General features: G+C 55.6%; 51 protein-coding genes (1 of these 51 running past the window's edge). 37 read left to right on the forward strand and 14 right to left on the reverse strand.

The features are described from left to right. On the forward strand, positions 1 to 147 hold a 147-nt coding region (locus H6F75_RS09790), incomplete at its 5' end, for an IS1 family transposase (RefSeq protein ID WP_242019556.1). Between the two features lie 114 nt (positions 148 to 261). Here the strand turns inward: H6F75_RS09790 and H6F75_RS09795 are convergent. Then, on the reverse strand, positions 262 to 2,298 hold the full coding sequence (locus H6F75_RS09795; protein ID WP_199303855.1) for an ATP-binding protein: 2,037 nt from the start codon (positions 2,296 to 2,298) through the stop codon (positions 262 to 264). A 125-nt stretch (positions 2,299 to 2,423) separates the two neighbouring features. Between H6F75_RS09795 and H6F75_RS09800 the strand changes: the two genes are divergently transcribed. From H6F75_RS09800 to H6F75_RS09915, 23 genes are all read left to right on the forward strand, one after another. Next, positions 2,424 to 4,502, forward strand: coding sequence for a DUF4157 domain-containing protein (locus H6F75_RS09800; protein WP_242019858.1), 2,079 nt, complete (start codon positions 2,424 to 2,426; stop codon positions 4,500 to 4,502). 1,227 nt (positions 4,503 to 5,729) lie between these two features. After that, positions 5,730 to 6,305 (forward strand): DUF4255 domain-containing protein, encoded by a 576-nt coding sequence (locus tag H6F75_RS09815; RefSeq protein ID WP_190751642.1) that lies wholly within the window; start codon positions 5,730 to 5,732, stop codon positions 6,303 to 6,305. Positions 6,306 to 6,346: 41 nt separating this feature from the next. Then, positions 6,347 to 6,985: a carboxypeptidase regulatory-like domain-containing protein gene (locus tag H6F75_RS09820; protein ID WP_190751644.1), complete on the forward strand. Its 639-nt coding sequence runs from the start codon at positions 6,347 to 6,349 to the stop codon at positions 6,983 to 6,985. A gap of 100 nt (positions 6,986 to 7,085) precedes the next feature. After that, the gene (locus H6F75_RS09825) at positions 7,086 to 8,504 is read left to right on the forward strand and encodes a phage tail sheath subtilisin-like domain-containing protein (protein ID WP_190751646.1); all 1,419 of its coding nucleotides are present in this window, start codon (positions 7,086 to 7,088) and stop codon (positions 8,502 to 8,504) included. Beyond that, a complete protein-coding gene (locus H6F75_RS09830; RefSeq protein ID WP_199303856.1) occupies positions 8,505 to 9,665 on the forward strand; it encodes a phage tail sheath subtilisin-like domain-containing protein in 1,161 nt (386 codons plus the stop codon). Between the two features lie 40 nt (positions 9,666 to 9,705). Continuing rightward, the gene (locus tag H6F75_RS09835) at positions 9,706 to 10,155 is read left to right on the forward strand and encodes a phage tail protein (RefSeq protein WP_190751648.1); all 450 of its coding nucleotides are present in this window, start codon (positions 9,706 to 9,708) and stop codon (positions 10,153 to 10,155) included. A 36-nt stretch (positions 10,156 to 10,191) separates the two neighbouring features. Further along, entirely contained in the window at positions 10,192 to 10,569 is a 378-nt protein-coding gene (locus H6F75_RS09840) for a phage tail assembly protein (protein ID WP_190751650.1), read from the forward strand. Positions 10,570 to 10,574: 5 nt separating this feature from the next. Then, positions 10,575 to 10,721, forward strand: coding sequence for a DUF6760 family protein (locus H6F75_RS28995; RefSeq protein WP_347710634.1), 147 nt, complete (start codon positions 10,575 to 10,577; stop codon positions 10,719 to 10,721). 46 nt (positions 10,722 to 10,767) lie between these two features. Continuing rightward, positions 10,768 to 11,325 carry a phage tail protein gene (locus H6F75_RS09845; protein WP_190751652.1) on the forward strand — a complete coding sequence of 186 codons (558 nt, stop codon included), beginning with the start codon at positions 10,768 to 10,770 and terminating at the stop codon, positions 11,323 to 11,325. 11 nt (positions 11,326 to 11,336) lie between these two features. Then, positions 11,337 to 12,629 carry a hypothetical protein gene (locus H6F75_RS09850; RefSeq protein ID WP_190751653.1) on the forward strand — a complete coding sequence of 431 codons (1,293 nt, stop codon included), beginning with the start codon at positions 11,337 to 11,339 and terminating at the stop codon, positions 12,627 to 12,629. Then, positions 12,626 to 13,351, forward strand: a complete 726-nt coding sequence (locus tag H6F75_RS09855) for a LysM peptidoglycan-binding domain-containing protein (RefSeq protein ID WP_190751655.1) — start codon at positions 12,626 to 12,628, stop codon at positions 13,349 to 13,351. The genes H6F75_RS09850 and H6F75_RS09855 overlap by 4 nt, the downstream gene beginning before the upstream one ends. 5 nt (positions 13,352 to 13,356) lie before the next feature. Next, complete coding sequence (locus H6F75_RS09860) at positions 13,357 to 14,445, forward strand: contractile injection system protein, VgrG/Pvc8 family (RefSeq protein WP_190751657.1); 1,089 nt, start codon at positions 13,357 to 13,359, stop codon at positions 14,443 to 14,445. Then, a complete protein-coding gene (locus tag H6F75_RS09865) occupies positions 14,442 to 15,104 on the forward strand; it encodes a phage baseplate assembly protein V (protein ID WP_190751659.1) in 663 nt (220 codons plus the stop codon). The genes H6F75_RS09860 and H6F75_RS09865 overlap by 4 nt, the downstream gene beginning before the upstream one ends. 15 nt (positions 15,105 to 15,119) lie before the next feature. Beyond that, a complete protein-coding gene (locus H6F75_RS09870) occupies positions 15,120 to 15,548 on the forward strand; it encodes a PAAR domain-containing protein (RefSeq protein WP_190751661.1) in 429 nt (142 codons plus the stop codon). A gap of 2 nt (positions 15,549 to 15,550) precedes the next feature. Next, complete coding sequence (locus tag H6F75_RS09875; protein WP_190751663.1) at positions 15,551 to 15,934, forward strand: GPW/gp25 family protein; 384 nt, start codon at positions 15,551 to 15,553, stop codon at positions 15,932 to 15,934. A gap of 5 nt (positions 15,935 to 15,939) precedes the next feature. Next, positions 15,940 to 19,887, forward strand: a complete 3,948-nt coding sequence (locus H6F75_RS09880; protein ID WP_190751666.1) for a putative baseplate assembly protein — start codon at positions 15,940 to 15,942, stop codon at positions 19,885 to 19,887. Continuing rightward, a complete protein-coding gene (locus tag H6F75_RS09885; protein ID WP_190751668.1) occupies positions 19,884 to 20,828 on the forward strand; it encodes a baseplate protein J in 945 nt (314 codons plus the stop codon). The genes H6F75_RS09880 and H6F75_RS09885 overlap by 4 nt, the downstream gene beginning before the upstream one ends. After that, entirely contained in the window at positions 20,809 to 21,531 is a 723-nt protein-coding gene (locus H6F75_RS09890; protein ID WP_190751670.1) for a phage tail protein I, read from the forward strand. Before H6F75_RS09885 ends, H6F75_RS09890 begins: the two co-directional genes overlap by 20 nt. Positions 21,532 to 21,533: 2 nt before the next feature. Then, the gene (locus H6F75_RS09895; protein WP_190751672.1) at positions 21,534 to 23,528 is read left to right on the forward strand and encodes a hypothetical protein; all 1,995 of its coding nucleotides are present in this window, start codon (positions 21,534 to 21,536) and stop codon (positions 23,526 to 23,528) included. Between the two features lie 78 nt (positions 23,529 to 23,606). Next, positions 23,607 to 23,852 (forward strand): hypothetical protein, encoded by a 246-nt coding sequence (locus tag H6F75_RS09900; protein ID WP_190751674.1) that lies wholly within the window; start codon positions 23,607 to 23,609, stop codon positions 23,850 to 23,852. Between the two features lie 752 nt (positions 23,853 to 24,604). Next, positions 24,605 to 24,859, forward strand: a complete 255-nt coding sequence (locus H6F75_RS09905) for an FAD-dependent monooxygenase (protein WP_190751676.1) — start codon at positions 24,605 to 24,607, stop codon at positions 24,857 to 24,859. Between the two features lie 3 nt (positions 24,860 to 24,862). After that, positions 24,863 to 25,126 (forward strand): hypothetical protein, encoded by a 264-nt coding sequence (locus H6F75_RS09910; protein ID WP_190751678.1) that lies wholly within the window; start codon positions 24,863 to 24,865, stop codon positions 25,124 to 25,126. Between the two features lie 47 nt (positions 25,127 to 25,173). After that, a complete protein-coding gene (locus tag H6F75_RS09915) occupies positions 25,174 to 25,839 on the forward strand; it encodes a GIY-YIG nuclease family protein (RefSeq protein ID WP_242019859.1) in 666 nt (221 codons plus the stop codon). 145 nt (positions 25,840 to 25,984) lie between these two features. Here the strand turns inward: H6F75_RS09915 and H6F75_RS09920 are convergent, their stop codons facing one another. The 5 genes from H6F75_RS09920 to H6F75_RS09940 all read right to left on the reverse strand — a co-directional run bounded on the left by H6F75_RS09920 (position 25,985) and on the right by H6F75_RS09940 (position 32,524). Beyond that, complete coding sequence (locus H6F75_RS09920) at positions 25,985 to 26,890, reverse strand: glycine zipper domain-containing protein (protein ID WP_199303857.1); 906 nt, start codon at positions 26,888 to 26,890, stop codon at positions 25,985 to 25,987. Positions 26,891 to 27,401: 511 nt separating this feature from the next. Continuing rightward, complete coding sequence (locus H6F75_RS09925) at positions 27,402 to 29,987, reverse strand: polynucleotide kinase-phosphatase (protein ID WP_190751680.1); 2,586 nt, start codon at positions 29,985 to 29,987, stop codon at positions 27,402 to 27,404. Further along, positions 29,984 to 31,366 (reverse strand): 3' terminal RNA ribose 2'-O-methyltransferase Hen1, encoded by a 1,383-nt coding sequence (locus H6F75_RS09930; RefSeq protein WP_190751682.1) that lies wholly within the window; start codon positions 31,364 to 31,366, stop codon positions 29,984 to 29,986. Before H6F75_RS09930 ends, H6F75_RS09925 begins: the two co-directional genes overlap by 4 nt. Before the next feature lie 243 nt (positions 31,367 to 31,609). Beyond that, positions 31,610 to 31,897, reverse strand: coding sequence for a hypothetical protein (locus tag H6F75_RS09935; protein WP_190751769.1), 288 nt, complete (start codon positions 31,895 to 31,897; stop codon positions 31,610 to 31,612). A gap of 270 nt (positions 31,898 to 32,167) precedes the next feature. Next, the gene (locus H6F75_RS09940; RefSeq protein ID WP_190751684.1) at positions 32,168 to 32,524 is read right to left on the reverse strand and encodes a hypothetical protein; all 357 of its coding nucleotides are present in this window, start codon (positions 32,522 to 32,524) and stop codon (positions 32,168 to 32,170) included. Between the two features lie 525 nt (positions 32,525 to 33,049). On the opposite strand from H6F75_RS09940, the gene H6F75_RS09945 reads away from it, so the two are divergent. The 3 genes from H6F75_RS09945 (at position 33,050) to H6F75_RS09955 (ending at position 37,238) form a co-directional block, all read left to right on the forward strand. Beyond that, complete coding sequence (locus H6F75_RS09945) at positions 33,050 to 35,254, forward strand: NACHT domain-containing protein (protein WP_190751686.1); 2,205 nt, start codon at positions 33,050 to 33,052, stop codon at positions 35,252 to 35,254. 242 nt (positions 35,255 to 35,496) lie between these two features. Then, on the forward strand, positions 35,497 to 36,396 hold the full coding sequence (locus H6F75_RS09950) for an AraC family transcriptional regulator (RefSeq protein ID WP_242019861.1): 900 nt from the start codon (positions 35,497 to 35,499) through the stop codon (positions 36,394 to 36,396). A 92-nt stretch (positions 36,397 to 36,488) separates the two neighbouring features. Then, positions 36,489 to 37,238, forward strand: a complete 750-nt coding sequence (locus H6F75_RS09955) for a dienelactone hydrolase family protein (protein WP_190751691.1) — start codon at positions 36,489 to 36,491, stop codon at positions 37,236 to 37,238. Here H6F75_RS09955 and H6F75_RS09960 read toward each other — a convergent pair. Further along, a complete protein-coding gene (locus H6F75_RS09960) occupies positions 37,227 to 38,558 on the reverse strand; it encodes an MFS transporter (RefSeq protein ID WP_190751693.1) in 1,332 nt (443 codons plus the stop codon). The genes H6F75_RS09955 and H6F75_RS09960 overlap by 12 nt on opposite strands. Positions 38,559 to 39,155: 597 nt before the next feature. On the opposite strand from H6F75_RS09960, the gene H6F75_RS09965 reads away from it, so the two are divergent. From H6F75_RS09965 to H6F75_RS09975, 3 genes are all read left to right on the forward strand, one after another. Further along, positions 39,156 to 42,686: a LamG-like jellyroll fold domain-containing protein gene (locus H6F75_RS09965; RefSeq protein ID WP_190751695.1), complete on the forward strand. Its 3,531-nt coding sequence runs from the start codon at positions 39,156 to 39,158 to the stop codon at positions 42,684 to 42,686. 289 nt (positions 42,687 to 42,975) lie between these two features. After that, the gene (locus H6F75_RS09970) at positions 42,976 to 43,815 is read left to right on the forward strand and encodes an AraC family transcriptional regulator (RefSeq protein ID WP_190751696.1); all 840 of its coding nucleotides are present in this window, start codon (positions 42,976 to 42,978) and stop codon (positions 43,813 to 43,815) included. Positions 43,816 to 43,958: 143 nt separating this feature from the next. After that, entirely contained in the window at positions 43,959 to 45,134 is a 1,176-nt protein-coding gene (locus H6F75_RS09975) for a benzoate/H(+) symporter BenE family transporter (protein WP_190751698.1), read from the forward strand. 61 nt (positions 45,135 to 45,195) lie between these two features. Here H6F75_RS09975 and H6F75_RS09980 read toward each other — a convergent pair whose 3' ends face one another. From H6F75_RS09980 to trmFO, 3 genes are all read right to left on the reverse strand, one after another. Beyond that, complete coding sequence (locus H6F75_RS09980; RefSeq protein ID WP_199303858.1) at positions 45,196 to 45,867, reverse strand: PD-(D/E)XK nuclease family protein; 672 nt, start codon at positions 45,865 to 45,867, stop codon at positions 45,196 to 45,198. Between the two features lie 311 nt (positions 45,868 to 46,178). Continuing rightward, positions 46,179 to 46,427: a hypothetical protein gene (locus H6F75_RS09985; protein ID WP_190624779.1), complete on the reverse strand. Its 249-nt coding sequence runs from the start codon at positions 46,425 to 46,427 to the stop codon at positions 46,179 to 46,181. Positions 46,428 to 46,558: 131 nt separating this feature from the next. Further along, complete coding sequence (gene trmFO, locus H6F75_RS09990; RefSeq protein WP_190751700.1) at positions 46,559 to 47,944, reverse strand: FADH(2)-oxidizing methylenetetrahydrofolate--tRNA-(uracil(54)-C(5))-methyltransferase TrmFO; 1,386 nt, start codon at positions 47,942 to 47,944, stop codon at positions 46,559 to 46,561. Between the two features lie 260 nt (positions 47,945 to 48,204). Here trmFO and H6F75_RS09995 point away from each other — a divergent pair, with 260 nt between their 5' ends. Further along, positions 48,205 to 48,399 (forward strand): P-loop NTPase fold protein, encoded by a 195-nt coding sequence (locus tag H6F75_RS09995; RefSeq protein ID WP_190751702.1) that lies wholly within the window; start codon positions 48,205 to 48,207, stop codon positions 48,397 to 48,399. Further along, positions 48,396 to 50,168, forward strand: a complete 1,773-nt coding sequence (locus H6F75_RS10000; protein WP_190751704.1) for a P-loop NTPase fold protein — start codon at positions 48,396 to 48,398, stop codon at positions 50,166 to 50,168. The genes H6F75_RS09995 and H6F75_RS10000 overlap by 4 nt, the downstream gene beginning before the upstream one ends. A gap of 142 nt (positions 50,169 to 50,310) precedes the next feature. On the opposite strand, the gene pyrC is transcribed toward H6F75_RS10000, so the two are convergent. Further along, positions 50,311 to 51,339: a dihydroorotase gene (gene pyrC / locus H6F75_RS10005; protein ID WP_190751706.1), complete on the reverse strand. Its 1,029-nt coding sequence runs from the start codon at positions 51,337 to 51,339 to the stop codon at positions 50,311 to 50,313. A gap of 20 nt (positions 51,340 to 51,359) precedes the next feature. Beyond that, positions 51,360 to 52,949: an Hsp70 family protein gene (locus H6F75_RS10010; protein WP_190751708.1), complete on the reverse strand. Its 1,590-nt coding sequence runs from the start codon at positions 52,947 to 52,949 to the stop codon at positions 51,360 to 51,362. A 200-nt stretch (positions 52,950 to 53,149) separates the two neighbouring features. Here H6F75_RS10010 and H6F75_RS10015 point away from each other — a divergent pair, with 200 nt between their 5' ends. The 3 genes from H6F75_RS10015 to H6F75_RS10025 all read left to right on the forward strand — a co-directional run bounded on the left by H6F75_RS10015 (position 53,150) and on the right by H6F75_RS10025 (position 54,468). Then, a complete protein-coding gene (locus H6F75_RS10015) occupies positions 53,150 to 53,758 on the forward strand; it encodes an Npun_F5749 family FMN-dependent PPOX-type flavoprotein (protein WP_190751710.1) in 609 nt (202 codons plus the stop codon). Positions 53,759 to 53,859: 101 nt separating this feature from the next. After that, entirely contained in the window at positions 53,860 to 54,111 is a 252-nt protein-coding gene (locus tag H6F75_RS10020; RefSeq protein WP_190751712.1) for an AbrB/MazE/SpoVT family DNA-binding domain-containing protein, read from the forward strand. Between the two features lie 15 nt (positions 54,112 to 54,126). Then, a complete protein-coding gene (locus tag H6F75_RS10025) occupies positions 54,127 to 54,468 on the forward strand; it encodes a type II toxin-antitoxin system PemK/MazF family toxin (protein WP_190751714.1) in 342 nt (113 codons plus the stop codon). A 68-nt stretch (positions 54,469 to 54,536) separates the two neighbouring features. On the opposite strand, the gene H6F75_RS10030 is transcribed toward H6F75_RS10025, so the two are convergent. Beyond that, positions 54,537 to 55,781, reverse strand: a complete 1,245-nt coding sequence (locus tag H6F75_RS10030; protein WP_190751773.1) for an MFS transporter — start codon at positions 55,779 to 55,781, stop codon at positions 54,537 to 54,539. After that, positions 55,781 to 55,966: a hypothetical protein gene (locus tag H6F75_RS10035; protein WP_190751717.1), complete on the reverse strand. Its 186-nt coding sequence runs from the start codon at positions 55,964 to 55,966 to the stop codon at positions 55,781 to 55,783. Before H6F75_RS10035 ends, H6F75_RS10030 begins: the two co-directional genes overlap by 1 nt. A 143-nt stretch (positions 55,967 to 56,109) precedes the next feature. On the opposite strand from H6F75_RS10035, the gene H6F75_RS10040 reads away from it, so the two are divergent. Together H6F75_RS10040 and H6F75_RS10045 are read left to right on the forward strand one after the other, a co-directional pair. After that, positions 56,110 to 56,970, forward strand: a complete 861-nt coding sequence (locus tag H6F75_RS10040) for a PfkB family carbohydrate kinase (protein WP_190751719.1) — start codon at positions 56,110 to 56,112, stop codon at positions 56,968 to 56,970. 54 nt (positions 56,971 to 57,024) lie between these two features. After that, positions 57,025 to 57,671 carry the 5' portion of a 3'(2'),5'-bisphosphate nucleotidase gene (locus H6F75_RS10045; protein WP_190751721.1) on the forward strand. Its footprint extends 313 nt past the window's final position, so only the first 647 of its 960 coding nucleotides appear in the window; its start codon is at positions 57,025 to 57,027; the stop codon falls past the right edge of the window.

The following is a 57,671-nucleotide window of genomic DNA, read 5'->3' on the forward strand; positions in this document are numbered from 1 at the left end:
AGTTACATTGAGCGATTCAACAATACTCTCAGACAGCGGGTTTCACGCTTTGTCAGACGCAGCTTAGCCTTCTCTAAAAGTCTGCGCAATCACATTGGCTTGCTGTGGAATTTTATTCACCACTACAACGCATCATTACCTCTCTAGTACTACCCCTTGTCACTCTCTATACTCGTTTTATCTAACCTATGAAATGTCGGTTATGGAGCTCATGCGATGTGTCTTTTCCTTTAGCCTAGATATGCTTTTACCTAAACTGCGCTACACCATATTCTCCATTAGCAATTTTCCCATTTTTTGAAACTCGCGTCGTACGGCCTGTTTAAGGTGACTCATGCCAATAGATTGTCCTTCTGCAGCGGCTAGAAAGGCAGCGGCTAGGGCAATATTGCGAATCTCTGCACCGGTAACTTCAAGCTTCTGAGCAAGGAGGTTAAGGTTGACATCGGCTGCGAGGGAAGTGCTATCTGGCCAGACTTGTTGCCAAATGTGGTAACGATCGCTTGCGTCAGGCAAGGGAAATTCGATAATAAACCGCAGTCGCCTAACAAAGGCAGCGTCTAGGCTGCTGCGCAGGTTGCTGGTGAGTAGGGCGATGCCTTCATACTCCTCCATTTTTTGCAGTAGGTAACCGACTTCAATGTTGGCGTAGCGATCGTGGGCGTCTTGCACCTCCGAGCGCTTGCCAAATAGAGCATCGGCCTCGTCGAACAGCAGAATGGCGTTGGAGTTAGCGGCGGCGGTAAAGATGCGATCAAGATTTTTCTCGGTTTCGCCGATGTATTTGCTGACAATTTTAGACAGGTCAATTTTGTAGAGGTCGAGCTGGAGTTCGTGGGCAATCACCTCTGCGGCCATGGTTTTGCCGGTACCCGGCGGCCCCGAAAACAAAGCATTGATGCCCTTGCCTAGGGAAAGCTTCTGATCAAACTTCCAAGCGTCGAACACCACATGCCGATACTGTGACTGACGACAGAGTTCTTGGAGCTGCAGCTGTGCGTCAGGCCGTAGGACAATATCATCCCAGTGGTATTTTGGCTCAATTTTGCGGGCTAGACCCTGCAATTCTCGCCCGGCTTGGGCGCGGGCGGCGGTAAATAGATGAGGCAGCGCGGTGGGCACCCCTTGCCACTGAGCGGTGTTGCGAGCCACCGCCACGGCCTCGGCAATTTGGGCTGCCGTGAGGCCAAAGCGATCGGCGAGGGCGTCGAGGTCGGTGGGAACAATTCCAGCCGAAATCGCTTCGTCAGCTGCCACGCCAATTTCCGTCAGATGCTTCTGCCAGCACTGCCGCCGCTGGGTAAACGCCAGCGGCAAAAACGGCACCACCACCACCACCAGAGGTGGCTCGATGGCTTCGGCGGCCCAATCGCCTGTACCCGCCAGCACCACCACCGTCTCGGTGGTAGCCACCAGTCGCAGCAGGGACTGGTATCCCAGGCGTTGCTCTGGGGTGAATGCCTCTACCCCCTCCAAGTACAGCAGAGCCCTTTGAAACTCTGCCTCTCGCCAGACCCGCCGCAGGGTCGGCTCTAGATCTACATTGACCGCCACTAGCCGGGGTAGATCAACCTGTAACAGCGGAACCTTGAGATAGTAGGCGAGGCTGAGAGCGGTGCGTCGCTGGGAAAGGCGATCGCGACCCTGAAAATATAGCCGCAGGGGCTGCTGATTTTGCCATGCTTGGGTGACCTGGTGCAGGGCTAGGTCGTTTAGGCTCTCGGGCTTACTCTCTGGAGCGGCTGTGAGCAACTGGCAAAAGGGCGACAGGCTAGCATCTAGCCCCGGCTGAGCCAGCAAAAAGCGTAGAACCTGACTATCTAGGTGCAGTTCTTGGGCGAGAAAGGTCGGTTTTGTGGTGAGTTCGCTTTGCAGGTGCAAGAGCTGATTGTGTAAGAGGGGGGCAGCAGAGGTAAAGTGCGATCGCCGCTCGAGCTTTTCAACTGCATCGGTACAGAGCAGATTGAGAGCCAGGTCAATGGTGGGGCGTTTGCAGCGCACGTCGTCTTGTAGATAAGCGTAGAGTCGTTCGTAGCGGCGATCGAGTTCGGGAGCCAGGGCGATCACCACCACATCTAAATCAAATTCGGTCAACTCAAAGTTTTGCTTCAACCACTCCAACCGAGAACCGGGTTGAGGCGCGATTGCTGGAATGGTTTCGTTGAATTTTGCACATACCTGAAAAGCAGGAACACCTGGTTCGCGATTCAAGAGGCGATTGACTTCGGATTCATCAATGTGCAGCCCGCGATAGGGATCGACCGCAGTATCAGCACCAGTGGCCTGCGCTATTCTCAAAGCCAGTTCTAATTGATGATCTAAGCGCTGTAGCCTTAACAATAGTTCTCTGAGATAAGACAAACTGGTGATAAATTCTGTCCGTTTTTTCATTCTTCTATGAGTATATTATTCTTGGAAGAACGATGCTAATTTCTGAGGGGGAAACATTCGTGCACGAAGCAAAGCAGAACCGATCAGCTCAATCTTCGATCAAACCCCAAGCCGAAGAAGCCTTCATAGGAAAGGATAGTTTCTCCTCAGAGGGAACGCAAGTTCAGCAATTTTTGAGTAGAGGACAGACCCCCAATCCCAAAATACAGGCTAAGATACTGAGTCGGATCCCGACTCAGCAAATGGCGGCTAATCCCCAATTGCTTCTGCAAATGCAACAGCAGTATGGCAATCGCTACGTCAACCAGGTAGTGCAGCAAGCGCGGGAACAGAGCAGATCCCCATCTCAGCCCTTCTTAATTCAACCGAAACTGACCATTGGAGCCGTGGACGATTGCTACGAGCAACAGGCCGACGACATTGCTGCCAGGGTCGTGGAACAAGTCAACACTCCCGTAATCGGCCCAGGAGAAGACAACAATCAGAGGGAATTTTCGGAAGCTACGCCCATTCAGCTTTTAGCCCAGAGGTTGCCCCAATCCACCGCTATAGTCGAGGGAGAAGCATCCGATGCATTGGAAGCATCTATCCAACAGGCACGCGGGAAGGGTCAGCCTTTAGATGCCAGCCTGCAACAGGCAATGGGCCAAGCGATTGGATCAGACTTTCGGAACGTACGAATTCACACAAATGCCACCTCGGATCAGTTAAATCGCTCTATTCAAGCAAAAGCGTTTACTACAGGCTCAGATGTGTTTTTTCGCCAAGGAGCTTATCAACCGAGAAGCAGGGAAGGACAAGCGCTAATCGCCCATGAGTTGACCCACGTAGCCCAACAGAGGGCGGCGAAGGCAGGGGCAGCCTCATCTATCCAGCGCACCATCTCTCATACATTTGGGGGAGAAGCCGTCCCAGTGAAGTGGACCGGAACCGCGGTGGAACTGTACCTTAAGCTAAATCAATGGCTGATAGACAATTTAGCAGACGCAGAAGTGCAAGCCCTGAAAAACAAGTGGGACAACAAGAGCAAATCGGAGATAATCGGCACCATTAAGGACATGATGACCAATCGAGGAAAAGCCTCCAACCACTTAAGAGAATTTGTGCATCTGTCTACAGCCTTGACAAGAAGAAGTCACACCTTTATAAACGAGGAGAATGCTATCAGAAAAATCTTAGCCGAGGGGTATCGGGAACAAGCCACGAAGAAAGAAGGCGACTTAGCCCAACAGGTGATAGACAGCGATATTGTGACTCGACTGAAGTCGGTTGCTACAAAAGTACAAGCATGGCCTCTTTACCAGAAGTATAAAGCGCAAGTAAAGGGAGAATATACCTACTACGCAAGAAAAGGATGGTATAAAGGCGGTATGTTAAGGCAAGTAGAAATTGACAAAGTATTAAGCAGCTCGAATGACTTTAAGAAACTGATCAGTGCTCTTCATGACGTCACAACATTCTTGTATGATTTTGAAGCTGATGCGGCCCTAATAAAAAAGTGGACAAGCATAATTGAGCAATTAAATAAGGACATTGAACAGCTAAGCGACGAGTATCGAAGTGCGCTATCTGATAACAATAGGGTACTGGCTGAGAATATACATAAGCGGTGGACAGAAAAGTACAACCTGGCAGAGTTTTATGATAAAAAAAGGCAGGCTTTAGAAAATGAAGAAAACCAAGCACATAACGCAGTCAAAGCCCCGGACGACAAAAGCGTGAGTTCTTACAGCTATACGCCAGCCCGAATAGAGGTAATTGACCAGGTAAGGCCAGAGGTTCCCATCCCTGGCACAGACAAATCCTACTCCTATATTGACGAAACCTCTGAAGTGATGAAAAAGGTGCGGCAGAGTGAGCTGTTAGTTGAGGTAGGGCCCTCCTACACGACAGCGCGGCTGATGCAGCTATGTGAAACAGTGGGATGTGACGACGACGAGAAGATCGCGGTTGCCCTGGCAATCTTCGCCTTTTGGAATAAAAACTATTGGAAGTCAGCATCAGGAATTCATCGCTTCCATTTCGTGATGGATATGTGCAAGAATTACGTTCCATCTCTTAATTATGACTTTGCGTATCCCGCGCAAATCACAGATTTACTCACTCCTTAAGTGGTCAAGAGGAAGTGGTTGCCGAGTTGGCTGTAGGATGTGCTAGGCGCAGCCATGCCATATTAATCTTCTAAATAGCATGAATTACACTATCACTAACTCATCCTACGATAGCTAAAGATCGCAGCTTAAATAACGAGACAATTGTACGGAGCGAGTTTCACAATAAATTAACTAACCGTACGAGAACACTGGTAAACCCGCTCTTATCTAAGAATGCTTCCCATGGGAATAGTCGAAGAGGATGGGTATCCCGCAGACTCTTCCGTTTGCTGTAAGACATGGGTTAATTCATGGGCAAGCAATGACTGCCCTACTCAGCTGTCTGGGTTGTATTCTCCCTGTCTCCAAAAGATGTCATGACGGTTGGTGAAGGCGTGCGATCGCAACTGCTGGTTTATCGCATCTGACGTGGCATCCGTATGCAGCCTGACCTGACTGAAATCCGCTCCGAATGTCTTTTCCATTGGTAGTCGAACTCTCTCTTCCAAAGGCTGTCCCCGTCCCTTTGTCCGTTGAATGGCAAATTCCAAGCCAGCAGACACTAATGTTTCTATCCCGTTTGTAACCGCAGCAATCGACTGTCTTTGCAGCGTTTGTTTCACACAAGACTTAGACCGGTTAGAAGATTAGGCTAAAACGGAATAATTTAATTCTTCTACTACCGTTGCTGCAACCCGATTAGCCTCCTTTTCATATTTGTCATCCAGTTGACTGATTGCCAATTTAGCCTGAATCAGACCGTTTTGAGATAATTCGCTCAGCAATTTGTAAGACAACCCTCGAAACATTGACCGATTTGAATAGATTCCAGGGTTTGCTCCAGAATATTCTCGGATGAGTTGGTTGGTTAGTTGCTTGGTTACCAATCTGCGCTTGCCGTTGCAGCACAGGATACAGTGCAGTGTTAGCAGTCTCTATGATTAAGGGTTGAGGAAAGGTAGCAGCAGACTTTGGTTCAACCAGGCAAGGAGACTTCATGAATACCTCGCGATCGCTTGAAATGAGGTTCCCATAATGTTACGAGAAGTATATCACCTGTCTGAGAAGACCTAGGCAAATTTGATCAGTAGGTAATCTCAGCCTTTGAGTATAAAATTTTTCTACTTTCCATTAAGATTTAAGGCATTAATTATTAAAATTTAATCTCGCAAGTAGAAGGAGTAGGTGTAGAGTTCTTTTGTTCCTTTGTTTTTACTTCTGAAACAGTAAAAATATTGCTCTTTCATGCTTCATGACCTAGATAGAACGCTAGAAGAATTGCTCAAAGCGGAATTGCCTCCTGCTCTAGTAGGAGATAATGCAACCACGAGGGTGTCGATCAGCTTTGCCACCCCTGATCACGAGTTCGCCAGCCAGATCTCCCAAGCCCCGGTGATCAACCTTTTCCTCTACGATGTGCGCGAAAATCTGGAGCTACGCAGCAACGAGTGGGTGCTCGATCGCCAGCCCGGCGGCACCGCCACCCGCCGTCGCCTCCCCGTGCGGGTCGATTGCTCTTACGCCATTACCATTTGGGTGGCCAGTGGCCAGCCCGACCCCCAAACCGAGCACCGGCTGCTAGGCGAGGTGATGAAAGCTTTGCTGCGGCACCCCACCATTCCAAGGGCCGTTCTGCAGGGCAGCATGGTAGACCAGGAGATTTTGCCACGCGGTTTGACTCTGCGGCCCACTCAGTTACAGAGTCTGGGGGAGTTTTGGCAGGCCATGGGTGGTAGGCCCAAGCCTGCGTTGAACTACACCGTAACGATCGCAATTCCGGTTTACGAAGAAGAAGAGGCCGTGGCGCTAGTTCTGGCCTAAGTATTAGAAGTCTGGGGTACCGCATGACAGCATGGATGACCATGACAACTAAGCGCCGACAGGTGGCGATCGCTGGACGAGTGGTCGAAGCCCTTACCCAGCGGGCGATCGCCGGGGCAGTTGTCACCATCAATCAAGCGCCGCCAGCCTTTCAGCAGAGACTAAGGCTAAAACAACTCACGGTAGGCGATCGCCCAATTGAAGGGCTTAGCCAGGTCGTTAGCGCGATCGATGGATGCTTTCACTTCCTTGATTTACCCGTCGGCACCTACACCCTGACTGCCTCACTGCCGGGTACCGGCACTTGCTACAGCACAGTTACTACCCCAGAACTAACAGTGGCCCTCAACAGTGAGGGCCAGGCCGAGCCGGCGATCGCCCCCATCACCCTACCTACCACGGCGCTGACCGGCACCATTACCCACAACAAAAAGCCTGTTTGTATGGCTCGCATTCAGGTCGAAGGGAGCAGCCCAGCGGTGTTTAGCAATGCTGAGGGCAGCTATCTGCTGACAGGTTTAGAGGTTTGGCCAGCCGGCGAGCCGGGGCAAGCACTCCGACCCAGGGTGCAGGTTTTTGCCAAGGGCTATCCCACCCTGGTGCAGGGGGTTCAGCTCAAGCAGGGTGGGGTGACCACCTTAGATTTTAAGGTGGCGGAAACCACAGCGAATTCTTCCTAAGGTAACAGGGTTCCTGAGCTATCTAGGGGCTGTCTAGAGGGCAGTAGCCCTAGCCCCTTCTCTGACTACATTCCCCATTATCTCTATCAGGAGAACTGTCATGGTAGCGCTGACAACGGTCATCACCCAATCGCCCGGAGTCTATGTTTCTGAAGAGAAATCGGCCGCGCCGATCGCTGGAGTTGGCACTAGCACCGCTGGCTTTATTGGCCTGGTTGAGCCCGTTGGTGCCACTACCCGAGCCATCGGCAGCGCTGAGGCCCCAGTTGACATTGCAGTCGCTAGTGCCAATCAAAGAAATTTTCCGTTACCCGAATCCGACATTGTCACCGAAGGCGACTTTGGCTTTTTGGTGGACGATGTTCCCAACACCGATGTAAAAATTACCAAAGACGGCAATAAATTTTCTGCTACGTTTACAACTGCACCTGGTAAAGACAAAAAAATTACCGGATACTACAAAGTTGCCGTTCAGTCCCCAGTGGCGGCGGCCCCTGAGGTCAAGGTCTGCACCAATTTCACCGAATTCAAAGACCTGTTTGGCGTGGTTGACACCACTAAAGGTGATGCCTCTAAAGAAGTCTTCATAGCGGGCCAACCAAATCTGCTGGCCCACGCGGTGCTAGGGTTCTTTCGCAACGGGGGCACGCGCTGCTATGTGGCCAGGGTAGCCAGCGACACCGAAGCCAGCGTGGGCCTAGTTCTGGATCAGTTTGAGGCGATCGATGAGATTGCGATTGTAGCGGCTCCGGGTTTACAGGAAACCCGCAAGTATATTGCGGACAACTGCGCTCTTCTGGGCGATCGCGTTGCCATTCTCGACGGCCCTCCCAGCGTTGACCTCAGCGCCACCAATGCCAAAACCCTGCTCCAGCCCTTCCCCTCCGATTACGCAGCGCTGTATTTTCCCTGGCTGCTGGTGTTTGACCCGGCAGCGGCAGACCCAAAGGTGCCGATCGCGGTGCCCCCCAGCGGCCACGTAGCCGGGATCTACGCTCGTGTCGATAGCCAGCGCGGCGTGTTCAAAGCCCCCGCCAACGAAGTAGTGGTCGGAGCCACGGCACTGGCGCAACCTATTAGCAAGCGAAATCAAGACACCCTGAACGAAAAAGGCATCAACTGCATTCGCAATTTCAACGGCGACATTCGCGTCTGGGGCGCGCGCACTCTAGGCGGCGAGGCCAACGGCGAGTTCAAATACATCAGCACGCGGCGGTTGTTTAACTACCTCAAAGAATCCATTGACGAAGGCACCCAGTGGACGGTATTTGAACCCAACTCCCCAGAGCTATGGGCCAAAATTCGCCGTAGTGTGACGGCCTTTTTGACAGTGGTATGGCGCAGCGGAGCACTATTTGGTAGCACCCCCGAGGAAGCGTTCTACGTCAAATGCGACGCCGAAAATAACCCCCCCAACCAGCGAGAGCTGGGGCTGGTGGTGACCGACATTGGCGTGGCCGTCGTCAAGCCCGCCGAATTTGTCGTCTTTCGGCTCAGCCAGCGGCAGGACGGTCAATAGATGGTGGCTCAACCGATGGCTCAAACCTACCTGACACCAGGGGTTCACTGGGAGCAGCACTTTTCGCCCCCGGCCCCCAGCTTTTTAACTGGGGTGCCTGTCTTTTTAGGCTTGGCGGAGCGGGGCGAGGTGGACAGCCCAAAGCTACTGACCCACTGGCCCCAGTATGGGGAGATGTTTGGGTTGGGAGCCAGCACCTTGCCCGATGCGGTGCAGGGCTTTTTTGGCAACGGCGGCAGGGCTTGCTACGTATTGCGCCTGCGCGATCTGGTTGACCTCGAAAAAGCATTGGCCGCTGGGCTGGAGGCGATCGCCAGTTTAGACACCATTGACCTAGTGTGCGCCCCCGACCTGGCCGACCACAGAAGCGATCGCTCACAACTGCTGACCCTGCAGCAGGCCATGCTAGATCACTGCGAGGAGATGGGCGATCGCTTTGCCATCTTAGATGCTCCTGCCCAAGCTACTCTTGCCGACGTGCAGGCCCACCAGAAGGCTCTGTCGCACCATGGTGCTAGCCGCAATGGTGCCCTGTACTATCCTTGGATCCAGGTGCAGCGCCTGAACCCAGCGGCGGCGGCGCACATGCCCCCCTGCGGTCACATCGCCGGTATTTATGCCCAAAGCGATGGCGATACAGGCGTTCATAAAGCCCCCGCCAATGTGGTTATAAATGGAGCCGTCGATGTCAGCGTGGATCTGTCCAACGTCGATCAGAGCAGGCTGAATCCGATCGCTCAGGGGGCAGGAGTTAACTGTATTCAAGTGCTGCCAGGGCGCGGTATTCGCTTGTGGGGAGCCCGAACGCTGAGTGAGGTAACTGCCTGGCGCCACGTGAATGTGCGACGGCTGTTTTTGATGGTGGGTCGCTGGGTCGATCGCAACCTGTCGGCCTTCGCCTTTGAGCCCAACGATCTCATGCTGTGGATTCGCATCGAGCGCGAGCTGACCGCCTACTTAGAGTCGCTACTGGCCCAGGGCATGCTCCAAGGCAATTCGCCCGAGGAGGCGTTTTTTATCAAGTGCGATGCCGAAATCAACACCCCTGAGGTGCTCGATCGCGGCATGGTGATTACCGAAATTGGCTTAGCCCCCACAGTACCCAGCGAATTTATTGTGGTGCGCCTCATTCAGGGCGAAACCGGCGTCACCCTGGTATAGCCGCCGCAACCTTTTTTTAACCTTTACCGGAGACCTAACCATGCCTGCTAGCAATGCCCACAACCCCGACCCCTACCAGGGCTATAACTTTTTTGTGGAGTGGAACAGCATTATTCACGCCGGGTTTCGGCAGTGCTCAGGCCTGAGCGCCTCCCAGGGCTCTGGAGAATATCGCGAGGGCACCGATCCGCCCACCATGCGTAAACTGCCGGGGCTCAACACTTACAGCAACATCACCCTGCAGCGCGGCATTACCAACAACAAAGAGCTATGGAGCTGGCGCGAGAACGTCATGAAGGGCAACCCCGATCGCCGCGACATTTCCATTGTCTTAATGGATCAAACCGGCCAGGAAAAAATTCGCTGGAATTTGACCAACTGCTGGCCAATCACCTGGACTGCCCCTGACTTTGACGCCACCACCGACGGCGCGGCGATCGAAACCTTTGAACTGGTCCACGAAGGTATCACCATCGACGACTGGAAGTAACCACCCTCACCCTCTTACTCCCCCACTCCCCCACCCATGCTCTCCACCGAATTCCCCTTCACCCTACCCCAGGGCTACCTCGACCCTGACGGCACCCTCCACCGCGAGGGCACCATGCGCCTGGCCACCGCCTACGACGAAATCGCCCCCCTGCGCGATCCACGGGTGCAGAGCAACCCGGGCTATTTAGTAATTATCTTACTGGCGCGGGTGATTACCCAGCTGGGAGAGCTGTCCTCCCTCAACCCCAAGGTGATTGAGGGTTTATTTTCGGCAGACCTGGTGTATCTACAAGACTTTTATCAGCGCATCAATCAGGTGGGGCACCCCCGGCTGCTGGTGAGCTGTCCCCACTGCCAGGGCGAGTTTGAAGTCGAGCCGGTACCTGCGGGGGAGTTACTCGCTACCCCCTAGCACAGCTGCAGGAGGAGGTAGCGTACATCGCCTATCACTTTCACTGGTCGCCAGAGCAGATTTTGCAGCTAGAACACCGCGATCGCCAGCAGTGGGTGTCTGAAATTGCCCGCATTAACCAGCAGCGCGATGGTCAAAGACCCGCCCGGTAGGGCCATCGCCCCACCATCAATCCAGTAGTTTCTGATCGAGACCTCCATGGTGCTAACGCCCCCCGCCAATACCCTATTTGCTGCCGCCCTAGAGCGATCGGGTCGCCGCCTCGACCCCTACATGGGATACAACTTTGTGGTAGAAATCGGCGGCTTGCTCACGGGCGGGTTTTCTACCGTGTCGGGGCTAGAGAGCAGTATTCAGCTGCAAGATTATCAAGAGGGCGGGGTGAACGGCTATGCTCACCAGTTTCCCAGCCAGATCACCTATCCCAACCTGGTGTTGACCCACGGCATCACCGATTTGAACGTGCTCTGGCGGTGGTTTAATGCCGCCGCCGAGGGCGTGGTACTGCGGCTCAACGGCACCGTGATCATGCTCGACAACCGCCGCCAGCCCATCACCTGGTGGAACTTCAAAGACGCCTATCCCGTGCGCTGGGTAGGGCCGCAGCTCGACGCCAGCAACGCCACCACCGTAGCGGTTGAACAGCTAGAACTCGTGCACCGGGGCGTGACCAAACCCTCCCTCGCCCTGGCGCTATCTGCCGTTCGGCTAGCGCGGGCGGGCCGAGCAACTACGTCGCTCAAACTCAATTCCTAGGGAGACGACGCATGCCGACCCCCCCGCAGCCAACCTGGCAAACCACCCTCAACCCCGGCCTAGTGCAGCGGCTGATGCGCCCTGTCACCCAGCCTGGCGTGATTGGTTCTGAGCTTACCGAGCAGATTCAGGCGCGGGCTGAGCGCTGGGCTAATCGCCTGCCGTTGTTGACTACCCTGGACCAGCGACACCTACCAGCGGCAGGTACATACCCTCAAACCCCGATCGTCTATGCCCAAGCCCTGCCGCCCGAGGACAACGCCGCTGTCCCCAAGCAAACGTCTATCTCCCCCGCCGCCAAGACTGATCACCCCATGGTCATTCAGGCCAAGTTTGCCCCTGGGGCTCCGGCTAATCGGGGCGCAAGCATGGCTCCAGCACCCCAGCCCTTACCAGACTTGCCCCAAGTTCAACCCAGGGCGGTGGCCGGGCTTAGTCGGTTAGATGCTGGGCCCGGTGCCTCTGGTGATCAATCTCCAAGGTTGAATGCTGGGTGGCCTGATCTAGCAGTGCAGTCGGTCAGGTCAGTCGGGGAGGTGCAGCCTACCCCGGTCCCATTATCTACTCCGTTCTCAGGGGCAGCGATCGGGCCGCCGCCCCTGCCATCCCCGCTGGGGCAGATGCTACCCATTGTCACCGCCAACTCCATCGTCAGGCCATCGGAGCGGGCTGATTTGCGGGTGACTTCGCCATTCCTGCTAGGGGAATCACAAGATTTGTCAATTTCCGCCGAAGGGCCACTAGCGATTTCGCCAACGCAACAGCGTTCGCATCAGGAGCGGTCCTTAACCGATCATGCCAGCGCTTTGTCCGCCCGATCGCAGGCTATCCCAACGGCTAAACTCCCTGGCCCAAAGGCTAAATCCGCTGACCCCACAGTCGAGCAGCCCCCGTCCCTACCCAGGGTGCGCAGCTTGGCTCCGAAGACGGACTGGGGGCAGCCCCCACCCCCGGTGCTGGCTCCGCTGGCGGTGGTATCGCCAATTCAGTCAATGCCTACCGGCTCTTGGGAGATAGCAAACCCTCATGGGGAAGCTCGAACGCTGCCGGGAGGTGGCCCGGTTGGGCCGACCGCAGGGCCAGAGTCGCCCTTGCCTGGGCCATCCATCGTGCGAGACATTCGTGGCGGATCGCTGGCGGCACCCGCCGCCGTGCCGCCAGTCCCAGCCGTGCTGCCAGTTCCAACGGTAGTCTCCCATGCCCCGTCCCCGCCCCTGGATGTGGAGGCCCTGGCGGATCAGGTGGAGCGCAAGCTGGCTCGCCGCCTAGCGATCGAGCGTGAGCGGCGGGGGTGGCGGTCATGAAGCTAGAGAAAATGCGGATCTGGCCCGAAACCCAGTACGGCCATTCCCGATTAGCCTCCTTTGAGGTGCTGTATAACCCCAGCCAAATTCAAATGGTGCAGGTGGGGTGGCAGCGCGGCAGCGGCAACCGTCTGGTGCCAGCCAACGTGCCCACTACCCTAAGCTTTGAGCTGTTTTTAGACACTAGCCTGCCCGACTCACTGCCCAGCTTTATGGATATGCTCAAGGCCGCGTCCTACCTCAAGGCCATGCCGGGGGCCAGACCCAAAATTAGCGTTGCTAAAGACGTGCGCCCCTACATCGAAAAAATTACTGACCTTACCAAGCCCAATGGCACCCTCAGCAAGCGCCCCCGGCCGCCAAGCTGCCATTTGCAGTGGGGCAACCTCGCCTTTTTGGGGGTGTTGATGCAGGTGACGACCAGCTACACCCGCTTTTTAGCCGATGGTACCCCCACCCGCGCTACCCTCAGCTGCGCCTTTGAGGAGTGGAAATCTGCTGAGACCCAGCAAAAGCAGAGCAAGCTGGTCGACGACCCCACTCGGATTGTCAAACGAGGCGAAACCCTCAGCAGTATTGCCGCTGAGGAATATGGTAACGGGGCGCTTTGGCGAATCATCGCGGCGGCAAACCAAATTACGGATCCGCGCCGCCTCAGGCCGGGGCAGTTGCTTACCGTACCGCCCCTGCGCCCTAACCGCCTTGGTCAACCCCCAGCATAGCCGCCATGAGTTTTACCAGCCGCGCTGAGATCCCCATTCCCACAATTAAGGTACAAGTGCAACATAGCCTGCGCCAGTTTGAGGCGATCGCTGATTTGCAAACGGTAGTGGTCACCGATGACATCGAAGCGCCCAGCATGTTTGCTCTCACCCTGGCTAGTTGGGACACCGAAGCGGGAGAGTTTACCTGGCTGGATGACGAGCTGTTTACAGTGGGGACGGCGATCGACATTCAAATGGGCTACGGCAGCGACCTGAAGCCGCTGATCTCGGGAGAAATCACCGGGTTGGAGCCCGAGTTTGCCCCCGGCAGCCCGCCTATCCTGACGGTGCGCGGCCACGACCTGCGCCATCTCCTCATGCACGAACAAAAAACGCGCTCATTCACTCAGATGAAGCTCAGCGATGTGGCTGAGAAGGTCATTCAAGAGGCCGGGCTGAGTGGTAAGGTGACCCCCACCGCCGATAAGCTGGACTATATTTTGCAGCACAACCAGACGGATATGGAGTTTTTGCAGAGTCAGGCTCGCCGCATTGGCTACGAGTTAGCGATGGTTGAGAAAACCCTGCACTTTCGCCCCCAGCAGTTTGCCCAGGACAAGGATAAGGACAAGGTGCTCACCCTCAGTCCAAAGTTCGACCACCTGGAGTTTGCCCCCCGCATGAGCGCCATGGGGCAGGTGAAGCAGGTGGAGGTACGTGGCTGGAACCCCCAGGAGACAGATCGCGATAAACAGCCGATTTTAGGCAAGGCCGTCGCCAATCGAGACGAAATCGGCAAAATGGGGGGCACCACCAGCGGCCCCATGGCAGCCTTTGCCGGCTCCAGCAACCCGATTGTGACCCAACCCGTGACCACCCAAGCCGAGGCTGATCTGTTGGCCAAGGCTCACTTCAACCAGCGATCGCTGAGCTACATCAGCGGCGACGGCTCCTGCAGTGGGCGCGCTGACCTGCGAGCAGGCAGCTTAGTCGACATTACCGATATTGGCCAGCGATTTAGCGGCCTCTACTACGTGGTCTCCGCCGTTCACACCTACGCCCCTGAGCAGAGCTACAGCACTCAGTTTTCTGTCCGGAGAAATGCCTTATGACCTCTACCCCACTGGCTCAAATTATCGGTACACCCGACCAAGGCGATCGCTTCTTTGGCGTTACTGTTGGCATTGTCACCAATAACCAAGACCCAAAAGAACTGGGCCGGGTCAAACTCAAATTTCCCTGGCTCAGCGACCTGGATGAAGGGGCCTGGGCGCGGGTGCTAACCCCCATGGCAGGCCGCAACCCCGACACCAATCAGGCCTATGGCCTCCATTTTCTGCCCGAGGTTGACACCGAGGTCTTGGTTGCCTTTGAGCAAGGCGACATTGAGTTTCCCTACATTCTGGGGGCCCTGTGGAACGGCAAAGACAAACCCATTAACCTTAACAGCGACGGCAAAAATAACCACCGCACCCTTAAATCTCGCAGTGGCCACACCATTCAGTTCGACGACACCAAGGACAATGAAAAAATTGAAATTATCGACGGCAGCGGCAAAAACAGCATTGTCATCAGCACCAAAGACAATACCGTGACGGTCACGGGCGATGCCGATATTTTGATTCAGTCGAAAAACGGCAAACTTAAGCTCAGCGGCAAGGGCATTGAGCTTAAATCCGGGGCTGAGATCAAAGTCGAGGCCCAGCAAAATCTGGAGCTGAAAGCAGGACCTCAAATGACGCTTAAAGCCAATTTAATCAATATCAATTAATCAGGAGCCTTTCCCATGGGTCAACCCGTAGCCCGTCAGGGCGATCTGGTCATCACGGCCTGTCTGCACCAGGTGCAGGGGCAACCCAACCCCCCCGGCCCCCCGGTGGTGGCCCCCGTTTCCCACCCCTTCAGCGCCACTCTCGATCAGCAGCTTAGCCAAAAGGTCAAAATTGACGGCAAGTTTGTGGTGCTCCAGGGCAGCGCCGGGCTGGCTAAGGGGCACGTGGCCTTATCACCACCAGGCACTGTCCCCCCAGCGAGCTTTGTGAAGCCGCCAAACAATCGGGCGGAGGTGATGCGGGGCAGCGGCACGGTAAAAATTGAGGGCAAGCCGGTGGCCCGCATTGGCGACCCGGTGCAGACCTGTAGCGAGCTGCCGCCGCCCCACGGAACGATCGCCCCCGGCCCCGGCACACCCACCCAGGTTTTAGTTGGAGGCTAGCCATGGACAGCGACTTTTTGGGGGTGGGATGGCAGTTCCCGTTGGCCATAGCAAACGGGCGGGTGCAGATGACCCGCTACGAGGCGGCGGTGCGCCAGTCCATTGAGATGATTTTGAGCACCGCTCCGGGAGAGCGCCTGATGCGGCCTGACTTTGGCTGCGGCATCCATGACCTGGTATTTGCCACCAACGGGGCCGAAACCATCGGCCAAATTGTCAGCGAAGTGCAGCGATCGCTGGTCGAGTGGGAAGCCCGCATCGACGTGCTGGATGTAGCCGTGCAGCCCAGCGCCGACAACCCCAGCCATCTGCTGATTCAGATCAACTACCAGGTGCGCAACACGACCAACCGCTTCAACCTGGTCTACCCGTTCTATCTTGAGTAGTCTGCATGGCAACGCCGCCCAAAATTGACCACCGCTCCTACGACGACATTGTCCGCCAGACCACGGCTTTGGTACAGAAGCATGTGCCCGGCTGGCAGCCCCAGCCGGCCGACCCGGATGCGGGCACGGCGCTGGTGCGGATCTTTGGGCGCATGGCGGCGTTGGTCAGCGATCGCCTCAACCGCGCCCCCGAAAAAAACTTTCTCGCCTTTCTCGACCTGATTGGCACCCAGCTGCGCCCGCCCCAGCCCGCCCGAGTGCCGCTCACCTTTGAGCTGGCGGTGGGCAGCCCGGTGGAGGCTTACGTGCCCGCCCAAACTCAGGTCGCCGCCCTGCTGCCCGACGGCGAGGAAGCCGTGTTTGAAACCGAACAGGAGCTAGTAGTAACCACCGCCCAGCTAGTGTCAGCCTTGGTCAGTGAGCCGGGGGGCGATCGCTACCGCGACTGCACCCCCCAGGTGACGGGATTGGACGCCAATGCCTTCCCTATGTTTGAGGGCGATCGCCCCGTTGAGCACGCCCTCTATTTTGCCTGTGACCCACTGCTGACGCTTCCCGGGCGCAAAACGGTGACAGTGCAGGTGCGATCGCCGGAGGCCGCCGATCTGTCGCACTTCCCTATCACCTGGTCGGTGTGGAACGGGGCCACCTGGCAGCCGGTGCTGGGCATTGTCGACGGGCTCAGTGTCACCCTAACCGCCGACCAAAAGACAATTCTGATTGGCAAAGGCCGCGCGATCGATACCGACGGCAAGGAGATTGTGCTGGCCAGCGATCAGGAGCTGACGGCAAGCGACACCGACAAAAACCAGATCGTCGTGCTGGCGATCTCGGCGGCGTCGGCTAAGACGACCACGCCCATTCTCAAGCGGGTGGTGCCCGCTGGCACGGCCAACACCACAGCGGCCACGACCATTCAGCTGGCTCGGCTGGCGATCGACAGCGAGGGTCGCATTCGGCCAGCCTTTCAGACCCGACCGGCCGAGGGTGAGACCTGGGAATTCACTCTCACCAAGCAGCTGCCTACCTCCGTCAAACAGACCTTACATGGCCTAGAGGCGGCCTGGCTAAGAGCCGCTCTGCACACTCCGCTACCCGCCGATCAAACCGCTCTGCCCCAGCTGCTTAGCCTCCACCTCAAGGTGGAAATGAGGCACGATAATTTGCCGCCTGCCCTGTGCAGCTTCAATACGGCCAGCCTGGATACCAGCAAAGACTTTTTCCCCTTGGGCGAACAACCTCGCTTTAACGACACGGTTTACATCGCCAGTCAGGAGGTGTTATCTAAGGCCGGGGCGCTGATCACGCTGGCGATCGAGGTCAGCACCCCGCCGCCACTACCCGTCAGCCCGTCGAGCGACCTGGAGCTGGACTGGGAAGTGTGGACGGGGCTGAGGTGGCAAACGGTCAAACTCGCCGATTTCCAAGACACCACCCAAAACTTTACCGTCCGGGGCGAACTGAGCTTTCGGCTGCCCAATACTCTGGCCCAGGTCGAGGTGGGGGGCGAAAATAACTACTGGCTGCGGGGGCGCATCGTGCGGGGTAGCTATCGCACTGAGGCCGCCACCGCCAGCACCTCGCTGCGGAGCCAGGCCGATGCCGGTCAAACCACGCTAGCGGTTCACGACGTTCGCGGTTTCTTTCTCAACGACCCAATTACCGTTTCCAATGCCGCCCAGTACGAATCCCATAAAGTTGCCGCTGTAGTTCAGGAGAAGCATGAGATCACCCTCAAAACCGCTACCGGTTTGTCGAAAGCGTATCCGGCGGGAGCCAGGGTGTTGCTGAATGGGTTTGGCGCCCCCTCCCTCAAATCGCTCACCCTGGGCTACGAATACGCGTCGGCGCTGGTGCCGGCATCGGCCTGCGTGGCGCAAAACGAGTTTACCGCTGCGGCGCTATCGGCGCTGGCGCTGGCGGACAGGGTCGATGCCGGTCAGCGGGTGCTCAAGCTCACCTCAGTAGCCTCGCTGGCGGTGCGGGATCAGCGGTTGAGCGCCTACGCCTATTCCCCCACTTGGCAACAGGTGCTGCTAAGGACTGCCACCTCGGCTGAAATCCGTGATATTTTTGCCGTTGATTTTCAAGCCCAGACCATCACCCTGGTTGAGGATCTGGCGAACAGCTACAACCCTGGCGTTACGGCAGTCATGGTCTGTGCCCAGCTCACGGCTGAGGTACAACAGGGCAGTCATGTCTTGCCAATCCGCAGCGTGGATGGAGTTTCGGTAGGAATGTCTCTCAGCCTGGTGCCGGTGCTGCCCCAACCCTCGGTAGTGGCGATCGAAGCAGAAACCGTGGCGGTTGAGGCGATCGATAGCGATCGCCAGCTGCTTATCCTCACCCAGCCGGTGCAGCGTGACTACCCTAAACTCTCAACCCTAGTTCCCACCTTTCGTCCGTTTGTGCCCAGCGGCGATCGCCACCCTACTCTCTACCTGGGCTTCGACAGACCTCTAGCTAACCGCCTCACCACCCTCTATCTTCAGGTCGAGCCGCCCGCCGTCGGCGATGACATTGACCCCCAGGCCGGAGTCGCGCCAGCCCAACTCACCACAGACTATGCCAGCCCTGTAGGCTGGACGCACCTGGGCCTTCACGATCACACTAAAGGCTTTACCGACCGAGGGCTCATTCAGTTTATGGCCCCCGCAGACCTGCAGCCCCGCACCCGGTTTGGGCAAAGCCGCTACTGGCTGCGGGTGCGCTGGCATGACGGTGTCTTTCCCCTCCGGCCCCAGCTGCGGCGAGTGCTCACCAACACCATGTGGGCCAGCCAGACCACCACCCGAGCGGGCGAAATTTTGGGGTCGAGCAGCGGTGAGCCCCACCAAACCTACGTCACGACGCAGTCGCCTGTGCTGGCCGGGCTGCGGCTGGAGATTCAAGAGGGTAGCCCCCCCGCTGCTGCCGAGCAGGCTGACCTGGAAGCGGCTCTCGGCCCAGGAGCGGTAACGATCGAGCGCAATGAAACGGGGCAGACCACGGCGGTGTGGGTACGCTGGCAACTGGTTACCGACTTTTATCGCTCTACGGCCCGCGATCGCCACTATACCCTCGACTACATCACCGGCACGATTCAGTTTGGCGACGGCCAGGCGGGCCGGGTGCCGCCCCAGGGCCGCAACAATATTCGCCTGCACTACCAAACCGGGGGCGGCAGTGGGGCGGCGTTTTTGCCTCAGACCGTCAACCAGCTCAAGACCACCATTCCCTTTGTGGCCCGCGTCACCAACCTTGAAGCAGGGGGCGGGGGCTCGGCCCAAGAATCGCTGACTGCGTTGCAGGAGCGCGGCCCCAAGCAGCTGCGCCACCGAGGCCGCGCCGTCACCTGCCAAGATTTTGAAGACCTGGCCTTTGAGGCCTCCCCCGATGTGGCGCGAGCCAAGGCGATCGCCCCCACCTTTGACCCCCTCGACGACAATCACTGGCTTGACCCCCGCAGCGTTCCGTCCAAGCAAAAGCTCGCGCCGCACCGCGCCGTGTCCCAGGTTGGCCTAGTGCAGCTCCTGATTGTGCCCTACAGCGCCGCGCGCCATCCTACTCCCAGTCTGGCCCTGCTCGATCGCGTGGCCGACTATCTACAATCGCGCTGTGGAGCGACTCTGAATTTGCAGGTGCTGCGCCCTCAGTGGCAGGAGGTGGTGGTCACCACTACCCTGGTGCCGGTCTCGCTCCAGGGGGCCGATGGGGTGCGATCGCAAGTGCTGCAGCAGCTAGAGGCGTTTTTGCATCCACTGACTGGTGGCCCCAGGGGCATAGGCTGGCCCTGGGGCCGCTTTCCGCAGGAGTCAGACCTGTACGCGGTGATTGCCGCCGTGCCAGGGGTTGATCACGTTCAGTCGCTGACCATTTTCCCTACCCGCCCTACCCTGCCTGCCGATACCCTAGTGTTCTCGGGCCTCCATAGCGTGCAGCTCGCGATGCCGACCCCCGGAGGTGAACCATGACCCTACCCCTGCCCAACCTGGACGATCGTACCTACGCCGACCTGGTGGCCGAGGCGCGATCGCACATCATCCTCGAATACCCCGACTGGACTGACCACAACCCCAGCGACCCCGGCATAGTCGTGATCGAGCTGCTGGCCTGGCTGGCGGAGCTAGCGCTTTACCGCGTCAACCAGCTGCCCGACGCCAACACCGTGGCCTACCTCAAGCTGCTCCGGGGCAAAGACATCGATGGGTCGCTACAGGACAATCCCGCCGCCCTCCAACGAGAAATTCGGCAAGCCTTGACCGACCTGCGGCAGACCTATCGCGCCGTCACCCCCGCCGATTTTGCCACCCTGATTGAGCAGTGGAACCAGACCCAGACTGACCCAGCCCTACAGGTAAAGCGGGTTCACTGCCTGCCGGGCTGCAATCTAGACCGCCCGCCTGCCAAAACGCGAGACGATTCTGCCCATATCAGCCTGGTGGTTTTACCCGACACCGCTGCTGCCCAACCCCAGCCCAGCCCTGACCTGATGGCTCAGCTGCACCAGTGGTTTGCGCCCCGGCAGCTGCTTACGGTTCATCACCACATTGTTGGCCCGCAGTATGTCCCCATTCAGCCGAGCGCCAGTCTGTACCTCGAAGCGGGCGCAGATCCGGTGCGAGTGCGCGATCAGGCCATGACAGAGGTGGAGAATTTCTTTCATCCGCTGGCTTCAAACCAGTACTGGGGTGGCGACGGCTGGCCCTTTGGGCGATCGGTCTATAGCTCTGAGCTCTACGCCCTGCTCGATCGCATTCCCGGGGTGGACTATGTGCAAGCGGTGCGGTTAGACGCAGGGGCTACCGCCATGGATGAAATTGCGATCGCCCCCCATGCCCTGGTCAGCGCCAGCCTCAGCCCCGACAGTTTTACCCTCATGGAGCCGACCGGCGATGAATGGCGAGCCATCTAACCCCAGCGACTACCTCCAATACCTGCCCGCCGCCCTGCAAACCGACCCCATTTTGGGCCAGTTTTTGCTGGCCTTTGAGCAAATTTTAACGGGGTTGCCCACCGCGTCGACAGAGACCAAAATTCTGCTGCCCGAGACCGAAAATCCACCGGGACTAGAGGCCCTGATCGGCCAGCTGCACACATACCTTGACCCGACCCAAACCCCGGCAGAATTTTTGCCCTGGCTGGCCAACTGGGTTGCCCTCAGCCTGCGAGAAGACTGGCCTGAGCAGGTCAAGCGCAGTTTCATTCGCCGTATTGTGCCGCTGTATCAAAAACGGGGCACCAAAGCAGGATTGGTTGAAATGCTTAAGCTCTACCTAGAAAACGATGAAAATGCCCAAGAAAAAATCTCTGTCTATGAATTTGACCCACCCGCCCACTACTTTCAAGTTGAGCTAGAGCTAACCAGTCAAGATCTAGAAGCCTATCGACGCAAAGAGAGAATTGCCCGCGCCATTATCGATCAGGAGAAACCGGCCCACACATTTTATGCCTTGCAGATCAAAATGCCGACCATGCGCCTGATCTCTGAGGACCTCGCGCGCCGTGAGGGCAAAAATCCCCAAAAAACAATGCTCAGAATCACTGCTGACGAAAAATATACTAACAGAACAATTTTAGGTAGCTCGACTCAACCCCCCTCAGTTGGAGACACGTAACGATGGCCGATCAAACTCAACCGCAGCTCCCCGTTGAAAAGCGCCCCAACTACTTTGATGGCCAATATCTCCAAGTCAACGATTTTCAGGAGGAACAGCAGTACCACATCGATCGCCAGCGCCGCCCCTTTCAATACCTACATGTTTCCGGTGTTCTCGACGGTTTGCAGGTCACCTCTGGTGGCAGCAATTTTGCCATCACCCTGGCCCCCGGCAGCGCCATCGATACCTATGGGCAACAGATTCTGCTGCAAAGCACAATGCTGCTTCAATTTAAGCCGCCGCTGCCGAAAAACGAGTCGCTAATCACCAAGGATCTAGCGAAGGATGACCCTGCTTTTACATTTGATTTGCAAGTCCTCAAGCCTGCCACTGGCAGCGTCAACTATTACCTCACTATTGCCTATGGCGAAGATAAAACCGATCGGCAAACAGAGTCGGGTAGCGAACAATTTCGCCGCTGGCACGAACGCCCTACCATCCAGATAGCCGATGAGCTGGCTGTGAACGATCTGCCCCTGGCGAAACTGATGATCACCCCCAACGGGGTAACGATCGATACCAGCGTTTGCCGCTATTCAGGGGTTAAATTTCCTAACCGCGACGGTAGCGAGCTAACGGTGCGATCGCAAGGTAGCCAAGTTCAACTTCAGGGCAGTCTCTACATCACAGGTAATATCGGCATCGGCACGGGTACACCCAGAAGCCAACTGTCGGTCGTCAATGGAGCTGCGATCGGCACCACCTACGCACCCACCCATGTCGCCCCTCCAAACAGCTTGATCATCGAAGGTCGCCTCGGCGTGGGGACCTCCAACCCCCAACATGCCCTGTCTATCCAGGGCGGGGCCATCTCCTTCCACGACCCTACTACTCCACAGCCCTTTGCCCCCGTTGGCATCGACTACGACAAAACGCTCGATACCCTCCGGTTTCGCGCCAATATCGATGGCACAGGCTTACACGCCGACCACCTCACCATCCAGCGCACCACCGGCAATGTCGGCATTGGCACTCCGACCCCTGCCGCCAAACTCGATATCAGCGGCACCGCCGGCATGGTGTTACGAGTTGGTCAGCCCTCGGATAATAACAACAGCACCGCTAGGGTTGACTTGCCAGGTGACATCCAGCTCAGACGGTGGGGCAGCGACGAATATGCTTACCTTCAAACCATAGATGGCAATAAAAGTAACAGCATTGGCTTAGTGATCAGAACCCAAAAGGCGGCTCCAAATGCAATTAGACCTACTGTTACAGATGCACTGACCATCAAACCAGACGGCAGCTTGGGCAACCTTTCTATATCGGGCTCTGTCAATTTTGGTGCCACTGCTCGACAGATGATTACTCTTTGGAATCCAGGCTTTGGCATTGGTATTCAGTCAGGTACCCAATACTTTCGTTCAAACAAAAACTTTGCTTGGTACAAAGGCGGCTCCCATAGTGATGTTGAGTTGGATGCGGGCAGTGGTGTAGCTCAGATGGTCATTAAAGATGGCAACGTTGGCATTGGTACGGCTAGCCCAAATGCTCGATTAGAAATTCCCGGCATAGGGTCTGGAACCCTGTTATCGGTAGGAGCAGATTTGGGTAGCACTGCGGATGTTACGCTGTGTGGCAATATCAAGCTGAGAGAACATGGCGGCACCGGAGTGGCCTATATTCAAGCGATAGACCCTGGTAGTAATCGGAGTATTGGGCTTAAGTTCATCACACAATCTGAAGGTCGATTTCAGAGTGTTGCGACTGAGGCGATGACTCTTGATCCCATAGGAAACCTTAGATTAAACAAGGGAGCAATTTACATTCAAGGAAGATCCGCTCTAGTATTTTCTGAAGGAACAAACGCCGATCTTGATCCGGGTGCTTTTACAGGAATTTTCTCCCCTAGTGGTAGGTTTCTTCTCGCGATGATGAATACTGGGGAAGCTCGCGTCTGGAGAATTCATCAAAGCGGCAATACAATTGCATGGTCTTCTGGTAGACCAGGATAAAGCGATAAAGATCTGGCAAAGCCTAATACATTAAGGCAGTTTTCTCATTTTTTTCAACTAAACCTTATTTAATTCTCGATGCTAAAACACTTGCTCGAACAACGTCTGCAAACCCTGCAAACTGACTTTCAAGCGGGTCAAACCATGCTGGCCGAATTAGAAGCCAAACAGGTCAACCTGCGGGAAACCCTGCTGAGAATGAGCGGTGCCATTCAAGTGCTGCAAGAGTGCTTGCAGGCGAATGAGGAACCTGAAACGAGTACCGAGCCAGAGCCCGTAGTAGATGTCGATGGGATGGGCGATCGAGCGGCTTTAGAAACTTAGTGCTAGTCATAGTCAAGTCGTTTTGCTCAAGACTAGGGCCTGTACCTTCTCCCCTCCACGATGCTTTGACTAACGTGCTGTCCATCGCCGTTAACCCCTTAGCATATGCGGCTAGCCTCGCTTGCCAAAATCGAGCAAAGGACCGTAACGACTTTATCCGTAGTTAGGGAGATCCCGCTTTTCCGTCACCGACGCCGCCATCAAGCCTAAGTGATCCTGCTTCTCTACCTCCAACACGCGATCCCAAGTAGCACTGTGCACATCCCTGCTACCGCGAATAGCGGTAAAGTCATTCGCGTTGGTTGCAAGATCCCATGCCCGTAGGGATTTCATTCCCCTTTGCAAGAGCTAAATTGCTCGGCACTTGAGATGACTGCTTTTCAGCTGTCTCCACACGATTGGATAAGATATCCTAGAAAATTGCACGACCAGACAAAAATTGCTAGAAACCAAGCAGAATAGAGCGTTGGGGTTCAACAGAGGATTAAGGCTTTTGGCGATCGCTTTGGACAAAATATGCTTTACTCGTCGGACAAATTATTCTCGAAGTCACAATTGGGGCGACGGCTTTGGTTGAGTTGGTAGGCGAGGTTGGCCTCCTCTAGCCGTTCTAGATAAAGCAACATAATTCCGAGCGCTTCCCACTAGACAAACGATGCTTGAGATTACATTCCCGTTTAGAAGGGAAGTCGCCGACGTATTATCGCGAGAACAACGCCTTCAAAACACTTGTTCGTTCTTAGTGAGTACGAATGGTCGACACTTCATCCCAAAACATTTTGATTGTCGGCGCGAGGCCAGCCGGGCTATTGCTGGCCCACTATCTCCTGCGGCGGGGCTGTCGTGTGCAGATCTGCGATCGCCGCCCTGAGCCGCGCCAGATTGCCCCTGACCAACAGCGGTCGTTCCCCATTTCTCTGCAATATCGGGGGCGATGTACGCATTTTTCTAGCTCCGCAGCCAGGCGGTCAAATGTGTCGCAGATGTTGCCTCAGTTCTCTCAGTAGCGGGTGGTCGAAGCCCATGCTCTACGAGATCTGTCAGACTATTCCTTTCCGCGCAGCAAAGCATTAGTGCTTGAGTTTTTTCTGCGGCTCACTGTGGGACGCAAGCTCCACCAGTGGTTTCCCCAACGGTTTTCGCCCTTTGTGTTTGACCTCGTTTTAGATACCCATTTGAATTACTCAGAGGTGCTGCACCTCAGCAAGGGGTGGATCAACAGGGTCAAGCGATCGATGGCGGCAACCGCATCAGCGCATGAGGTTACTAGTTGAGGTGATTGGGACGATAATGAAGCCTAGTTATCCACGAAGGCAAGCCTGTGACCTCCGAAAAATCAGACACGCCAGACGCGCCAAAGGCGATTGAGCATCAGAACGTCCCCGTCGAGCATCGCAGTCTCCACGACTTTTTGTATAGCGCTGCTGACGAGCATGCTGCTGAAACAGCTGCCGCCCCACCCACGGCTTCTACCGGCAATAGCCCCCTACCCGTCGCCGACTGGTGTGACCAAACCCAAGATGCCAAAGTCACCGGCGTCTATGCCGTGCTCGATCGCGAGGGTCAGACTCAGTTTATTGGCATCTCTCGCAACGTCTCTCTATCGTTGCGTAGCCATTTGCTCGAAAAAGGGGAGACGGTCTGTGCCCTGGTCACAGTTCAACCCTTTAGCTTTCCAAACCGAGAGGTGATGGCCGCCCTGCGGGATGAATGGATTGCGGCTTTGCCCAGCCCCCCACCCGGCAATGTCGACGGCACTTGGGATGGCACCGTGGGTAAAGCCGTCACCCAAGCCATGTCTGCCGCCGAGCGCGAAGCCTACGAAGCCAAAAAGCTCAAGCTCCGCCGCGCCATGGCCGACAGCTCACTGGCGAAAGAGCAAGATGCAGCCCAAGCTGCTGACCCTAAAGCAGACCTAGCTGCTGCCATGACCGACGACAATTGGAGCGCTCTAATTCGCGATCAAACCGAGCAAACTCAGTCGTAATCCTTTGGGTTCAGCGGTTGTGTAGGTTGGGTGGCGCGCTAGCAGAACCCAACAAAACTCAATCTAGCGAATGAACAAATATAAAAGATGGGGAGCACCCAAAAAGGTGCTCCCCATCTTTATAGCTTACTGAGCATCAAAGGAACTAAAGCATCCCTTGATTCTCTTGGAGTTTTTGCTCAATTAAAGGATCTTGCCAACCCTCTGGCTTCGTACTAGACGAGGGCTCCTCTAAAGACGTCTTTGCCGCTGAAGCTGCGCTACTGGCAGCGTTTTTAGCTTTTTGAGATGTTTGATCGATGGTGTTTTTGATCGCAGGTTTTAGATCATCATTAATTGCTCTTTTGGCAGAATCTGTGACCCCGCGAACGTCTGCTTCGTCAATTTTGCCTTGCACAGACTGAGTTACGCCACGCACGTCTGCTTCGTCAATTTTGCCTTGCACAGACTGGCTTACACCGCGCACATCGGCTTCGTCAATCTTGCCTTGAATAGACTGAGTTACGCCGCGGACATCCGCTTCGTCGATTTTGCCTTGCACAGACTGAGTTACGCCGCGAACGTCTGCTTCGTCAATCTTGCCTTGAATAGATTGACTAACACCGCGGACATCCGCTTCGTTGATTTTCTGCTTTGCAGACTCAGCTAGCCCTTTGACATCGGTTTCATCAATCTTTGCTTTAACGCTACCAAGGGTATCTTCAACCTGATGAGTAACGGTTTCAGCGGCATCCTTAATTGAACCCGCCATATTTTCTACTTGCTGGTCCATGCCTGTAGCGGCTTGATCACCGATAGCTGCACCTGCGATCGCGCCACCTACAGCACCAATGGCTGCGCCCACTTTACCGGCCACCATTCTGCCAACTACCGCGCCTGCAACACTACCTCCGGTTGCGCCAACGGCTTTTGCTACAGTGTGCTCACCGCTCTTATGGTTTTCGGTTTCCTCCGTCTGCTCAGATTGAGCAGCAGGGAAGTCGGAGGCCTGAATTACAATCCTTTCTTCAGGCATTCCAGATGGATGTTGATTACTGCTTGTACTGGTCATAAAGCAAATTCTCCTTAAAAGATAACTTTCACTTATTTCTATCTAGAGCGTATCAATCAAGATCAAGTGATGTATCGCCTCAAGGATGAGTCTTTCTAGAAGCTATCTCAGTCAATGGTTATAGGCTTTTCTACCAATTCAGTCTTCTAATGCTCAAGCAATCCTTCACTGACATTACCAATGGTTCCCGATGTTGATAGGGCAAGGATTCTGAAGGAATTGGGCCAGATGATCCTAAAATCTTAGTGGCTAATAAGCTTTTTTAATGAATTCGGGGTTAATTGGAGCAGAACAAATGTGGTGATGGCTATGGCAGACGATCGCATGCTTAACTCCACTGTTTACCTAGAGCCACAAGTGGGGCGAGTTGATGCCATAGCCGGTTCGAGATCGCGATTCGTGAGTGAGTCAAACGTGACACATGATTTGCCAACCAGTCTCTAAAGCCACTACCCAGTCTGGCGTTGAGTGATCCTGCGTTCTAACTAACCTGCGCTCTCCAATTGCGGCCCTAGAGTCTTGGGTCAACGGGCTCGCTCTCCAAGGCTAAAACTCCAAAAACACATTCGTGAACCTGGCGCAGTGGAGCACAAGCAACAAACCGTTCCAGAGCTTCGATGCCGAGGGCAAACTCTCGCAGCGCCAGCGCTCGCTTCTTAGACAATCCCCGCTGCCGCAGGCGCTCCAGATTTTCGGGAGTAGAGTATTCGGGCCCGTAGATGATGCGCAGGTAGTCTTGACCCCGGCATTTTACCGCTGGTTGCACTAACCCCTTGGGGGAGTGGCTGACAAACTCCATAGGCTTGACCACCATGCCCTCGCCGCCGCTAGCGGTGCGATCGCGCCACCAGTCAACGCTGTTCGACTGGCTCGCGGCATCTTGTAGATCCACCACGTGGTATGGGGTGGCGAGCAGGAGGTCGGGGTCGCTTTGGCAGACTTGGGCAATCTGCTGCATGTGCCAAGCGTGGGTTTTATCAGTGTGCACAGCTCCCTCAGTAGCCAAAATGTGAAAGGGCGCAAGTTTGAGATCGGCAATCGAGGTGACCGGCCAGCAGTAGAGGCGGTAGGCCTCAACATACTGGTGGGCGAGCTGCTGGCGCTGCTGATAGCGGGGCAGCAGCGCACTGACATCGACCCCGCGATCGCTGGCTTGCTGCAACTGAGCTACCGCCTGGGTTAGGGCTTGGCCTGCCGCTGCCCCCACCGCCGCATATTGCTGGCGCAGCAGCCCCTGAGCTTTCACTGACCAGGGCATAAGCTCGCAGTCGAGGCAGACCCAGTCGGTTTGCAACTGCTCCCAAAAGCCGCTGCTCGTCAGGGCAGCATTCATCCGGGCTAGCAGCTCGGCTTCCAGGGCAGGGTCCGTAAAGAAGCGGCGACCGGTGCGGGTATAGCAAATGCCGATGCCTTCATCTAAAACGCCAAAGCGACGGTGGGCTACGGCTTCATCGCGGCAGACGATCACCACCGTGCGTGACCCCATGTGCTTTTCTTCGCAGACGACCGACGTAATGCCCGCCTGCTGATAGTAAGCAAAAGCCTCGGTCGGGTACTCCAGGTAGCCGGGGTTTTTGGCGGTGGCTACGGGAGACATGGTCGGCGGCAGATAGATCAGCCATTTGGGGCTGACGGCAAAACGGCTCATCACCTCCAGGGCGGCGATCGCATTCTCGTCTCGAATGGTGACCTGCCGCTGGAGGCGAGTCGAAATCAGCCGTTTGCCCAGCACGTCGGCAATATCGAGAATGTCATCGTGCTGCTGTTGGGCCGTGAGCGGGGGGGCGGCGATTGCGGTTAGGGGCTTGACGGGTTCGCAGTAGACGCGCTGGGCCGGCACACTGACCAGGGCTTTTTCGGGATAGCGCAGGGCGGTCAGCTGACCGCCAAAAACGCAGCCGGTATCGATGTCGATGGTTTGATTCAGCCACTCAGCGCTGGGAACGGGGGTGTGCCCGTAGACAACTATGGCCTGTCCTCGATATTCTGCGGCCCAGTTGTAGCGGACGGGTAAGCCAAATTCATCAATTTCGCCCGTGGTTTCCCCGTAGAGGGCAAACTCTCGCACATAGCCCGAGCCGCGCCCCTGCAGCTCAGCCTTCATGCCGGCATGGGCAACCACAAGCTTGCCGTCGTCGAGCACCAAATGGCTGATCAGCGCGTCTAAAAACTGGCGCATGGCCGCGATCGCCTCATCGCGGCTGTCAGCGGGCAGGGCGTCAATCTCTGCCAGGGTTTGCTCCAGGCCGTGGTTGACGGTGACATTTTTCCCCTTCAGCTTGCGCAACAGTTTCATGTCGTGGTTGCCCGGTACGCAGAGAGCCGTGTCGGCGACGACCATATTGCGCACCAGCCGCAGGGCATCCAGGCTGCGCGGCCCGCGATCGACCAGGTCGCCCAGGAAGACGGCCTTGCGCCCCTCGGGATGGCGGTAGGTGGGAAACTGCCAGAAGGGCGAATCGGTGGTCTCAGTCTCACCCGCCTGATAACCAAGCGTGTTGAGAAGCTGCTCCAGCTCATCGCAGCAGCCGTGCACATCGCCGATGATGTCAAACGGGCCTCGCTCGGCTTTGCGGTTTGTCCAGAGGGGCTGCCGCTCGATGGCTACTGAGTCAATATCCTCTAGGGAGTTCAGCTCATAGATATGGCGAAACCCTTCTCGCTTCAGCGATCGCAGCGATCGCCGCAAATTTTGCACATGGCGCTGCACCACGTAGGCACCAAACTGCCGGTCAGGGCGCTGCTGATTGCGATCGCGGCACACCTGCTCGGGCAAATTCAACACGATGGCAACGGGAATGCAGTGATACTGCCGCGCCAGGGCAATTAAAGGCCTGCGGTCCTGGGGCTGCACATTGGTGGCATCTACTACGGTTAGACGACCGGCGGCCAGCCGTTTGGCGGCAATGTAATGCAGCACCTCAAAGGCATCGCGAGTGGCGGCCTGATTAGTTTCATCGTCTGAGACCAGCCCTCGAAACGTGTCGGAAGACAAAACTTCTGTAGCCAAAAAGTGGCGGCGGGCAAAGGTCGATTTTCCAGACCCCGATGCCCCCACCAACACTACCAGCGCCAGTTCAGGAATTGTGATTTTCATCGCTCAAAGACTCCCATCTGTGTTGGAGTGCCCACGACGGGGTCTTCTGCACCAATGCCGTGGAACTGTACTCTGTACTCAAACCGCTCGGCTACCTGGGTGGCCCAGCCCTGAAATTCTGCCCTTGTCCACTCAAAGCGGTGATCTGAGTGACGTAGAGTGCCAGCGGGCAGGCCGGCAAACCGGGAGTTGTACTCAACGTTGGGCGTCGTGATAATCACCGCCTGGGGGCGAGCAAACTCAAACAGCACCCGTTCTAACGAGGCCAGGCGATCGGGGTCGAGATGCTCAATCACCTCGACAACGGTGGCCGCATCGAAGCCGCTCAACCGTTCGTCACGGTAGGTGAGCGAACCCTGAAACAGGTTCAGGCGCGATCGCTGCATGGGCGAAAGAAAGCTTCGCTCTAGTCGTTCCTGGGCGCGTTCGAGGGCTCGATGGGAGACATCAACTCCAGCAATGTGCTCAAAGCTAGGGTCTTTGAGCAGCGATCGCAGCAGCTTGCCCTCGCCACAGCCCAGATCGACCACCCGTTTGGCGCCGCTCGCCTTGAGGGTTGCTACCACCGCCGCCAGGCGCTGTTGATTGAGGCTGATTGGCTGTTCCAGCGTTTCTTCTGTCTGGGCCTGACTTGTCTCTGGGGCATCGGGGTCAGGGCTATTGCCATCGCTCAGCTGCTCCAGCGCCAGCCGGGTGAGCTGACGCTGCTGCTTGAGATAGCGTCGGGCAATGGTTTCGCGCGCTGGATGATGGTTGAGCCAGCCGCTACCGTGGCGCAGCAGCTTTTCAACTTCCTCGTCGCCGACCCAATAGTGCTTGTCGTCATCTAGCACCGGAATCAGCACGTAGAGATGACTCAACAGATCGGCCAGGCGCACGGTGTGATGCAGGGTCACCGCAAAGTACGGGCTATTTCCCCAATCAGCAAACTGATCATCCAGCGGTAGCGGCTCGGCTATAACCCCATAGCCCAAGGGTTCAAACAACTGCCGCAGCAAAGCCTCGCCGCCGCGACAGGGCAACACCGGCAGGCCAATGGTCAGCGGAATGGCTGTTTCGACCAGTTCTGGGCGTTGGGCACAGTGCCCAGCCAGAGCGGTGCCAAATACCTTGGCGATCGCCACGCTCAAAAACGAGGAGGCCACATAGGGGCGATCGTTGACGTACTGCTCTAGCGATGTTGACTGGCCCCGCACCAGCGTCACCGGGTCGATGTCTAGCATTAAAGCGGCGGTGCACCGCTCTGCGCTTGCCTCTGGGTAGAAAACAAACGCCTGGCCAAAAGACATTGGAAAAGCCTGGCAGCGATCGGGATGTTTGTGGAGCAGATAGCCCAAATCGGTAGCAGGCGCATGGGTTGTCGTTAGGGTTAGCAGCATTAATGGTTTCTTAAAGGAATCGCGGGCGATCGCGTTTCAAAACAACACAGACCAGAGCAACACTCTCCAGCCCAAGATAGCGCTGCAATCGGCTCTAGCCCGAGATTGTCAATTAACTTAGCCCTGGCCTTAACACTCAAAAAGTGTTGATGTAGCGTAGGTTGGGTTGAAACGAAGTGGAACCCAACAAAGCCTACTGCTGTTGGGTTCCACCCTGTTCTACCGGATCACGTTTAACTGCGGCTAGCCGAGCTGCCGGTAGCGCAGCAGGTAGCTAAACACCTCGCCCTGATCTGGAGTAATCAAAATTCCCGATGCGGGGATGGTGAGCAGCTGGCTCCAAGTGGCCTGCTCGGCGTAGGTGAGCACATGCAGAGTATGGATGGTAGAGCGCACCCCTTCGGGAGAGCCAATCACCAGATGGCGCAATCGCTCGCGCCCTGGCTGGGCAGTGGGGTTAGCAAGCTGCAAGGCATTAGCGGGAGAGGCACTTTCAAAGCGCCCCTCCCTTGGGTTGATAAAACACACCATATCAGTGGGATTCCTTTCGAGACGACGGGAAGGAATCCCAAAAACTTGGCCGCCCCAGACATGTTGCAGTTCAGGACGGCCAGGTAAAATCACCTTAGCCTCGTCGACAGCTACCACCTGTCGACGAGGTTAGCCGCTGGTTGGTGTCCCCACACCTTCCAGTGGCGCTTGACCAAATTTTTGGGAAGCCAGGCTGCCCGCAGACAACCTTAGCTCCACAGATTACCCCATCCGCGAGCCGGACGCAAGTAATATTAATTAGATTGCAATCTAGTCCACTGCCGAGGTGGTAGAGAGCACCCGCCGCTGGGTGGTTCGGCGAGAGCCACCGGCCATTTCATACTCGGGGCTGCGACGACCATACTTAGCGGCCACCGCCGCCAGCATGCGCTCGGTTAGTTCAGAGAGGGCGGCTTCTTCGAGCAGCAGGTCGTTATAGACCTGGTCTACGTTAGAGAGCAGCCGGTTGTAGGTGGCAATTCTTTCGCGCACCCGCTCAATACTGTTGTTAAATTCCTGCACCGACATGCCGTGGCCCAGGTTGAGATCGGATGCGATCGCAGCCATGCTGGCCGCGCGCCGTTCGGCTTTTACGACTACTTGAGAACTACGCTTTTTGCGTGCCATGGTGATACCCCCTTAGGTAGCTGGTGAATGGTGTTGGTATGGCCGCCAACTCTTCTAAGGTATTCATTAGAAATGGGCAGATATCACCGTGAGACTGTTGAATTTTTAGTACTTTTTTTCACAGTTTTATCACCATTGCTTTCAGTAGCTTTACGGCCAAAGATCCTCTTTTGTAGGGGTGTAGGCAAAGCCAAGCTAGAGGTTTTATGGAGGGTAGGCTGCTCGGGTGAAAGCCATGGTAGCTCGGCAGCAGACATAGATTGAAAACGCTTATACCCTCGTTGCAAAGGCATAAAGCATCGATAGATCGCATAAAGCACCGATTGCAGTCGCTTATACGTTTGTAGCAAAGCTATAAAGCAACGCTGAAACCCTTTGAGGATTGATAATTCGCGTTTATAGTTGAGTTGCTTAGATATAAGCTGTTGCTGCAATGCTTTAATGCGGAGCAAGTCTAGCTTGAGCTTGGGCAGCAATAGGCAAAAGGTCTCGGCGTAGTCGGCATGGCAAATAAGGTAAGCAGGTATGGCATTGCTCGAAAGTGCGATCGGCGGAATTGCAGCAACAGTGATCGAAACTGCCATCAAAACAGGTGGAGCCGTTGCTAGCCAAATCAAAGGAGCCTACAACGAAACTCAAGCCAAGCAAAGAGCCCTTGAAGCTGCGCAAAACTATGTGCAGCGCTACAACCAACGCCATTGCCAGGTCAAGGTCTTGCCAGGGCTGATGAAAGAGCCACTACCGCTTGAAGACATCTACACCGCTGTCAAACTGCTCGACGACCAAAGCATTCGTTACTTTGCTGGGCTAAATGACTTAGAAGAAAATTACCGAACCAAGGGCAAGCGAAGTTTCTGGTTTGGAGAACCTCCAAGGCAAGATGGCATACAGATTGCCAATGCTGAGCAATACCTGATGGTGCTCGGTGGCCCTGGCATTGGCAAATCAACCTTTCTGCGCAAAATTGGCCTGGAAGCACTGCGCAAGAATGGGCAAATTCAGCGCGCGTGTATTCCAGTGCTGATTGATCTAAAAGAATTGCGGGATGAAGCCATTGACCTCAAACAAAAGATCGCCACCGAGTTTGCTACTTGTGGCTTCCCAGAGGCAGAAGCGTTCACCGAAGCCTCACTGGCCCAAGGCAAGCTGCTAGTGTTGCTTGATGGGCTAGACGAAGTGCCTACCCAAAACCTTAACCGCGTGGTTGAGCACATTGAGAAGTTTGTGGATGCCCACAGCAGCAATGCCTTTGTGGCCTCTTGCCGCATTGCTGCATATCGCGGTAGTCACGGCACCTGCTTTAAACGCTTTACCGATGTCACCCTGGCCGAGTTTGACGATGAGCAAATTGAGCAATTTATTCACCGCTGGTTTCGCTCAGACCTTGATCTAGAGAGCAGCACCGCCGACAAATATTGGCAGCTGCTGCAAAAAGATGAAAACAGGGCCACTAAAGAGCTAGCCCAAACCCCTTTACTGCTGACCTTTTTGTGCCTGGTGTACGACCGGCAGCAAATGTTGCCCACCCAGCGCAGTGCTCTCTATGGCAAAGCCCTCGACATTTTGTTGTCTGAGTGGTCAGCTCAAAAGCGACTAGAGCAAGACCCTATTTACGAAGGCTTTCACCCGGACTTAGAAAAAGTGCTGCTGGCCCAAATTGCCTACGACAGTTTTGAGCAAGACCAGCTTTTCTTTCTCAAAGACGACATTATCCGACGCATTAGCGAGTTTTTAGCAGATACCCTTGATGCTCCCAAACATCTCGATGGAGCTTCTGTGCTGCGAGCCATCGAGCGCCAGCAGGGTATTTTGGTCGAGCGGGCAACCGATATCTACTCGTTTTCTCACCTGACGCTGCAAGAATATCTCACCGCTTTTCACATTAAAGAAGAGGGGCTAGAGACTAAGCTGGTTGCCCGCCATCCGACCGATGAACGCTGGCGAGAGGTGTTTTTGCTAGTAGCTGGGCTTATGGGGAACAAAGCCATTGAGTTCTTAACAGCCATTGGAGCAAAAGCTCAAAAATATATTGAGATACATCCAAATCTAGTCGCGTTTATTCAATGGGCTAATACCAGCACCGTAGATTCAAAAGAACAGTTTAACCCCATCGCTAAACGAGCAACTGCCATCGTTATTGCCAGCGCCAACGCTAGAGACAGGGTTAGTGCTAGACACAGCGCCATTGCCATTGCCATTGCCAGCGCCAGTGCCAGCGCCAGTGCCATCGCCAGAGATATTGCCAGCGCTATTGCCAGTGCCATCATCATCGCTAGAGACAGCGCCAGAGACATTGACAGAGATATTGACAGAGCCATCGCCAGCGCTAGAGACATTGACAGAGCCATCGCCAGCGCTAGAGACATTACCAGCGCCAGAGACAGCGCCATCGCCAGCGCCATCGCCAGCGCCAGCTTTTTCGTTGCAATATTCAGCAATCCTAAATTTGCAGAACTGCCCAACCAGCTAGAACGTATGGCTAAAACCGTACCTAACAACCACGCATCCAGTGAAGCCTGGCGAAACTGGGCTGATGAGCTTGAAGCCCTGTGGTTAAATGCTCTGAACCTTACCCAAGAAGATTTGACATTTAGCTTGGCAGAGGTAAAAGCCCTGCGAGATTATCTCTACACCACAGAGCTTTTACTTAAATGCAAAGATGCTGCTATTCGCATACCTAAGCAAGCTTGGGCCGAGTTAGAAGATCGCTTGCTCACTTACCGCAGCTAACACAATTAACGCACCAGTAAAATTGAAGCACTATGCCCTCTGGTGAACTCTATGGCTGAGACCAAAGTTGTCAGCATTATGCGCAATTGTCATTGCGAGTCTAGTCGGCGCTGATACGTCGGATGGTGCCGGAACCAATAGCAAAACTGAGGAAATTGAATTAGAAAAAGGAAGATGATGGGGTTCCACAATGAGCAGGTGCAGCTCTGATTTCTGAATCTTTCTAATTGAGCATGTTGTCCATGGACCCAACTGTCTCAGTGCTTGACCATCGGGAGATGAATCCAACGGAAGGATTGCTGCCCCAACCAGCAGTATTAACCAGCTCCGGCTGGGACCGCATTCACCTGGAGCTGTATCAGCAGCCGAAGTTTTGTATCGCAGACCATCAGCACACCCTGCACGCGATCGCCCTAGGCTTCCCCGATTCATCAGGTCAGATGGCCACTGGGTATCGCTGGCTAGACGGCCAGCGCCACCGAGAAAATCGCCCCCCAGGCGGCATTGCGGTGATTCCAGCCGGCATTACCCACCGCTGTAGCTGGGATAGCGCGGCACAATTCATGGTGCTGGCGCTGGAGCCAAACCTGCTGCAACAAATGGGGCAGGACTGGGTAAAGGCCGATCGCATTGAGCTGAGGCCGCAGTTTATGGAGACCAGCGATGGGTTGATTGCCACAATATTATCGACCCTAAAAACCGAGGCCGAGTTGGGTGGTCTAGGTAGCCCACTGCTAGTAGATAGCCTCAAAACGACCTTAGCCATTCATCTGCTGCGCCACTACTGCACCACACAACCTCGACTGGACAGCTTTACCGGAGGGCTATCGCAGGCCCAGCGAAATCAGATTAAGGCCTATGTTGACGCCCACCTGCACCAGGAGCTGACGCTGGTAGAGCTAGCTGCGATCGCCCGCCTGAGCCCGGCCTACTTTGCCCGCCTGTTCAAGCACAGCGAAGGCATCACTCCACACCAATACATTCTGCAACGGCGGGTTGAACGCGCCCAGTTTTGGCTACGGCACAGCTCCCTAGGCCTGGCCGAGATCGCCGCCAGGGTTGGCTTTTGCGATCAAAGCCATCTGACTCGCTGGTTCAAACGCCTGACCGGAGCTACCCCCACCCAGTTTCGCCAACGTTGATCGCAAGAATGTCCTAAAGGTTCACCGCTTTGTTCTAGAGCCTGGCCCAGCCAACTTTCTAAGCTGGCCATAACGCTTTCTAGAGAACCACTATGCCAGTCGAACAAGCTGATATCACCGTGATCACCCCCGATGGCGACATGCCCGCTTTTTTGTGCAAACCAGCGCGATCGGGTCGTTTCCCCGCTGTTTTGCTGCTGATGGAAGGCTTTGGCTTAACGGCCCATATTCGCGAAGTGGCGACCCGCATCGCGCAGGAAGGCTATGTGGTGCTGGCCCCAGATCTGTACTATCGCGAATCGACCGACCATACCTTTGGCTACGACCAGGTTGACGCCGCTATGGCGTTGATGTGGCAGCTCGATTTTGGCCAGCCGGTTGAGAATGATCTCAAAGCCGCGATCGCCGCTCTCAAATCGCGCCCCGATGTCGACCGCATTGGCGTCACCGGATTTTGCCTGGGGGGAGGGCTGAGCTTTCTCGCCGCCTGTCGCTTTTCAGCCGATATTGCCGCCGCTGCCCCGTTTTACGGCATGGTGCTGGATGAGTGGATCGACGCGGTGCAGGACATTACTGTGCCGATGCTGTTGTTTTTTGGTGGCCAAGATCCGTTTATTGACGGCGATCGCGTGCGGCAAATCGAAACTCGGTTTCAGCAGCTCGGCAAAACCTACACCCTACAGCTGTATCCAGACGCCAGTCACGGATTTTTTTGCCATGAGCGCGAGTCCTACCATCCCGCCGCCGCCGAGCACGCCTGGCAAACACTAATGGACTTTTTTCAGCAGCACTTAAAGCCGTCGCTATGTTCTAACCAAAGTGGCCTGATCTCACTGTTGTAGAGCCTCGATTTCAACAGTATCGGCGTAGCGCTTTTGATAGCTCACCGACAGATTGCGGTAGGCGCGCGATCGCATCGCCAGCACCGTTATCACCAGCCCCACGCAGCCCGTCAACGTAAACAACAGAGCAATGCCGCGATCGGTGCCAGTGCCAAACCAGGAGCCAATTAGATCAACCCCGGCCCCGGTAGTCATAAAGGGAATGAACAGAAACTGGGCGATCGGGCCAATCATAAATGCCGTGAGCGGTGAGGCCGCCTGCTCAATACTTTGGGCAAAGCCAAACACCCGTCCCTGGCGCTCCAGCGGAATCATCGTTTGCAAAATCAGTTGTTCCGAAGCTTCAACCACAGGAATCAGGCACAGGTATACAAATAAACCCACCCCCAGCAAAACAATCGACGGCTGGATCGTGAAACCCATCGCCACTATCCACATCACAATATTGGATAGAAACATGGTTCGCAGCGGGCTTTTGCCCAAGCCAAACCGGGCGACCACCAACCCGCCGACAATAAACCCTAAACTCAAGACCCCCCACACAATGCCCCAAACCTGCACCGACACCAGCGATAGCCCATAGGCATCCATCAGCGACATAAAGACGCCGCCCAAAAAATTGTTGAAGCAGTTAAAAAAGATCAGCGCAAACAACCCCGGCACCAGACGAATCACCTGAATCGTGCCGCGAATATCAATGTGATTAGGTTTCGCTCCAGTCTGGATAATTCGCTGTTCAGGAATAGCGATGGTGCACAAATGAAGAATAGTCAGGACGCTGAGCGCGATCGCAATCACCAGCATCCAATACATACCCAAAAACCCGATCGCCAGCCCGCTCATAACCGAAGCCGCCAAAAAAGCGACCCCATTAACGGTGCCCACCAGGCCATTGGCCCGGTCGCGTTCCGCTTCAGGAATCAGCACCGTTACTAGAGTTGGCAGGGCGATGGTGCGCAGGTTGCCGGCGATCGCCCCCATCAGCGCCAAAATAATAAATCCCCAGAGAACGGCGCTAGACGCATCGGCAAAAACAGCCGCTGGCATAGACATATAAATTAGGTAGGCAAGGACATACATCACCAGCGAACCAGCGCTAGAAATCAGCAGGGCTGTTTTTTTGCGGTAGCGATCGACCAGCGACCCCAAGAAAAAGCCAGAAACAGCGACGGTGACCAGGTAGATGCCAGCCATCACCGAGGTCGCCAGCACCGACTGAGTTTGCAGGTAAACCCAAAACGTAATCCCAAACCAGACCAAGGTATTGGTTAGGATCGCCACCAATGAGTTCGCCAAAATGACATAGAAAACGGGTTTCATTTAATCTTTTTCACACCACCTACGATTTAAGTTATGTCAGTCAGGGCTATACCTAAGTCTGACTCGAATCAGACAAGGAGTGAGACAAACGATCCTTGCCCAAGAGCATTGAAGCAATCAACCTAGGTTTGGCATCAAACTGCTCCTGACCTGGTTTTTGCGTATCTACCAAAGCATCAATAACAGATTTGTAGTATACATACTACAACACAGGGCGGCAAGTTCCCTCGCCCTTAAGCGAAGGCTGAAAAGGTGTTAAAGTCCATCTCCAATCCTGGGAGAGGGATTTAGGGAGAGGGAAAACCTCGACGTAGAGCAAGTTTCTCCCCTGCCAACTCTACCCTCCATCCCCCAACCCCTTCCTCCCAAGCTGGGAGGAAGGGGAGCCCAAGATTACCCGCGCGGGTAATTAGCAACGCCCCTCCGCAGCACCTAGGATTCGGTTATGAAATGCCTACAGGGAAACGCATCATTCCCTGCTTGAGGGCGACCTGGCCCAGCATTTCTGCATCTACAACCCTAGCCACCCAAAGGCTTTCAACCCATTCTCCTCAACGAAAGCCTTTGAGGAACTTGCCAACCCAAGGAGATTTTTCCATGGCCGCTCTCGTCGTCAACTACTCCCTCACCAGCGCCACTACCCTTGCTAACCCCGACGGCACCCTGCCCGCCGTCCTCACCAACTGCACCGAAGCCACTGGGCCAGGCGCAACTGCCCTCGGCACCCTCGACAAAGCCCTCCACTTCGACACCGGGGCTTCCATTCAAACCACCCTGTCGCCAGGAGCTATCACCCCCAACCGCTTCTGCATTCGCGTCGCCTTCTCGGCCAACGGCCCCGTCACTACCCGGCAAAACCTGGTCGAGTCTACTGCCCTACCCTTTGCCATGTTCCTAGAACCTGGCGGCACTAGCGATTGCTTCAACCTAGTCGTCGCTGTGGCCAACAGTCGGGTCGACTGGGCGATCGCCCACACCACCAACCGCGTTGCCCTCACCCTCAACACCTGGTACGTCGTCAGCCTCGTCTACGACCTCGACACCCTCGCCCTCATGGTCGATGGCACCGTCCACGCCGTCACCGCCTTCCCCAACGGTGGTCTCAAGACGGGCACTGGCGACAAACTGTGGATTGGCTCCTGGGTCGATGGCTTGCGTTGGTCCTTCAAGGGCGACATTGCCGCCGTGCAGGTCTACAGCGACATTCCGGTAGAACTCGAAACCGCCCTCGACGCCAAGCGCTCTACCCCCGAGTGGTTTCTCACCCACAAATACAACGCCATCCGGCCCACACTTAACCTCGGCAATAAAGTCTCAGACTTTTACTTCGACAGTGCCATCTCCAGCTACGTGCAGCCCTTCGAAGGCGGCCTGATTTCCTACACCGCCGCCCACGGTGTCGCCTTTGAAATGCACGGCTCTATCCACGCCCTCTACCAAGGCGACTCGAACCTGCGCCGTAACCTCGGTGCCCCCGCCAGCGACGAAATCAACGGTCGCCGAGCCGGGTCGCGCAAGAGCGTCTTTGCCCAGGGCTGCATTTACTGGTCGCCCCAAACCGGTGCGGTGCCCGTACTCGGTCGCCTCTACCTCGACTACGAAATGCTGGGCGAAGGTGGCAGTGCGATCGGTCTGCCCACCGCCGCTCAAACTGCTGTGCCGGGCGGCGTCATGCAGCAGTTTCAGGGGGGCCGCATGTATTACCGCAGTGGAGCCTCCAACGCCTTTGAGGTACACGGCTCCATTCTCGGCAAGTATGACGCCACCGGGGGTGTTACTCGCTGGGGCTTCCCCGTCGGCCACGAGAGCGACGTGCGCCGCGGCAGCCAAGTGCTCGGCAAAGTCAGCCACTTTGAGAGCTGCACGATCTACTGGAGCGGAGCCACTGGAGCTCACATCATCTACGGTGACATCCGCCGCAAATACCTCGAAGTCGGTGGTCTCCAAGGGGCGCTGGGCTTCCCCACTTCGTCCGAAGAAGACATTCCCAGCGTGTCTGGCCCCGCCCGCTACAACACCTTTCAGCAGGGCAGCATTCTCTGGTTTAACGGCCAGCTCCATGTCTGCTACCCCTTCCGGTTCTTCATTGGCCGGGTCGACACCAAAGAAGAAGACCGCGACTTTCTCGATGTCGATGGCCAAAACGACCTCTACTGCCGCATTGCCATCACCGTGAATGGCCACCGCGTCTACGACAAAAAACTGCCCGAGGGCGACAAGCACTTCAGCAGCGCCAACATCAAAGACGTCAACTTCAACGTGCCCTACGCGGTGATGCCCGGCGACCCCAACCTCAATGTGCAGTTCCAGGTCGAAATTTGGGAGTGCGACTCGGGCAACCTGTTTGGCGGCGACGATGATTTGCTGGGCCGCTTCACTAAAGACCTCAACATTCGCAACGCCTGGGGTCTGCGCGACAACGCCAACGGCATCTTTAGGGCCAGCAACTTTGGCCCCTGGATGAACTTTATGGACTGGTCGATTAAGCCCCAGCTGGGGGCCAACACGCCCCTCGACTTCTTCTCGGCCATCAATCGGGGCACCCCCACCGTCGATTTTCGGGAATATGCCGCCGCCTTTGGCGATGTTGACCCCAACTGGGAATTTGACTTTGGCCTGATTGACGATGGCCTCAAGGCGCTGTTCTACGAGCTGGTGGTGAAGGGCGTCGCTGCCGGGGGCAACTGCTTTGGCATGGCCACCGAGGCCATCTACGCCTACAAAGACATGAGCCGCCTCAGCCGCCCCCTCAACCGCTTTGGCAACTGGGCCGAGGTCGAGAACGACTTTAACGTGCGCCAGTCCTACCAGGTGGGGGCCGATGCGGTTTGGTGGTTTGTGGGTCAGTTTCTTAGCGGCAAAACCCACAACCCGGTCAGCGTCTTTAACGACACTTGGGATGCTCACAATCGGGGCTTAAACCCAGTGATTTGTCTGTCGCAAAACTATGACTTTACCGGCGCGCCTCACTGCATCATGCCCATTGCCTGGCGCAACACCGGCACCGAAATGCAGATCGATGTGTTTGACCCCAACTCGGGCAGTAGCATCCGGCGCATTGTCATTGACCCGGCTCGCAACACCTTCCGCTATGAGAATGGCCGTGTCTACGAAGGCGGCGAATGGAGCGGGGGTCGCCTGCACTACATGCCCTTCTCGGTGCTCAACCACCGCCAGCGGACACCCGTGTGGGATGCGATTATGCTGCTGCTGGGCGGCGTGGTGCTGATTTTGGGTGACAGCGCCGAAACCCTCAGCCTCACCGACGAGAACGGCAACAACCTCAACGCCTTTAAAGACACCTCCCGCAAAGTCGAGAACCTAGCCGGCAAGTTTGTGCCCTTCCCTGGCTTCTCGGGCAACAACCCGATTAAAGGCGAGCTGCTGCTGGGTATGCAACCGAAACGATCGCGCCTGGTTCCCCTCGACAACGTGCAGCTCAACAACGTCAGCAACTTGGGCCTCAATGCTGATCTGCGCCGCAACCTGGGGACGCCGCTGTCTGCCAATGTTAACCCCAACCTCAACGTCAACCTTGGAGCGGCTCGATTCCGCGATCGCGCCGTTCTCGACGCCATCCAGCGCACCCAGCAGCCCACCGACCTGGATAGCTGGGTACACACCCTGCGCGGCGTCAACAGCGGGTGGCTGAACTATTACCTCAAGCGTCCTTTGCAGGCGTTGCAGATTGGCGGGGCTATTCGCGCCAGCGATCGCCTCACCATGACGGCCACTCGCCTGCAAGCCGTCGATAACGAGTTCAAAGTTGTGGCCCAAAACGCCAACACCTACACTCTATCGGCAGTTTCTAAGCTGGGGGCCGGGCACGACTTCGTCAAAGTCACCGTCGAGAACGTGCCCGCCGAGGCCAACCAAGAGCTGAAGATCAACCTTCAGCCCGGCCTCAACACCCTGGATGTGGTTTCCAACGGTGCCCCCTTTAACGCCACCGTCACCTACGAAGGGCGTGTCAACGACAAACCCCTCCGCAGCCAGTACACCGTTCCCATGGCCCAGGGCATGCGGCTCACCGCCCCCAACCTCGAAGACGCCGGCACCCTCAAGGTCAGCGGCATCGAGCGGGTGCTGGGCGAAGTGCGCACCACTCAGCTAATCCAGGGGCAGTAGGGCAACAGTAGACAACACAACAGAGACTCCAGGAACAGCGATGGCTATTCAGTCATCGCTTTTTTTATTCAGCTATCCTCTTTTGCAAAGCAAACGGCGTTTGGCCTTACCCCTGCGATCGCCCCTGTCATTCGGGTAAAACAGCGTGAAACCCGAATGACAGCATGGCTCAAAGCCCCTCTCCCAAACTTGGGAGAGGGGTTTGGGGAGAGGGCAAAGAGGTTTGGGCAGAGAACAGAGAAATATCCCACTGCGCTTAAATAGAGAATCTTCCCCTCTATAAGATGACATGGCCGCCAAAACGGAAGTTGCCCAATTGTGGCAGTCCAACCTGCCTGGCATTGAGCTGTTCAATGCCCAGCTCTACCGCCATACCTTTGCCAAGCACATGCACGAGGCCTACACCATTGGCTTCACCCATTTGGGCTTGGGCGGCTTTTTTTACCGAGGCGATCATCACTATGCCTGCCCCGGCAGCTTCAAACTGATCCATCCAGGCGAAGTGCATACTGGGCAGGTGCAGGCCGAAGCTGGCTGGGGCTTTCGCAACCTCTACATCAGCGTGCCAAAGATGCAGCAAATTTTGGCTCAGCTAGAGTGTCCGGGCCTGCCCTACTTTGCGATCGCATTACAGACCAGCACCGACGCGGTTGGGCAGGCCATGTTCAACCGATTGTTTATCGCCCTCAGCCAGCCCGCGCTTCAGCTAGAGCGAGACTCCCTACTGTTGGAGTTGATGGCCCATTTAATCGATCGCTATGGCGACAGACAGCGCCAGTGGCAGCGGCCAGCGCCCAATAGCGCTTTGGCCAAGGTGCAAACCTACTTAGAAACCCACTACACCGAAAACATTTCTATCGATACTCTGGCCCAACAGGCGGGTCTCAGCCCCTTCTACTTAATTCGCAGCTTTCGGCAGCAGGTGGGCTTGCCGCCCCACAGCTACCAGCGCCACTGGCAGCTAGTGCAGGCCAAGCGGTCGCTCCACACCGACCAATCGATTGCTGATATTGCGATCGCCCACGGGTTTTACGACCAAAGCCACCTCAATCGCGCCTTTAAGCAGGCCTTTGGCGTCACCCCCGGCCAGTACCGCCAGGGCAATTTTGTCCAAGACTACGGCTCCTAAGCTTCGGTAGGCTGACTACGCAATCCGAATTCAAAAACTTTCATTGGGAGTAAATACCTCGTAGGGGTACAGCTTGCTGCACCCCTACAAACACAAGAATAACAAACAGAATTCGGCGGAAGATCTACCTTTGGGCGAAGAATATGGTGGCGAAAGGTATATTCAACGACATTTCTCTCTCAGCGATCATCGCGGGTTTTGTCACCGTACTGGTGGGCTTTACCAGCTCAGCGGTGATTGTGTTCCAGGCCGCCCAGGCACTCAATGCCACCCCAGCCGAAATCGCTTCCTGGATGTGGGCTCTGGGCCTAGGCATGGGCCTCACCTGCATTGGCCTTTCCCTGCGCTACCGCGCCCCCGTCGTCACCGCCTGGTCTACCCCCGGTGCCGCCCTGCTGATCACCTCCGCCGTCGGGGTGCCCATGGCCGAAGCAATCGGGGCCTTTTTGGTCTCTGGAGTGCTGATTACCCTGGCCGGGTTCACCGGCTGGTTTGAGCGGTTGATGAACCGCATTCCCCTATCGCTGGCGGCGGGTATGCTGGCCGGGGTGCTGCTGCGCTTTGGGTTAGATGTGTTTACCGCCATGCAAACCCAGTTTGCAATGACCTTTGCCATGTTTTGCACCTACCTGGCAATGCGCCGCCTGAAGCCGCGCTATGCCGTGGTGGGCGCGCTAGCGGTGGGGATTGTGATCGCCGCCCTGCAAAACCTGATCCAATTTGATACCGTCACCCTGCAACTGGCCCGCCCCGTTTTGATGGCCCCACAGTTCTCCCTCGGGGCCATCATCGGCGTTGCCCTACCGCTGTTTATAGTCACCATGGCTTCCCAAAACATTCCGGGAGTCGCCGTGCTGCGAGCTTCCGGCTACACCTCAGTTCCCATCTCTCCCATCATTGGCTGGACGGGAGCAGCCAACGTAATCCTGGCGCCCTTTGGAGGTTTTGCGCTGAATTTGGCCGCCATCACCGCCGCCATTTGCATGGGCCGCGAAGCCCACGAAGACCCTGATAAGCGGTATGTAGCCGCGATCGCCGCCGGTTTCTTCTATCTACTCATCGGCCTCTTCGGAGCCACCGTCGCCGCAGTATTCGCCGCCTTTCCGCAAGAACTGGTACTGGCGATCGCCGGGTTAGCCCTGCTCGGCACCATCGGCAACGGCCTCTTCACCGCCCTACGCGACGAAACCCAGCGCGAACCCGCCCTCATCACCTTCCTCGTCACCGCCTCCGGCATCACCCTCCTCGGCATCGGCTCCGCCTTCTGGGGCCTAATCGCCGGAGTCTTCGCCCTCCTCCTAACCACCCACCGCAACTAAACCCCCTACCCATCTACCCATCTACCCATCTACCCATCCACCCTCTTCCCCTCCCACTCCCCTACCCCCTCAACCGCCGCCGCTCAAACTCCCTCAACCGTCGCTCAAACTGCTGCCAGTGGCCATCCATATCATCCAGCGAAACCTCAAACAGCTGGGCCGGTTGATCGGCCAGGGCGATCGCCACCAGTCCCTTTTGCACCGCCAGCCCAAAATCTGCATAGACCTGATGAGCCGCCTCTCGATAGGCCGCAATTTGCAAAAAATAATCCCCCAACCACTGGGGTTGCTTGGGTCGCAGCGCCGTTTTCCAGTCGCACAGGTGCAGCTCACCTTTCACCACCACCAGCGCATCCGGAATGCCCACAAACCCCACCGGATGCCACACCGCCCCTTCCACCAACAGCACCTCATCTACCTGATCCAGCACCGGCAAGACTGACTCCCAATAGCCTGCCAAATCAGTCGGAATCTCTACCGTTGCGCCGTTCAGGTAGGCCGCGATCTGTTTGTGCAACCGCGTACCCGCCGAAGACGCCTTGCCCGAAATCTGTTGGGCAGCTTCAACCCCGACCCGTTGCCGCCAGCGCTGCAGGGCATCCCGCGATTCCTGAGGCTTGGTGGCCGACAGCACGGTGGTCACACCGGGGTAGCAGCACCCCTCCACCTCGTAGAGCATTTTGCGATCGCGGCGCACCCGTTTGGCCACATAGCGAGGAAGTTGAGGCACCATAGTCGATTTGGTAGTGACGCTGAAATTGTAGCCACCAACCCGCTCTTCCTGATGGCACGATCTCATATCAAGTTTCGCAATTCTTTTTTCAAGACCAAATAAGAGCTATTCTAGTCTCAATATGAGATCAGGTGATTGCTCTGGTCTAGGTTTACGCCAAGACCTTAAGACGCTAAAAAATTCGGGTGTCTCTAGCGCTAAAGACACCCGCATATAGTTCATTGACGCGATCGCCTAGGTCAGAAAGCCAGCAGCGATCGCTTTAGCTTAAACATATCCTTGGTCAAGGGTTTCTATGCAAACCTTGACGCCTAGATTTCTAAACCTTGTTTAGTTTGTTTGAGCTGCTTATACAGCGATTGAATTTGCTCAAAAGCCTCATCGGGCGAGAGCTTGCCACCAGTTTGTAACCCCGAAATGTAACCAACTCGGTTAGCAAACTCTTGTAGGTTGGCGTTAAACACAAGGTGTTGAGGCGAAAACGTACCGTAATAAGAGCTTTTCGGAGAAATAAATCCGTCCAAATCGCGTCGGTTGTTAGCAGAGCCAGAATAGGCCATAGGGCATAAATAACCTTCTCTTAAACAAAACTAGATTTTCCTTTAATCTTAGACACGATAGCCTAGCCCATTGGGTTTTTGCAACGAAGATTATTGCAAATCTACCCTAGGAATTAGAGCTACTGCCTTGCTTAGGCCGTAGCCATCAGCGAACTCTGAACCAAATCAAGACCATGCTCGCTGGCCCAGGTATGGAGATCGTTAAAGGCGCGATCGCGGTACTGTCCATAGCGTTCCCGTTTGTTGCGCACCTTCACCGGCAGCGGCGGCAAAATGCCAAAGTTGGGCGGCATTGGTTGAAAGTGCTTGGGCTCCGCCGAGGTAATAAAATCGATCAGCGCCCCCAGCATCATCGTTACCGGCAAACTTAGCAGCTCTTGGCCCTGGGCCAGACGGGCCGCATTGGTTCCCGCCAGCCAGCCCCCGGCCACCGCCGCCGTGTAGCCCTCGGTGCCCACCAGCTGCCCCGCCGCCAGCAGCGTGGGCCGCGCCTTAAATTGCAGCGTGTTGTGCAGCAGCTCCGGCGAATTCAAAAACGTGTTGCGGTGCATCACCCCCATGCGCACAAACTCGGCATTCTCCAAACCCGGAATGAGGCGAAACACTCGCGACTGTTCGCCCCAGCGCAGATTCGTTTGAAAGCCCACCATGTTCCACAGCTGGCCGCTTTTGTCTTCCTGACGCAGCTGCACCACGGCGTAGGGTTTCTTGCTCTTATTCTCTGGGTCTTTGAAATCGCCTAGGCGCGCGTCAAATAGCCCCACGGGCTTGAGTGGGCCGTAGCGCATGGTGTCTTCGCCACGCCGCGCCATTTCTTCAATCGGCAGACAGGCCTCAAAAAACTTAGCTGTTTCGCGCTCAAAATCCTTGAGTTCGGCCTGCTCGGCGTTGCACAGCTCAGTCCAAAAGTGCAGGTACTGCTCTCGGTTCATGGGGCAGTTGAGGTAGGCGGCCTCGCCTCGGTCGTAGCGAGAGGCCATAAACGCCACCGACTGATCGATGCTGTCGCCCACCACAATGGGGCTGGCGGCATCAAAAAAGCTCATGTAGCCCTGGCCGGTAAACCGCTCTAGCTCGACCGACAGCGCATCGCTGGTCAGGGGGCCAGTGGTGAGCACCACAATGCCATCGTCGGGAATGCTCGTCACCTCATCGCGCCGTAGCTCAATCAACGGGTGACGCTCTAGGGTTTCGGTTAGGTCTTGGCTAAAGATGCCGCGATCGACCGCCAGAGCACCGCCCGCAGGTACCTGGTGCTGGTCGGCTTTGCCGATGACCACTGAGCCGAGCTGGCGCAGCTCTTCGTGGAGCAAACCCGAGGCGCGATCGCTCGCCATTGCCCCAAAGGAGTTGCTGCACACTAGCTCGGCCACATGCTCGCTGTGGTGGGCAGGGGATTTCTTCTGGGGACGCATTTCGTGCAGCACCACGGGCACCCCGGCCTGGACAATCTGCCAGGCGGCCTCGGTACCGGCCAGCCCGCCGCCGATCACATGAATGGGGTCTGGGGTTTGCACTGCGTAGCCCTCAAAACTCAGCTTTTCTAGGATAACGGGTTCTAGCCTGTTAAAGGCGTTTCAATTCTTCGGATAGCCGAAGAATGCATGAGTATCTAAGAAGATTAAACTCATCACATGTAATCCTCAAACCTTCCGATGGCTCATTGAAGTCATGGGGTAGTGGCTATAAAAAGGTGTCTTTCTATAGAACTTGATAATCGCAAGTAATGACTCGAAAAATTATAGTATTCTTGACATAGAGTAATTCGGGAATTTTCATGACATCTAATAATAAACATATTGAAGATTACCTAAATTATTATTTTGCTCCTGAATTTGATGCAAACTTTGCCGTAATGATAAGCGGTGACTGGGGAACTGGCAAAACATGGTTTATCAAACAGTATTACAAAGATTTCGAAGAATTAAGGAATGGAAAAGAAAAAAAGTTCGCTTTGTTTACGTTAGCTTGAATGGATTAACATCATTCGCAGAAATAGAAGACCAGATCTTTGGGCAACTACATCCATTTAGAGCATCAAAAGGTTTTGTTTTAGCAAGCAAACTCTTTAAAGGTATTCTTAGATCAAGCATTCGGTTAGACTTGGATTTTGACAAAGACTCAAGTAACGATGGCAGTATAAATACTGCATTTTTGGAGGCCGTATCCGATGGTTCCTCTGAAAAATCTAGCGACTACTTCATAATATTTGATGATCTTGAAAGATGCAGAATAGAAATAGAAGCAATTTTGGGATACATTAACCTTTTGGTTGAACATCAAAAGGTTAAGTCAGTTCTAGTTGCCCATGAGAATGAAGTTGACAAAATAACTGTTGAATCAGAAAATTCGAACAAGATTAAAGATTCTAAATACAGAAAGATTAAAGAGAAAGTTATTGGGAAAAGTTTTCAAATTTCAGTCAATTTTGAGCAAGTGACTGATGTTTTTATCAATAATGTTAAAGACAAGTTTTTAAGAAGCTATCTAGCTGAAAGAAAAAATCTAATCTTAGATATTCTTGAAATCTCTGGAGATAAAAATTTAAGATTTATTCAGCACTCGCTCTGGGACTTTGAAAGATTGTTTTTGCAGGGATTAAATTATTTTTCCACAAAAAAAGAGCTGCTTGATGACATTCTAATGACTTTTCTTGCACTATTTTTCGAGGTTAGGTCTGGTCGAATCATTCCAGAAGACATTCGAGATATAGAAATGTTCCCATTTCGCTTATACCAAAAAAGTAAAAACGAAAAAACAGCTAACTCTCGTCCTATTGATGCGTGCATAGACAAGTATTCGTTTCTGCGATACAAATATTCTATATTAGGAGCAGATAATTGGATTCAATTTTTGCAGAACGGTTATCTAGAAGAAAGTAAAATATTTGATGCCATTGAAAAAAGCGAGTACTTTGCCGAAGAAAACACAGAGGAATGGATTCAGCTTTATCACTATAGAGAAATAGAAGATGACAGATTTACAAACTTGTTGAGTTCTGTAATCAGGGATTGGAGAAGTAGGACATACGAAATTCCTCCTAAAGTAATTCACGTGAGCGGAATTTTTCTAAGGCTTTCCAAACTAGACTTGTTTCAAGAAAGCCTTGATTGGATTGTTGCTGATTCAAAGAATTATATTGATTATTTAGATGAACAAGGAATTCTCAAGAACTATTCCGACATGAATCTCTCTGACAATTGGGATAATTTGGTTTTTGCAGCACACGAAACACCTCAATTTAAAGAGATTTTCTCCTACTTTAAGGAAAAACTTTCTAGTGCATCCAAGGCAAATCTGTCAGAAGAAGCTTTAGAGCTTTTAGGCATTTTAATTGAGAACCCAGGCAAATTTTGGAGAAAAATCAGCCTGGGGCATATGTATGATTCTTCAGAGATTCAAGAAAAGCAGTATCATAATATACCTATTCTGGCAGAAGTTAATCCTCGTAATTTTGTTGATGCAATTCTGTCTGTCCGCAACAAAGACAAGCTTCTGGTAGGCTATTCCATCAAAGACAGATATAAATTTCAGTCCTTCCCAGGTAACTGTGATCTGATTTCAGAATTAGATTTTTTGCGAGAAGTTAAGTTAATACTTACGCAGGAGTGCGAAAATAGGCATGACAAACCTAGTGGATATAACTTAAATCTAATTGCAAAAGAATATTTGGAGCCAGCCATTAATAAACTCGAAGAACTTTCAAATTTATTAAAGCAATCTGTTGACCTCACTCATTGAGATAATGTTACCAGGAAGAATTTCTACTCGAACTAGTGCAGACACGCTACAGACTATAGATTACCTAACATCCTTAAGAAGGGGATTGGGTAATCACCCTTAATTAGAGGCGAAGGGATCTTTCCTCAGCAGATCTTCCGAGTCAAGTCATTTTCCAGGTCATCGCTTCCCCTGCCCGCAACGGCACCAGCGCGTCATCGACAAAGGGCAGCTCATCGGGAATGCGCCAGGTAGTTTTGCTCAGGGTAATGCGATCGCTGTTCCTTGGCAGCTGATAAAAGTCTGGCCCATAAAAGCTAGCGAACGCTTCCAGCTTGTCGAGGGCGTCAACACTCTCAAACGCCTCTGCATATAGCTCCATAGCATGCAACGCCGAAAAACACCCCGCACAACCACAGCCGCTTTCTTTGCCATTACGAGGATGGGGGGCGCTATCGGTGCCCAAAAAAAACTTCGGATTGCCCGAAGTAGCCGCCTGCAAAAGCGCCTGCCGGTGGGTTTCGCGCTTCAAAATGGGCAGGCAGTAGTAATGGGGCCGCAGGCCTCCTTGAAACAAACTATTGCGGTTAAACAATAGATGCTGAGGAGTGATCGTCGCCGCAATATTGTCGGTTGCCAGCACAAACTCTACCGCCTCTGAGGTGGTAATGTGCTCCAGCACCACACGCAATTGAGGAAATCGCTGCTTTAGCGGAATCAAGTGCTTCTCAATAAACACTTTCTCGCGGTCGAACATGTCAACCGCAGAGTCGGTTACCTCCCCATGGAGCAGTAGCGGCATGTTGACCTGCTGCATTGCCTCAAAGACGCGATCGCACCGGCTGATCTCGGTAACCCCAGCATCCGAGTTCGTAGTCGCCCCAGCGGGGTAATACTTCACCGCTTTAACAAACTGAGCCGCCTTGGCCGCCATGATCTCTTCGGGGCGAGTGTTGTCGGTGAGGTAGAGGGTCATCAGTGGCTCAAACTGCTGGCCCGCTGGCACCGCCGCCAGAATGCGATCGCGGTAAGCCGCCGCCTCATCCACGGTGCGCACCGGCGGCTTCAAGTTGGGCATCACGATCGCCCGAGAAAACTGCCGCACCGTGTGGGGCAAAACCGCCTTCAGCGCCTCGCCGTCGCGCAAATGCAGGTGCCAGTCGTCGGGTCGAGTCAGGGTCAATGTTTCCATCGTCTCATCCTAAAGCAGACCTAGCTCAGCCGCACGACGGCCTCATTATCCAACAGCGTGTTGCCTGTGAGAATGTCTTCGACTGTGATCCGCAGCAGCCGATCGCGATCGACTCGAAACAGCACCCGCACCCGATCGCTGCCCGGAAACCCCAGCGGGTTGAGCTGAGCAATGGTGCGCGCCCCTTCGCGATCGTTTAGCGGCTGCACCGAGGGGGCATCACCGCTGAGCTGGCGCGTCACCAGGCGACCGTTCTCGAAGTACACCTCTGTCTGGGTGCTGGCCGAGCCCAGTTCGCCCACAATTAGCTCAATGCTGGGCTGCTTTTCCACCGAAGCTCCCAGAGTAATCTCGACTGGGGCAGACATCGGGTAGGGCTGCCCCTGGTTGAGAATGGGATGCCAGCTGTGGCAATTGTTGCGCCTATCCCAGTAGCGAATGCCGTAGCTGTGGTAGAGAAAATCTTCGACGGCTAGGCCTTGGGCAATCTGTAGGGCTCCCTGGGCCACGGCTTCGAAGGGGCGATCGCACCTCACCCGCTCGGCCCCAAACCGCTCCGTCACCCACCGCTGCACCGCCGGAATTTGTGCTGTGCCCCCCACCAGCAGCACCGCGTCGATCGCATCTGAGTCAATGCCCTGGCGCTGCCCCTGCTGGAGCACCTGGGTCAGTCCCTTCTCCAGCCGCTCAAAAAACTGGTTCTGGGTGAGAATCTCCTCAAACTGGTCGCGGGTGAGGGCCAGGTCGTAGGTGTCAAAGGTTTCGTCGTCGAAGTAGGCTTCCGCCGCCTCAGTTTGCTCCGACAGCGCAATCTTCAGTCGCTCCGCCAGCCGCTGCACCACCGCCCCCCCAGAAATGCCCTGGGTCTGAAAATAATCCACGAGCCACTGGTCAATGTCGGCCCCGCCCAGGTTTTCGCCCGCCTTGGCCAGCACCCGCGCCACCTCGGGCTTTTGAGCGCTGGTCTGCTCCGCTCCCTGCCCCCGCCACTTGAGCAAAAAACCCACCGGTTGCTTTTGGGCCGGGGCCACCAGCCGCACCAGAGACCAATCCAGCGTGCCGCCGCCAAAATCGAGCACCAGCAGGGTTTGCTCTCCCGTCAGCCCGTAGCCCAGCGCGGCGGCGGTGGGCTCGTCGAGCAGCCGCACTTCTTTGAAATCCAGCGCGGTGGCCACATCCCCCAGCCACAGACGATAGGCCTCAAAGCTATCCACTGGCACCGTCAGCACCAGGCTATCGTCTTCCCCAGCCACGGCGCGCACCTGGGTCAAGAGCGATCGCAGAAACCACTCCCCCAACTGCTCAAAGGAGAGCGCCTCCCCATCAATATCGGGCAGAAACCCCTGTAGCGGCGTACCAATGCCGCGCTTGACGTTAGCAAAGAATCGAGGATCGGTGGGGATGTCGAGGCCGCGATCGCGCACCGCCTGCCCCACCACTACCCCATCGGCCTGGGGTTTCTCCACATAGACCAAACTGGGCACCAGCGGCGGCACCGTTGCCAAGCTCAAGCTCAGCCCCGGTAGCGCTACCGTCTCTGGACTTTCAGAAACTGGGTTCCAGCGAGCAACGACGGTATTGCTAGTGCCAAAATCAACCGCTATAGCCATGGTTTTAGAAAAAACACGGTGCTACCCATCCTACCGGGAGTGGGTGTCGCTCGGTGCAGTGCGTCTAGCTCAAGGCTCCTCCATCCGCAGTTGGCAACAGCATGGCGGCAGTCATAGTTGCAAGCTCACTCAGCAAGCGTTCTACTAGAAGGGCCTACCCCGCATTCTGCCACCACCAAAAGTCAGTCTCTCAAGCAAGTATGTCTGATTCTGATTCCTCTGTTTCAAAAACTTCGGTCCTAGCGCCCTGGCGCAGCCCCCTCGCCCGCGCTCTGCACCGCAACCGCAGCCGCCCTTACAGCCGCTATTTTCAGCTCGCCACCGTTACCCCCATGGGCCGCCCCGCCAATCGCACCGTAGTATTTCGCGGCTGGTCGCCCGACAGCAACACCCTCACCCTGATCACCGATCAGCGCAGCGCTAAGGTCACCGACATCGCCGCTCACCCCTGGGCCGAAGCCTGCTGGTACTTCACCGACACTCGCGAGCAGTTTCGCCTGGCAGGCTCCATCCAGGTAGTGACTGCTGAGGCCGATGCCGCCCTATCGCAAGCCCGGCAGAATTCTTGGGAAGCTCTCTCCGAAAACGCTCGCCAGCAGTTCTACTGGCCCCATCCGGCCCAGCCTCGCAATGCCGAGGCCGACTTCTCGCCCAAAGAAATTCAGGCAACGCCCCCCGCTGAATTCTGTCTAGTGCTGCTAGAGCCTAACCAAGTTGACCACCTAGAGCTGCGTGGCGAACCCCAAAACCGCACCCTCTACGACCACCAACCCGACGGCACCTGGCAAGTCAAAGCGGTAAATCCTTAACCTCCCATTGGTATTAATCAGAACCTGAGAGCAATGCAGGAGATCTGCTCCGCTGCCGAGACGTTAAGATGTTATACAAAGTATAATTTTGGGCTAACGGGATGGATATTCAGCTGAAGAAATGGGGCAATAGTCTTGGTTTGCGCATTCCCCATCGCTTGGCGGAAAGCTTTGGGTGGGATGAAAACTCTACAGTGGAGATTTTAGAGGTAGATGGGGCGCTGGTGATTCGCAAAAAGTTGGTGGCGATAACTCTGGATGAATTGTTAGCTAGTATTCCTGATGATTTTCGATACTCCGATGATGTTCACGATTTTGTCGATGGTCTTGCCCAAGGGCAAGAGCTGCTGTAGCTCAGGAGAACGGTGATGCAGCTTCGCCGAGGTGAAGTAATTCGCGTAAATTTGAACCCCACCCAAGGCCGAGAACAGATGGGAGACGCTCGCCTATGTTTGGTTTTGAGCCAGACAGTATTTAATGCTTCCAGGGGCGGTATTGCCATTGTTTCACCAATTATTAGCACCGTGAAGCCGGAGATTAAGACCTTAATTTTGATACCACCAGGGTTTAAGGTCAGCGGATCTGTAATTGCGGAACAGGTGCGCACGTTAGATTTGAGTCAGCGCTGGTGGCGAAGTACCGAAGACTGCCTACCGCCTTCGGTGGTTGATCAAGTGGTGGCAACCCTAAACCTAATTATTGGCGGATAGTTTAATCCCTGACTAGCGCAAGAAATATAAAGTGGCTGGGGAGCCGTTCCTTTTGTAGTTGCGCTCGCTTAGCTAGCCCGGCGGCGCAGACGGCGATCGAGCCACATCAACACCGCCAGAGCGGGCACCACCGTCACCATTAACCCTAGCCAAAAGCTGTGGGCTGCTGCCTCTCCCTGATCGAGAGCCCAGCCGCCCACGGGTGGACCGATCAGGTAGCCCACGGCCCAGCACATTGAGTTTACCGATAGATAGACGCCGCGCAGGGGTTCAGGGGCGATCGCCGCCACCAGCGCCGAGCCAATTGGCGTATAAGCCACCATGGCCAGCGCCATTACCCCCAAAGCCAGCCCGCTCCACACCAGCGGCAAGCCTCCTGTTCCCGACTGCCACACCAGGCCAAACCCTAGCCCCCACAGCAGCGCCGACACCATTAACCCCTGGGCGGGGCGATAGTGGTTGAGCCATCGAGCCATAGGCAACTGGGCGATCGCCGCCAGCACTACATGGCCCGTAAACAGCAGGCTCAGCGTCCCCTCGCTGACTGACTGCTCGCCCCCCGCAAACCGGTTGAGATAAAGGGGCAGCGTGCTCTGAATCTGCGCCAGATAACCGGTGAACAGCACGTTGACCAGGGCGTAGACCATCAGGGTTGTGTCTCTGAGGGCCTGACCCCAGCCCTGGAAGAGCGATCGCGTCCCATTTCCCGCCGGGCGCGTCTCGGCAATGGCGACATAGATGATGCCAAAAAACAGCAGAAACGTAACGCCATCGATGGCAAACAGTGCCCGGTAGGCTCCGGTGAGCGAGATCAGTGCCCCCCCGGCGATTACCCCCACCCCCAAACCCAGATTGTCGGCTAGGCGCACCAGGGCATAGGCTTCGTTACGCTGCTCTGGGGTCGTGATGTCTGCTGCCACAGACTCCGCCGCTGGCCAGTAAAGCCCGACGCCAAACCCCATCAGCAGGTTGCCTGCCAAAAATACCCAGAAATCATTGGCCAGCACCAGCACTCCATCTGCCGCTGCCGATACCAGGGCCGACGCCAGCAGCGTCGGTCGCCGCCCTACCGTGGGTGAATCAGACAGCGACCCGCCCAAAAAGCGTCCGGCCATGCCCGCCACTGAGCCGAGACCAATCCCCAAGCCCACCTGGGTAGCCGTTAGCCCCACCTGCTCGGTAAAGAAAATCGGCGCGTAGAACAGCGTAAAGCCAATGCCTACCTGCGATAGCAGCCGTCCGCTCGCCAAAATCCACACTCGGTGGTCGAGGTTGGGCAGCCATCCCTTGAGCCAGCGCTGTAGGAATGCCATCATTGCGGCAACGAATGTTGGGGCCGCCGCAGGGCATCCACCAGGGCCACTGTGCCGCCCACCATGCCCCAAACCATCCACAGGCCCAGGTCGTAGCCCTTGCGCTGGGCCACCTGGGCTGCCACCAGCCCAATCACGCAGTGCAAGAACATGGGTAAATAGGCCAGCGGCAACGAATCAGCCATTTTGTGTAACCCAACGAAAAAAATCAGCAAGCGGGCGAAAGCTGGGGCGATCGCATTACTTACCTTACACGCAGGGCTAGACCTATGCTGTGGAGAGTACTGCTTGTCGCCGCCGATTAGAATCTGCTGAGAGAAATATCACCGTGGCCACTGGACTTTTTGTGGGGCTGATCACCCTCGACTGCATCTATCGCGTCGATCACGTGCCCAGCAGCGATGAAAAACTCGTCGCTGAGGAGAGCCTGCTGGTGGCGGGCGGACCCGCCACCAACGCCGCGATCGCCTTTGCCGCTCTGGGCAATCAAGCTAGGCTGGCCGGTGCCCTGGGTCAACATCCCCTGGCCGATCTAATTCGAGCCGACTTGGCAACCTACGGCGTTGAGGTGGTAGATCTCACGACTCAGCTGCGATCGCCACCGCCGCTCTCTACAATTCTCGTTACCGCTGCCACCGGCGATCGCGCTGTTGTCTCTCGCAATGCTGTCGGGCGACAGGCCGACCCCGCTGCAATCCCAGAGAATTTGCTTACTGATGTCGATGTCGTCCTAGTCGACGGCCATCAGATGGCTGCTAGTCATGCCATTGCGATCGCCGCCCAGTCTCAAACCATCCCCATAGTCATCGACGCAGGCAGTTGGAAGCCCGGCTTCGATAGCATCCTACCCCTTGCCACCAGCGTCATTGCCGCCGCCAAATTTCAGCTGCCGAGTCAACCTGACACCTTGGCCGCCCTCAGCGCCCTAGGCATTCCCGAAGTCGCCACCACCCACGGCCCCAGCCCCATTCAGTTTCGCGATCGCGGCACAGCGGGCACCTTACCTGTCCCCCAAGTCACCGTCCAAGACACCCTAGGAGCCGGAGACATCCTCCACGGAGCCTTCTGCCACTACCGCCTAGGTGCCCCCTTCCCCAACGCCCTCACCCAGGCCGCCCAAATCGCCACCCAAAGCTGCCGCCACTTCGGCCCCCGCACCTGGATCGCCACGGCCCACCACCAGCTATAGTGCTCTCTTGTAATCCCCACCCATCCCCCCTCCCACCCATCCACTCATCCACCCATGCCCTACGACCAGGAAAAACAAACCGCGATCGCCGCCGTCATTCAAGCTGCTCAGCTCTGTGAGGCCGTGCGCCAGGGCCTCGTCCCCGCCGCCATTGAAAAAAACGACAAGAGCCCCGTCACTATCGCTGACTACGGGGCTCAGGCCTTGATCTGTAAAGCTTTGGCCGAAGCCTTCCCCAGCGACCCGGTAGTGGGTGAAGAAGACACTACCGACCTGCGCCAGCCCGAAACCGCCGCCGTGCTCGCTGCCGTTACCGAACAGGTGCAGAACGCCATTCCCAGCGCTACCGACAGCGATGTGTTGAGCTGGATTGACCACGGCAATGGCGATGTCGCCCCCCGCTACTGGACCCTCGACCCCATCGACGGCACCAAAGGCTTTTTGCGCGGCGACCAATATGCGATCGCCCTGGCTCTAGTCGTTGATGGCGACATCAAAGTGGGGGTGCTCGGCTGCCCCTTCCTCAGTTTTGACGGCGGGGAAACCGGGCTGCTCTTTGCCGCCGTACGCGGTGAAGGCACCGTGATGATGTCCCTGACGGGCGGCAATCCCCAGCCGGTGAAGGTTACCGCTGCTGACGATGTTGACCGCCTGCGCCTGGTCGAAAGTGTCGAGTCGGGCCACGGCGACCTCAGCCAGCA

This window comes from Nodosilinea sp. FACHB-131 (assembly GCF_014695395.1).
Taxonomy (GTDB): domain Bacteria; phylum Cyanobacteriota; class Cyanobacteriia; order Phormidesmidales; family Phormidesmidaceae; genus Nodosilinea.

Excerpts from the sequence above, each read along its gene's own strand:
- H6F75_RS09965 (WP_190751695.1), top strand. The coding sequence starts at position 39,156 with ATGGCCGCTCTCGTCGTCAACTACTCCCTCACCAGCGCCACTACCCTT.
- H6F75_RS09860 (WP_190751657.1), top strand. The coding sequence starts at position 13,357 with ATGAGTTTTACCAGCCGCGCTGAGATCCCCATTCCCACAATTAAGGTA.
- H6F75_RS09865 (WP_190751659.1), top strand. The coding sequence starts at position 14,442 with ATGACCTCTACCCCACTGGCTCAAATTATCGGTACACCCGACCAAGGC.
- H6F75_RS09845 (WP_190751652.1), top strand. The coding sequence starts at position 10,768 with ATGGTGCTAACGCCCCCCGCCAATACCCTATTTGCTGCCGCCCTAGAG.
- H6F75_RS09890 (WP_190751670.1), top strand. The coding sequence starts at position 20,809 with ATGAATGGCGAGCCATCTAACCCCAGCGACTACCTCCAATACCTGCCC.
- H6F75_RS09820 (WP_190751644.1), top strand. The coding sequence starts at position 6,347 with ATGACAACTAAGCGCCGACAGGTGGCGATCGCTGGACGAGTGGTCGAA.
- H6F75_RS10020 (WP_190751712.1), top strand. The coding sequence starts at position 53,860 with ATGGATATTCAGCTGAAGAAATGGGGCAATAGTCTTGGTTTGCGCATT.
- H6F75_RS09940 (WP_190751684.1), bottom strand. The coding sequence starts at position 32,524 with ATGGCACGCAAAAAGCGTAGTTCTCAAGTAGTCGTAAAAGCCGAACGG.
- H6F75_RS09955 (WP_190751691.1), top strand. The coding sequence starts at position 36,489 with ATGCCAGTCGAACAAGCTGATATCACCGTGATCACCCCCGATGGCGAC.
- pyrC (WP_190751706.1), bottom strand. The coding sequence starts at position 51,339 with ATGGAAACATTGACCCTGACTCGACCCGACGACTGGCACCTGCATTTG.
- H6F75_RS09980 (WP_199303858.1), bottom strand. The coding sequence starts at position 45,867 with ATGGTGCCTCAACTTCCTCGCTATGTGGCCAAACGGGTGCGCCGCGAT.
- H6F75_RS09970 (WP_190751696.1), top strand. The coding sequence starts at position 42,976 with ATGGCCGCCAAAACGGAAGTTGCCCAATTGTGGCAGTCCAACCTGCCT.
- H6F75_RS09930 (WP_190751682.1), bottom strand. The coding sequence starts at position 31,366 with ATGCTGCTAACCCTAACGACAACCCATGCGCCTGCTACCGATTTGGGC.
- H6F75_RS09985 (WP_190624779.1), bottom strand. The coding sequence starts at position 46,427 with ATGGCCTATTCTGGCTCTGCTAACAACCGACGCGATTTGGACGGATTT.
- H6F75_RS09830 (WP_199303856.1), top strand. The coding sequence starts at position 8,505 with ATGGTGGCTCAACCGATGGCTCAAACCTACCTGACACCAGGGGTTCAC.
- H6F75_RS09880 (WP_190751666.1), top strand. The coding sequence starts at position 15,940 with ATGGCAACGCCGCCCAAAATTGACCACCGCTCCTACGACGACATTGTC.
- H6F75_RS10010 (WP_190751708.1), bottom strand. The coding sequence starts at position 52,949 with ATGGCTATAGCGGTTGATTTTGGCACTAGCAATACCGTCGTTGCTCGC.
- H6F75_RS09885 (WP_190751668.1), top strand. The coding sequence starts at position 19,884 with ATGACCCTACCCCTGCCCAACCTGGACGATCGTACCTACGCCGACCTG.
- H6F75_RS10030 (WP_190751773.1), bottom strand. The coding sequence starts at position 55,781 with ATGGCATTCCTACAGCGCTGGCTCAAGGGATGGCTGCCCAACCTCGAC.
- H6F75_RS09800 (WP_242019858.1), top strand. The coding sequence starts at position 2,424 with ATGCTAATTTCTGAGGGGGAAACATTCGTGCACGAAGCAAAGCAGAAC.
- H6F75_RS09840 (WP_190751650.1), top strand. The coding sequence starts at position 10,192 with ATGCTCTCCACCGAATTCCCCTTCACCCTACCCCAGGGCTACCTCGAC.
- H6F75_RS09960 (WP_190751693.1), bottom strand. The coding sequence starts at position 38,558 with ATGAAACCCGTTTTCTATGTCATTTTGGCGAACTCATTGGTGGCGATC.
- H6F75_RS09895 (WP_190751672.1), top strand. The coding sequence starts at position 21,534 with ATGGCCGATCAAACTCAACCGCAGCTCCCCGTTGAAAAGCGCCCCAAC.
- H6F75_RS09920 (WP_199303857.1), bottom strand. The coding sequence starts at position 26,890 with ATGACCAGTACAAGCAGTAATCAACATCCATCTGGAATGCCTGAAGAA.
- H6F75_RS09870 (WP_190751661.1), top strand. The coding sequence starts at position 15,120 with ATGGGTCAACCCGTAGCCCGTCAGGGCGATCTGGTCATCACGGCCTGT.
- H6F75_RS09950 (WP_242019861.1), top strand. The coding sequence starts at position 35,497 with ATGGACCCAACTGTCTCAGTGCTTGACCATCGGGAGATGAATCCAACG.
- H6F75_RS09900 (WP_190751674.1), top strand. The coding sequence starts at position 23,607 with ATGCTAAAACACTTGCTCGAACAACGTCTGCAAACCCTGCAAACTGAC.
- H6F75_RS09925 (WP_190751680.1), bottom strand. The coding sequence starts at position 29,987 with ATGAAAATCACAATTCCTGAACTGGCGCTGGTAGTGTTGGTGGGGGCA.
- H6F75_RS09855 (WP_190751655.1), top strand. The coding sequence starts at position 12,626 with ATGAAGCTAGAGAAAATGCGGATCTGGCCCGAAACCCAGTACGGCCAT.
- H6F75_RS09835 (WP_190751648.1), top strand. The coding sequence starts at position 9,706 with ATGCCTGCTAGCAATGCCCACAACCCCGACCCCTACCAGGGCTATAAC.
- H6F75_RS10025 (WP_190751714.1), top strand. The coding sequence starts at position 54,127 with ATGCAGCTTCGCCGAGGTGAAGTAATTCGCGTAAATTTGAACCCCACC.
- H6F75_RS09905 (WP_190751676.1), top strand. The coding sequence starts at position 24,605 with ATGGTCGACACTTCATCCCAAAACATTTTGATTGTCGGCGCGAGGCCA.
- H6F75_RS09850 (WP_190751653.1), top strand. The coding sequence starts at position 11,337 with ATGCCGACCCCCCCGCAGCCAACCTGGCAAACCACCCTCAACCCCGGC.
- H6F75_RS09945 (WP_190751686.1), top strand. The coding sequence starts at position 33,050 with ATGGCATTGCTCGAAAGTGCGATCGGCGGAATTGCAGCAACAGTGATC.
- H6F75_RS09995 (WP_190751702.1), top strand. The coding sequence starts at position 48,205 with ATGACATCTAATAATAAACATATTGAAGATTACCTAAATTATTATTTT.
- H6F75_RS09935 (WP_190751769.1), bottom strand. The coding sequence starts at position 31,897 with ATGGTGTGTTTTATCAACCCAAGGGAGGGGCGCTTTGAAAGTGCCTCT.
- H6F75_RS09975 (WP_190751698.1), top strand. The coding sequence starts at position 43,959 with ATGGTGGCGAAAGGTATATTCAACGACATTTCTCTCTCAGCGATCATC.
- H6F75_RS10035 (WP_190751717.1), bottom strand. The coding sequence starts at position 55,966 with ATGGCTGATTCGTTGCCGCTGGCCTATTTACCCATGTTCTTGCACTGC.
- H6F75_RS09815 (WP_190751642.1), top strand. The coding sequence starts at position 5,730 with ATGCTTCATGACCTAGATAGAACGCTAGAAGAATTGCTCAAAGCGGAA.
- H6F75_RS09825 (WP_190751646.1), top strand. The coding sequence starts at position 7,086 with ATGGTAGCGCTGACAACGGTCATCACCCAATCGCCCGGAGTCTATGTT.
- H6F75_RS09875 (WP_190751663.1), top strand. The coding sequence starts at position 15,551 with ATGGACAGCGACTTTTTGGGGGTGGGATGGCAGTTCCCGTTGGCCATA.
- H6F75_RS10015 (WP_190751710.1), top strand. The coding sequence starts at position 53,150 with ATGTCTGATTCTGATTCCTCTGTTTCAAAAACTTCGGTCCTAGCGCCC.